Source organism: Pelagimonas varians, assembly GCF_003208435.1.
GTDB classification, from domain to species: Bacteria; Pseudomonadota; Alphaproteobacteria; order Rhodobacterales; family Rhodobacteraceae; genus Pelagimonas; species Pelagimonas varians.
In genome coordinates this window covers 169,115-224,027 of the sequence record NZ_QKMF01000002.1, presented here as the reverse complement: position 1 = coordinate 224,027, position 54,913 = coordinate 169,115, and the positions used below count along the sequence as shown (strand labels likewise).

Below are 54,913 nucleotides of genomic sequence, written 5' to 3'. Positions count from 1 at the left end.
CCGCCCCCGCGGGGAAGGCCGGTTGTTACAAGTCGCCCGCGCGATGGAGCAAGCCTTGGCGCTCTCCTCCTCGCCGATCGACCCGATCGTACGGCACCTGTAGCAGGCGGGCCTGCCTATCAGGCAGCCCATTCCCAAGGCCGGACAAAGGCCCCGAGCACCTTGCTGACTGCGGCCTCATCCGCGCAATTCGCCTCTAATTGCGCCACAAGCCCGCGCTTTTTGTCATCTTGAACCGACACAACGCGGGCAGGGCAATCCGCCGCCTCAAGCGCCGCATTGTAGATTCGGGTAATCGCATGTTTGCGCAAGTCCGGTTTGAAAATCTTGCCAACTGCAGTTTTGGGCAATTCATCAAGAATCGTCAGATGCTTGGGGCGTGCGGCCCTTTCGTGCACATGCTTTTTGGCATGTTCCATCAGTTCGGCTTCGCTCGCCTCGCCGCCGTCAACCAGTTCGACAAAGACGCAGGGCAATTCACCCGCATGGGCATCAGGTTGACCAATCGCACCGGCAAAAGCCACGGCCGGATGAGACAGCATCGCCTCTTCGATCTCGGCCGGATCGATGTTGTGTCCGCCGCGGATAATCAAGTCCTTGGCGCGGCCTGTGATCCACAGATAATCGTCTTCGTCCAAACGGCCCAGATCGCCTGTGCGCAAGAATGTCCCATAGTGGAAAAGGTCTTTGTTCTTATCGACTTCGGTATAGGTTGATCCGGCATAAACCCCCGGATTGGACACGCAGATTTCTCCGATCTCATCGGCCGCGCATTCCACCGGTTCGCCATTCACCGTCTTGAGGATTTTCACCTTGTTATATGGCAGGGGGATTCCGACCGAGCCGATTTTTTTCAGCCCGTCCGGCGGGTTGACCGATACAAGGCAGGTGGCTTCGGTCAGTCCATAGCCTTCGCAAATTCTAACACCGCATGTGTCTTCGAACCGTTTAAACAGTTCCATCGGCATCGGGGCCGACCCTGAAAAGGCTGTTTTAACCGATGAAATATCGGCATCCACGGGGCGCTGCATCAAAGCAGACACAGCTGTTGGCACAGTGATGATAAAGCTGATCTTCCAACGCTCGCACAACTTCCAAAAATTGTCGAACACGCCTTCGCCGCGATACCCTTGGGGGGTTGGGAACACCACATGCGCGCCCGAATGGATCGCTGCCATCATGATGACATGCACCGCAAAGACATGGAACAGCGGCAGCGGACACATGATGTTGTCTTTTTCATCGAACAGCAGCGTCGCGCCCAACCAGCCGTTGTAGTGCATACCCGAATACAAATGCTGCGCCACTTTTGGCATCCCGGTGGTGCCGCCAGTGTGGAAAAAGGCTGCGATCCGGTCCTCTGTGCTGTCTTCGAAATCCAAAGTGGTGTTTTGCTTGGCGACTTCCTTGGTAAAGTTCAACACGTCGACATGGGTATTGCCGTCGTTTTTGGGGCGGATCAGCGGTACAATCCACGACTTGGGAGGTGTCAGATACCGGTTCAAATCGATCTCGACCACCGTATGCACATGCGGAGCATGGCGCACAGCCTCAGCAACCTTTTGCGCAATATCCGCCTTTGGGAAGGCCTTGAGTGTCACCACAACTTTGGCGTCGACTTCGCGCAGGATCGAAGCGATCTGCTCCGGTTCCAGCAAGGGGTTGATGGGGTTAACGATCCCGGCCACAGCGCCGCCAAGCATCGCATAGAGTGTTTCGGTGCAATTGGGCAGCACAAAGGCCACCACATCCGTTTCGCCTATGCCCAGCTTGCGCAGCATATTGGCGGTTTGAGCAACCCTATCCCGCAGATGCGACCAGCTGACGGTTTCTGCCTTGTCAGACGGGCCGGACAGCAACTGATAACTCGCGGCCGGACGATCGGGAAACTTGTCAGCCGTCCGGCAAAGCTGCCCGAACAGACTGACCGGAATATCCCGATCCGCCCAAGGCATTTGCTGTTCCATAGTATTTCTGTCGTCCACGCCTGCATAAGTCATGATCGCCCACCTCCCCTAAACTCGCTTGTTGCATTGTTAAAATAATATAGGCACCGCGCAAGTGTTCTGGACGTTGGGGCATGATGACTATGACGCTGCGTTTTCATGGCGCAGGTGACAAGACGCAGCTCACATGGCACTATGCCGCCCATGGACCATCCCTTGATTGATCTAATAAATGCGCGGATTGCCAAGGCCGAGGCCGAGGGTGATTTCGACAATCTCACCGGCACGGGCCAACCGTTGCCGCAATGCGATGATCCTGCAAACGCCGTGATGAACCGGATTCTCAAGGACAATGGTGCCGTGCCTGAATTTGTATCGCTCAGTCGTGAATTATCGCGCCTGCGCGGCGAATTGCTGGAAACCGGGGATAGAACCGAACGCAAGCGTTTGATTGCAGACATGTCGATGCTAGAAGCCCGGATCGAGATTTCCCGCAAACGCGGTTAATCCGCCCCCACGGACCAGCGCTGTGCAGCACCGGCCAGACGGGTCCCGAAACTGTTGGCCGTCAGCGCATCCTGCGGCGTGATAAGCTCTGATTTGTCTCGCGATGATGTTGCCATCAGGCCCAGCCAACTGCCATCGGTATTCAGTCCCTCGGCTTTGGGAAAGACCGGCGCGCCGATACTGGTTTGCCCCACCCAGATCATCCCCATCTGAGCCGCGTAAACCGACATCCGCATCAAGGCCGACAGTTTATCTCCGGACGGATGCGTGGCGACAGTAAATCCAGCGGCCATTTTGTCGGCCCATACCATGTCTTGCCAACGCGATGACGCTTCTTCCAGAAAAACGTCGAATTGCGCTGCGGTTGAGCCCATATAGGTCGGTGCGCCAAAAACAATCAGCGTCGCCGCATCCAACGCGGCCCAATCCGCGTCAGTTATCGCAGCGACGTCGATCAACCGCGCGCTCCCCGCGCCAGACCCGATGTGCGCTGCCAAACGTGCGGTGTGGCCAGAGCCTGAGAAATAGGGAATGCAGATCAAAGGGGTATTCGCTTGCGTCATCCCCGCAGACTGGGCGATTGTGGCCCAAGTCACAAGAGCAGAGAAGCCCCATGGTCTCGGTCAAAGAGCAATACGAAGCCTACCCCTATCCCGAACGCGATCCCAAGGATGAGGCCAAGCGGTTGATCACCGGATCGCCGTCCAATCCATTGGAACTGGATCACTTCTTGTTTGGCGGTCAGCGCGACTGGTCTCAGCCCTTGCGGGTGCTGGTTGCAGGCGGCGGCACCGGCGACGGGCTGATCCAACTGGCGCAAATCCTCACATCCGCTGGTGCGCCCTATGAAATAACCTATGTCGATTTATCAACAGCATCCCGCGCAGTGGCGGAAGCACGGGCTCGGGCGCGCGGATTGACCGGAATCCGATTTGAAACCGGAAGCCTGCTGGATGCGCCAGACTACGGCGAATTTGACTATATCGACAGCTGCGGCGTGCTGCACCACCTGCCCGACCCCAGCGCCGGTTTTGCGGCCTTGCGCGCTGCGCTGGCCCCCGGCGGCGGCTTTGGGTTTATGGTCTATGCCCCCTATGGCCGCTCAGGCGTTTATCCGTTGCAAGAAGGTTTTGGCACCTTGCTAGAAGGGCTACCCCCCAAAGAGCGCTTGGCAACGGCGCGAAAAATTGTAGACGCATTGCCCCAAGGTCATCCGTTCAAAAACAACCCCAACCTCACGGATCATCAAACCAGCGACGCCGGTTTTTATGACCTTTTGCTTCATGGACAAGACCGAGCCTATGACGTGCCGGATTTGCTGGACGTGCTAGATCAAACCGATTGGCAACTTCAAAGCTTTTGCACGCCCGCCCTTTATGATCTGAATCGCATCACCCCGCGCCCGGCGGATATGACGGATGCTGCAGCCATGTCCGTGGCAGAAAAGCTGACCGGCACAATCAGGCTTCATGTCGGCTATGCCCTGCCCAAAGGCGCGGACCGCAAAATCGCCAAAGGCAGCAATCGCGCCTTGATCCCGCATTTGCGAGGCGTGCAACCTGCCGCTTTGGCCAAGGCCGTCGCCGCCGGAAAACCCCTGCCAATTGGTGCCGATGGCGTGAAAGTCCAAGCGCGGCTGCCCAAAACCGCCGCCCCGCTAATTGCTGGCATCAACGGCCAGCGTAGCCTTGCCCAGATTGCCAAAGCCAACCGGATGGATGCGCTTAGCTTTGGTATGGCTTGGACACCGGTCGAAACGCTGCTGTGCGGCTGGGGTATGATGCTATATTCTTCACTTTTGGCCCGTCGGTGACGGCATGTGCGGCCGTTTTGCCATAACCCTGCCTCATGAGGCGATGGCGCACTTGTTTAACGCCGCACCGGCCAATGACCTGCCCGATGTGCCGAATTTCAACACCTGTCCGACCACGCAGATCCATGTGGTGCAATCCGGGGAGCGCCGTTTGCTTCGCCCCATGCGCTGGGGGTTTATTCCGCAGTGGTATGACAAACCAAACGGTGGGCCGTTGCTGATCAATGCCCGGGCGGAAACCATCGCGGAAAAACCCGCCTTTCGGGAGGCGTGCCGGTCCAGACGCTGTTTGATTCCCTGCACCGGCTTTTATGAATGGACCAAAGATCCAGACGGCAACCGTCTGCCTTGGTACATCACCCGCACGGACGGGCAGCCTATGGTTTTTGCGGGTGTTTGGCAGAACTGGGGGACAGGATCAGATCAGATGCGAACCTGCGCCATGGTGACCGTTGGTGCCAATGCCTGGATGCAAAAAATCCACCACCGAATGCCAGTTATCTTGGAGCCGGAGACATGGGGGAAATGGCTCGGTGAAGAGGGCTTTGGCGCAGCAACTTTGATGCAGCCATCAAACGATGACATTTTGCACTGTCACCGCGTTTCAACAAAGGTAAATTCCAACCGTGCCAACGGACCCGACCTGATAAAACAAATTCACGCAGGTTGACTGTTGACCTTACCGCAGCGCTGTCTTACATCCGTCTTCGCTGCGGGTATGGTGAAATGGTATCATAAGAGCCTTCCAAGCTTAAGGCGCGGGTTCGATTCCCGCTACCCGCTCCAACTTCCTCTTTCGTTTTATGATACCTGTCCGTCGTGCCCTCTGCGCGCCGGGACGCTTACCAAATTTTGGGAAGCCCCTATTGGCAACGGCGATCATCGGAACGACGCCGCCGCAGAGCCTTTGTTAAAATGCCACAGTAATCGGAATACCGCTCAGCATGTCACTTAAATGGATTCCGCGTGAGCGCGCAGAAAAGTTCGAACTGTTGTTCAAAGCCGTCCCCAAAAGTTCGACGACTTCAGGTGAACCCGCAAACTTGGAGTGCGTGCCGGAAGACGAATCATCGACATCCGTCAGGTCAATGGCAAACACGCCCAATTCGGCCAGCTCTTCCGCATTAGAGGCCCCTACCCGCGGAACACCGCCCGCAACCCGGCGCGAAAAACTGAGCGCTTTATCGTCTTCGGACATCAGGACATACAGACGATCCTTGATCGCATCCAATGCAGCAATCTGCGATCGGAACAAATCCATATCGATATCAGGTGACGCTAAAATGACATTGCGTAACCTGCTTGCATCGTCCAGTTCGCCGCGTTGCGCCAGATCTACCATGCCTTCCATGACCAAAAGACTGCCCATAGAATGCGCGAAGACATCGTATCCTTCGGCAATTGTTTGATCCAGTATTTTACCGATTTCAATGGCTTGGGGACGCGCAATCAGGGCACTGTTCATGTCATAAACGTAGCGCGTCACATTGGCTGCCGACGCCCAGTCAAACAGCACCGGCACCCCTTGAAAGTCACTGTCCTGAACGAATTGCGCAAGACGCAGGACGGCATCACTGGTGGTATTATTATACCCGTGCACAAAGAATAAAATATCTCTCTCGCCTCTTGGCCGCTTGGCCAATTCGGCATTCACGGCCGCGACAAAGGCCCCATTGCTGTCGAAACGAACCGGATCTACAACGGCATATTCGGTTCTTGGATCTGGTGGCAAAACCTTGGGACGGTTCAATTCTCCGACAATATGAGTCGGAGGAATAGACACTTGGACCGATGCCAAGCCTAAACTTGGTGCGCGATCTTCAGAAAAGAAAACGCCTGCGGTCTCCGTTGGTTGCCGCGTCGACGCCAAAAAGATTTTATGTTTGGTCGCCGTCGCAACCGAGGCAACCGGGATCTCCGGGTTGTCGATACCGATCAAGTCCGGATCACGTGCGCAAGCCGCAAGCAAGACGATCGCGCAAATCGACAGGGATTTGACAAAACCCGTCACGACAACGTTTCGTGAAATAATTGCGGTCACGTGATCGACCTCCCCTACGGTTAAAAACTGATGCGATCTGGGGAATCTTTCCCGTACACGTTCCCCGCATTGGGAGGAACAGCCCCCATGTTGTCAAGGCTTGGCCCCTTGTTTTTGCCCCCATCGGCTTGGTTGCCAGTTGCGCAGGCAAGACGAAAGAGAAGGCCTATGACCCAAAGCTATGCTAGAGAAAACCGGACCTAAGGCGTGTTCTCGGAACATAATATTGCTGGAATGTCGGTGCCCGCGTCAACTGAACGCTTGACCCGCGCTGCACACATGGCAAAACCGCAAGACGCTAAGATAAAGGAAGCACAATGGCCCGCGGCACCTCTATGACCTCTGCCGAAGCAGATCGCGAGAAATCCAAAAGCCTTGGATCGCTCCGCGCTCTGTGGCCCTATATGCGCCCCTATCGCGGCCAAATGATCGCCGCCCTCTTGGCATTGATGACCACCGCTACGCTATCGCTACTCCTGCCATTGGCCGTCCGCCGGGTGGTCGACAATTTTAGCGTCGAAGATGGCGCATTGCTTGACCAGTATTTTGGCGCAGCTTTGGCCATCGCCGCCGCCTTGGCCGTTGGCACTGCGCTGCGTTATGCGCTGGTGACGCGGTTTGGCGAACGCGTGGTCGCCGATATTCGCAAGGCAGTGTTTGACAAGGTGATCGGCCTGTCGCCGTCGTTCTTCGAAAAAACCATGACCGGCGAAGTGCTCAGCCGCATCACCACCGACACAACGCTTATTCTATCGGTCATCGGATCATCGGTATCTGTCGCATTGCGCAATGTTTTGATGTTCATTGGCGGCATGGGTTTGATGCTCATCACGTCGCCCAAGTTGACCGGCCTCGTTTTGCTGATTGTGCCATTAGTGGTCGTACCCATCATGGTATTGGGGCGCAGGCTGCGCAAACTGAGCCGCGAAAACCAAGACTGGATCGCAGAAAGTTCGGGCAATGCATCCGAAGCCCTCAGCGCGGTGCAAACAGTCCAGGCCTACACACATGAAACCCGTTCACGCGCCCTCTTTTCTGACATGACCGAGAAAAGCTTTGCTTCGGCTCAAAGCCGGATTTGGACACGGTCCGTTATGACTGCGATTGTTATCTTTTTGGTTTTTACCGGCGTTGTCGGCGTGCTTTGGATCGGGGCGTGGGATGTGCGCGCGGGCGGCATGACCGCTGGGACGTTGGTCCAGTTTGTGATCTTGTCAGTCCTCGTCGCGGGTGCCGTCGGCTCTTTGTCCGAAGTGTTCGGCGAATTGCAACGCGCCGCTGGTGCAACAGAGCGATTGGTTGAATTGCTGCAAGCCGAAGACACCGTCCAAGACCCTGCCATACCCAAGACCCTTAGCAGCCCCGTCAGAGGCGAGATCGTTTTTGACAATGTTGAGTTCTCATATCCGTCACGTCCCGATGTCTCGACCTTGTCCAATGTGTCCCTGACCATCGCGCCAGGGGAAACGGTTGCGCTTGTTGGCCCGTCTGGTGCTGGCAAAACAACAATCGTTCAAATGATCCAGCGCTTTTATGACCCCTTGTCGGGCTGCGTGACACTGGATGGCATCCCATTGACCGATATGGCCCGCGCTGATTTCCGCAGTCACATCGCACTTGTCCCGCAAGAGCCGATGATTTTTGCCACCTCCGCGCGCGAGAACATCCGGTTTGGACGCCCAGACGCATCAGACGCCGAAGTCGAAGCCGCCGCTAAGGCTGCCGCCGCCCATGACTTCCTCTCTGATCTGACTGACGGATATGACACATGGCTCGGCGAACGCGGAGTGATGCTCTCAGGCGGTCAAAAGCAACGTGTGGCGATTGCCCGCGCGATCTTGCGCGACGCCCCGGTCCTGCTCTTGGACGAGGCAACATCGGCGCTGGATGCAGCCAGTGAACGCGCGGTTCAATCCGCAGTCGATACCTTGTCGCAAAACCGCACAACCGTGATTGTTGCCCACCGCTTGGCTACGGTGAAAAAGGCTGACCGCATTGTTGTCATGGATCATGGCCGTATCGCGGCGATGGGCACTCACGACGATCTGGTGGCTCAAGGCGGGCTTTACGCACAGCTTGCCAAAATGCAGTTCACGGACGGCTGAACATGTGACCGATGGGACGGTGGGCGGGGCGATGCTCGCAAGAGCGAGCGCCGTTCGACGGGCCTAGGTTTTCACGGGGCCGTTGCCCATAGCCAACCGGATTCAAAAACACAGAAAAAGGGGCAAAAGCCTGCGCTTTCGCCCCTTTGAAAACCAGCCTAAGGCTTACCTTATTTGGCCGTGATACGTCCATCCAGCATTGGTGTGACTGGACCCATCTTCGCCATATACTCAGCAGTCACGTCCGCCAGATCAGGGCCAAAGTCATAGGCGTTCTGTGCATCGCGGAACATTTTGAACCCGTCACCGCCGTTACGCACATAGTTGTTGGACACAACGCCATATGTCTTGGCAGGGTCGATTGGCCCAAAGGCATCACCTTCCATGACCATAACATCGGAAATACGCTCGCCCGCAGGTTTTGAAACATCAAAAGCGTATTTCATTCCCGCCACCTGAACAAAGCGGCCCGCGCCCTCTTCGTGTTGGCTAACTGCGTTTTCAAGCGCTGCCAAAATGGTTTCACCCGACACCTGGAAGGTCGACAAAGTGTTTTGGAACGGCAGCACGGTCAGCACTTCGCCCATGGTCACTTCGCCAGCGTCAATAGAGGCACGAATACCGCCGCCGTTTTGGATCGCAATCGAAACGCCTTGATCTTTCACCCGATCCAGCATCGCGTCCGCAATGATGTTCCCCATAGCGCATTCCGCAGCGCGGCAGGATCCACGCTCGCCATCAATCGCCTCGGCTGTTTCGGCCACAACCTTGTTGCGGATCTCTTCCAACGGCGCGGCTGCTTCTGCGATACGCGCAACCGTACCTGCTTCTTCGGCAACAGCCGCATCCAGCAAGATCGGTTCGCCAGCCGCTTCCGTGATCACGCCGTCATCGTTAAACGTGACGTTCAATTCGCCCAAGAACTTGCCATAGGCATAGGCCTGCACAATCGCGGTGTCCCCAACCATTGTAGGATAGGCACCCTTGGCATTCTCGGCTGTATTCGACAGGTAGGTGTTAGAATGGCCACCAACAATTACGTCAACGCCAGTGGTGTTGGCGGCAACCGCTTGGTCCACGCCGTAACCAGAGTGCGATAGAACGATAATCTTGTTCACGCCCATCTCGGTCAGTTTGTCGACTTCGCCTTGTACCGCTTCAGACGGATCGGTGAAGGTGATGTTTGGGCCGGGGCTCGCCAGCTCGTCCGTGTCATGCGGTGTCAGACCAATCAGACCCAGCTTTTCGCCGCCGCGTTCAATCACAGTGGATTTCAACAGCGTGTCTGCCAGCAACGCCTCACCCGAGAAGTCGGCATTCGACATCAAAACCGGGAATTTGACCGCATCGATAAAGCCGCGCAGCACTTCAGGGCCATCGTCGAATTCGTGGTTGCCCACGGTCATCGCGTCGTAACCCATCTGGTTCATCATTTCGGCAGCAAGCTTGCCTTTGTAATATGTATAGAACAACGTCCCTTGGAACTGGTCACCACCATCCACCAGAATGTGGTTGTTCGAACGCGCCTTGGCGTCTGTGATTGCGGTTTGCATACGCGCAGACCCGCCAAAGCATTTGCCTTCTGCATTGCTATCCGCCGAGCACCCCGAATCATACTTGCTGATCGGCTCAAAACGGGCGTGGAAATCATTGGTGTGCAAAATGGTCAGCGAATAATCGGCGCTGGCGGCCCCTGCGCACAAAGCAAGCGCTGCAGCGGTTGTGAAAAGACGAGCGGACATTGTTTTACCCCTGTGTCGGTTTTTTGTTATCGCAGTATGCTGCACCTCGGCGCACGGCTTGTCAAAGCCTCCCTAAGGGCACAGCAGTCCACCGCTCAATAGCTACGCAATGAATCGGTTTGATGTCGCGGGTTTGTCGGTTTGATGTCGCGGGTTTGCCTGCCCTCTTGACCCTGCCTTCCGGCTGCCCCAAACCGGCATCATGCTGATCTATAAAATCCTCCGGGCCCCGGAATGGGCCGACTTGCAGGCCAAAGGTGAAACCGCTGGCGCGCCGATCGATGTCTCTGATGGCTTTGTGCATTTTTCAACCGCCGCGCAGGCCCGCGAAACCGCGGCCAAGCATTTCACACATGAAACCGGCCTGACACTGGCCGCTCTCAAGGCAGAACCGCTTGGCGATGCTCTGAAGTGGGAGATCTCCCGCGGGGGGGCTGAATTTCCACATCTCTACGCGCCTCTGCGCTTGGCAGACATCGCTTGGGTACAGGATTTGCCGCTTGGCGTAGATGGACATATTTTCCCGAAGGACATGGTATGAAAGCGCTCGAATCCCTCGGCATGGCCTTGCTCCGCTGCCTTGACCCGGAAACCTCTCACGGCGCGGCGCTGAAGGCCCTGAATGCCGGTCTTGCCCCCCTGCCCGGTTTGGTCACATCCGAGCGGTTGCGCTGCAACGTCGCCGGTATGGCCTTGTCCAACCCCGTTGGCATCGCAGCCGGATTTGACAAAAACGCAGAAGCGCTGGAGCCGCTCAGCCGCGCAGGATTCGGCTTTGTCGAAGTCGGCGCTGTCACCCCGCGCGCTCAGCCCGGAAACCCCAAACCACGCTTGTTCCGCTTGACCGAGGACAAGGCCGCTATCAACCGGTTCGGGTTCAACAATCAGGGCATGGAAGCAGCGGCAAACCGTTTGGCGAAACGTCCGACCAATATGGTTCTGGGCCTTAACCTCGGGGCCAACAAAGACAGCACCGATCGCGCGGATGATTTTGCCAAAGTGCTCAGCCATTGCGGCGCGCATCTTGATTTCGCAACCGTCAATGTCAGCTCTCCCAACACCGAAAAACTGCGTGATTTGCAAGGTAAAGACGCTCTCGCAGCCCTATTGGCGGGTGTCATGCAAGCCCGCCTCGGGTTGGATACACCGATCCCTGTGTTTTTGAAAATTGCGCCCGATCTGGATGAACAGGGCCTAAAGGATGTGGCCGAAGTCGCCCTCGCCTCGGGTGTGGCTGGTGTCATCGCAACCAACACAACCTTGTCCCGCGACGGGCTGCAATCGTCTCACAAGGGTGAAGCAGGCGGACTGTCCGGTCAGCCGTTGTTTGAAAAATCCACCCGCATTCTGGCGCGGCTTTCGGAACTGACCGGCGGAAACCTTCCCCTGATCGGAGTGGGTGGCGTTGGTTCGGCCGAGCAGGCCTATCAAAAAATCCGGGCCGGCGCTTCGGCAGTACAACTCTATACCGCGCTGGTTTACGGCGGCCTCAGCCTCGGCGCAGAAATCGCGCGCGGGCTTGATGACTTGCTGGCACGCGATGGCTTTGCCAATGTGACCGAAGCCGTCGGAACAGGGCGGGGGGATTGGACATGATTCTATGGCACAATCCCCGCTGCTCCAAATCACGCGAAACACTCGCTTTGCTCGAATCGAACGGTGTGCATCCTAAAATCCGCAAATACCTTGAAGACGCCCCATCCTTGGCAGAGCTGAAGGAGGCCCAAAACGCATTGGGCTGCGCAGCGATTGACATGATGCGCCCAAAGGAAGCTTCTTTTGCGGAGATGGGTCTTTCCAAAACCAGCGAAGACAGCGCCTTGCTGCAAGCCATGGCCAATCAGCCCAAACTGATCGAACGGCCGATACTGTTTGCCAAGGGCAAAGCCGCAATCGGCCGGCCGCCACAAAACGTTTTGGCTTTGCTTTGAAACCAAAGCCGCGAAAGATCTTCGCGGCTTTTTCTTAAAGTTTGGGAATTTCTTGCGCCCCTTGGGCAGCCGCAACAAAGCTGTGGATCAGTCCAGCATCCTTGTGGCCCGGTGCGCGCTCCACCCCGGATGACACATCCACCTGCGCCGCCCCGGTCAGTTCGACCGCGCGCGCAACGTTCTCAGGTGTCAGCCCGCCCGCCAGCATCCATGGCCGCGCCCAACGCCGGCCGGCAATCAGCTTCCAATCAAAGGCCAAGCCATTTCCACCTGGCAAATCCGCCCCTTTGGGAGCTTTGGCATCCACCAGGATCTGATCGCAAACCTGCTCATATGCGCCCAACTGCGGTAGGTCTTCCGCCGTTGCCACACCAACAGCTTTCATTACGGGCAGCCCGTACCGCGCCCGCACCTCGGCAACCCGCTCAGGGCTTTCGCTTCCGTGAAGCTGTAGGATGTCCACCGCCACCTTATTGGTGATTTCATCTAGAAATTCGTTATCTGCATTCACGACCAAAGCCACCTTGGCCAAGCCAATCGGCGCAAGAACCGCCAGCTCGCGGGCCTGTTCAACGCTCACATTGCGCGGCGATTTGGGAAAGAACACAAATCCGGCATAGGCTGCACCGGCCGCAGCCACCGCTTCGACATCAGCCGCGGTGCTCAACCCGCAAACTTTTACCCGAACATCCATCTTTAGGTCCCACGCTTCTTCTGTCTCAAAATATCCCAGAGGTGAATTGCTTGAAAAGCAAGAGGGGGCAGCGCCCCCTCAACTGGACAAGACAGCCAGCGCTTCAAAATAGAATGCAGCAATGATCAGCTCGCTTGATCCAACAAGGCCAAGACCTCGTCCTTGTCTTTGTCGCGCTCGGCCTGCGTTTTTTTCAGCTCACGTTCCAGCTTGCGCACCTGAGCGCCCTTTTGAGACGCATCCGCGCGATGCTTGTGCTCGCGCAGCCATTCCCAGACAAAACCAAGCAACAATCCAGCCAATATGCCGCCAAGAATGACAAGGAACATCGGCAATTGGATTGAATAGGACAAAACCCCCATACCCGGTATTGCTGCAACGGCCTCAGGCAAGGTGTTCAATGTAACAGTGCCGCGATTGGCAAGGGAAACGGTCACCAGCACAAGGGCCAGCGCACCAAAAAAGGCATAGCGAATGTAACGCATCGGTTATTTTCCGTTCAGGCGGTCCCGCAGCAGCTTGCCGGTCTTGAAGAAGGGCACGTGCTTTTCCTCAACCTCAACCGATTCCCCGGTACGAGGGTTACGGCCGGTGCGCGCGTCCCGCTTCTTGACCGAAAACGCTCCAAAGCCCCGCAGTTCGACCCGGTCACCCCGGGCCATCGCATTGGTAATCTCTTCGAAGATCGTATTAACGATCCGTTCCACATCCCGCTGATACAGGTGCGGGTTCTCATCCGCAATCTTCTGGATCAATTCAGACCTAATCATGGCCTCTTATCCCCCCTGAGGTGCTACTCCGAGCACTGTTATATCCATGACTATAGGACGGGAATTCCATTCCGAAAACTATCCATTAGAGAAAAAACCCATGTTTTGCAGTTATTTGCCAAGAAAATGCCTGCGCGGGTCGAAAATCAGGCAAGGATGTGCCGACCAATGGCACTTTGCAGACGCAGAAAGCGGTGCGGCGATTCGCCAACAGTTCGCCTCCTCAAGCAGGCTTTCTTTCCCAAATTTCCGGGCAAACCTGATCCAGCCAACAAGGATAGACTGTCACCTTAGCCCAAACGCCCGACCCAATGGTCGCGGCACTACGGCCACTCAGCCGTGCAGAGGCTCTGTCTTGGCATCCCCCAACCAAGAGACCCTACTTGCAGGCTGCTTCGAAGACTTTCAAACCTTTTGAGTTTGCTCCAAGCACTTTGAAATGTTCCAATGGCCTTCCAACTTCGGCGCAGTTTTTGGCGGCTTCGGTCTGTATTTCCCCGACAGCCCAATTGCTGCCAAAAATGCCGCGCATCTGATACCGGCCATCTTTGACCTCGAGTTTCATCTTCAAAGTATCCGCACCTTGGGCAGCAGCAGGCAGGCTATAGAGAGCGGCTAAAAATGCCGCCAAAACCAGTTTCGTCATAATAGTCCCCAAAGCATAAGTTCAATAGGGCTTAGCTTAGCACAGCCTTGGCAAAGCAAAAGGCCCCGGACAATGCCGGGGCCTTTCTTATTTCAACGAAGGGGGTAACGATTACTCGTCGCCCTTCAGAGCCGCGCCCAGAATGTCGCCCAAGGACGCACCGGAGTCGGAGGAACCATACTGTTCCACGGCTTCTTTTTCTTCTGCGATCTCGCGTGCTTTGATCGACAGACCCAAACGGCGGGTTTTGCTGTCGATGTTTGTAACGCGCACGTCGATTTTGTCGCCAACATTGAAACGCTCGGGGCGCTGATCTGCCCGGTCACGTGCAAGGTCGGAGCGGCGGATGAAGGATTTCATGCCTTCATATTCCACTTCGACGCCGCCTTCTTCAATGGCAGTGACTTCGACAGTGATGATTGTGCCGCGCTTCACGCCGCCAACCGCATCTGCGAATTTGTCGCCGCCCAAGGCTTTGATCGAAAGCGAGATACGCTCTTTTTCGATGTCCACTTCGGAGACAACGGCCTGAACCACGTCGTTCTTGTGGTAGCTCTGGATCGCTTCTTCGCCGCGCTCGTCCCAAGACAAGTCGGAGAGGTGAACCATGCCGTCGATGTCGCCTTCGAGGCCAATGAACAAACCGAATTCGGTGATGTTCTTGACTTCGCCCTCAACCTGAGTGCCCTCAGGGTTGGATTCAGCGAACTGTTCCCATGGGTTGCGCATGGTCTGCTTGAGACCAAGGGAAACGCGGCGCTTGGAGCCGTCGATTTCCAGAACCATGACGTCGACTTCTTGCGAAGTGGAAACGATCTTGCCTGGGTGAACGTTCTTTTTGGTCCAAGACATTTCGGACACGTGAACCAGACCTTCAACGCCGGGCTCAAGTTCAACAAATGCACCGTAATCGGTGATGTTGGTGACGCGGCCTTTGTGGACCGATGCCAGTGGGTACTTGGCACCAACCAGATCCCATGGATCTTCCTGCAGCTGTTTCATGCCGAGGGAGATACGGTGGGTCTCTTTGTTGATCTTGATGACCTGAACCTTGACGGTTTCGCCAATTGTCAGGATCTCGGATGGGTGGTTCACACGGCGCCATGCCATGTCAGTGACGTGCAGCAAGCCGTCAACGCCGCCAAGGTCAACAAACGCACCGTATTCGGTGATGTTTTTGACAACGCCGTCAACCGAATCGCCTTCTTGCAGCTTACCGATAACTTCGGCACGCTGTTCGGCACGCGACTCTTCGAGGATCGCGCGACGCGATACAACGATGTTGCCACGACGACGGTCCATTTTCAGGATCTGGAATGGCTGCTTAAGACCCATCAATGGGCCAGCGTCACGTACGGGGCGTACGTCAACTTGGGAGCCGGGCAGGAATGCAACTGCGCCGCCGAGGTCGACAGTAAAGCCACCTTTGACACGGCCAAAGATAGCGCCTTCGACACGTGCGTCGTCTGCGTATGCTTTTTCGAGGCGATCCCATGCTTCTTCACGGCGCGCCATCTCACGAGAGATAACAGCTTCGCCGCGTGCGTTTTCAGCGGAGCGGAGGAAAACCTCTACTTCGTCGCCAACCGCTACGCTTGGGGCTTCGCCGGGTTCTGCGAATTCTTTAAGTTCAACGCGGCCTTCCATCTTGTAGCCTACGTCGATAATGGCTTGGCCCGCTTCAATTGCGATGACTTTGCCTTTGACAACCGAACCTTCGTCCGGTGTGTCCATCTCGAGGCTCTCGTTCAAGAGGGCTTCGAATTCTTCCATAGTTGTATCAGCCATGTGGCGTCTAATCCTTTACAGTCGTTTATTCGGGCCGCGCGGTTGTCTCCACGGGTCTTAGTTTCGTTGTTTCTGGGACCGTCGTTGGCAAAGTGCAGGCACGGTGAAAAACACAAACAATAAGGGCCGGAGGCAATCCCCAGGCCCTGCTCACCACACCTACGACTCTTGATGGCCGTCAGATAGCGGCGCGTATAGGCTGTTTTGACCATGTTTGCAAGGCTTCTGCGGGCATGGAGATCAGGTTCTTGACTGTCTGGGTGGCGGAACTTCCCCAGCCACCCGGCTCCCTTGCATCGCCTGACTGACTATCCCGTCACCCCGGCCAAAAAAACCTTGTGTGGGCGGCAATTGGCGGCAAAACTATCCACTCAAACCTATTTGATGGAGATATTAATGAAGTCTTTCAGCATTATGATTGCGGCAGCTGCCCTGTCGCTCAGCGCTTGCCAAAATTCCACTGACGCGTCCATGGTCAAGGCCCCCAGCTCGGTGATCGCGCCTTTGATTGGGAAAACACTGGTCGCAGAATCCGGCGCGTCATTCATTTACAATGCCGATGGGACTGTTGGAGGCAGCATGGGTGATGAAACAGTCGCGGGCACTTACATCGTTCACGCCACGGACGCATGTACCGTCTTTGCATCGCCAGCCCAGCTAAAGGGCAAAGAATTCTGCAGCACCCCCAAAATTAGCGGAGACACTGTTACATTCCATCGCCGTGATGGCAGCACCTCGCCGACCTACAAAATCACGGGATAACATTCTCGGAAATATCAATGGTCAGACCAGACGGATCTGGTCTGACCACAGTGGCACCATAGCCCTTGTATTATGCGACTTCAGTGACAAATCCGCTGCGCGGCTTGCGTACTTTCTTCATGTTGACCAACCAGTCGCCCTCTTCTTGACGATATCCAAGCGGTAGCAAGATCACAGACCGAAGGCCCATTGCGCGCAACCCCAAGATCTCGTCCACTTTTGCAGGATCAAAACCTTCCATGGGCGTGCTGTCGACTTCGACTTCGGCCGCTGCGGCCAAAGCAAATCCAAGGGCAATGTACGCCTGACGGGCTGCGTGATTATGGTTCACCTCAGCATCGCGCGGCAAATAGGTGGCTTTGAGATTGTCATAGTAGCCGGTCAGCATCTCGCTGGCGCCGCGCTCTTCTTCCAATTGCTTCACAACAGCATCGATCCGCGCTTCGGTATAATTGTCCCAAGCCGCAAAGACCAAGAAATGTGAGGCTTCGGTCACCTGCGCCTGATCCCAAGCCACTTTGCGTATTTCGGCACGGGTGTCAGGGTTGGACACTACCAACACTTCAAACGGCTGGGTGCCCGAAGATGTCGGGGCCATACGGATCGCCTCAAGGATCAGGTCGATCTTTTCCTGAGGAACCGTTTTGGACGGATCCATTTTTTTGGTTGCATAGCGCCAGTTCAGTTTTTCCAGCAAGGTTTTGGTCATTCGTTCTGTCCATTCTTCAGGGTGGTATCAATTTGTAACTGGCTATATAAGGGGAACCGGAAATGCCGCAAGAAGGCACATTTCTGAGACCCGGTTACAAAAAGGGAACCACCATGGCCGATGCCAAATGCCCGGAATGCCAACGCATCAACGAAGTCCTGTCGCGGGTCGGCGACCGTTGGAGTGTTTTGATCGTTATTTCTTTGGCTCAATATGGCGTGCTGCGCTTCAATGCGTTGAAACGCCACTTAGGCATTTCGCAACGCATGCTCAGCCTGACCTTAAGGGAATTGGAACGCGACGGGTTGGTCAGCAGGACATATTACCCGACAATCCCGCCAAAAGTGGAATACGCGCTTACACCTTTGGGGGAGTCGTTCCAAGAACCGGTCAAAGCGATGGGGCTTTGGGCTATGGATAACCTGCCCAATATCGACAGCGCCCGAATCAAATATGATACAGAGGCCGAACAAGAACCCAAAAGCGCCTAAGCCCTTCGGGCATCGATCGCGGCTATGGCAGCGGCGATGGCCGACTCAATGCTCAGATCCGATGTGTCGATCAGAACGGCATCTGCGGCCGGTTTCAAGGGCGCATCCGCGCGGCCCATATCGCGGGCATCCCGCTCTTTTACATCTGCCAATACCGTTTCGTAATTGTCAGCCAGATCATTGGCGGCCAATTCATCATAACGCCGTCTCGCGCGCACTTCGGCGGAGGCGGTCACAAACAGTTTGGTATCAGCCTGCGGGCAGATCACCGTGCCGATATCACGTCCGTCCAGCACCGCCCCGCCAGACCGAAGAGCGAAGGCCCGTTGAAAATCAACCAACGCCGCGCGCACGTCCGGGATCGCGGCCACCTTGGAAGCTGCCTGAGCAACCTCGGGAGTTCGCAAATCACCGCTTTGCAAGTCTTCGGCTTCAAGAGTTTGCGCGGCTGTTACCGCCTTCGCCCCTTCCAAAACCTTGCGTCCCACGGCCCGATACAGCAATCCGGTATCAAGATGGGCAAATCCAAAATGCGCGGCCACAGCCTTGCTGATAGTGCCTTTGCCTGCGGCAGCGGGCCCGTCAATTGCGATGGTAAACGGCATAATTGGTCTCATTCTTGTGCAGTGCGGCTTCTAAGGGTCCATAAAACGGCCAAAAGTGCCCATGAGACCAAAAGCAAGAGCCATTTCGTAACCGAGAATTGGGACGCGAGAGACACCATTTCAACGGTAACACCGTCGGCCCCTGCCCTAAGCAGTTTGGCCACCAATGCGTTTTCACACAAATCCATCACAGCATAGCCTGCGGCAGGCAAAACAAGCATCAACCGCGACCACGGGTGAACCCAGCTTGCCAGTTGCATCGCCAACCAGCCCATCAAGCACGCGAATACGATAGGAAATGCCGTATCCAAAAGCCGCATTTCCACCAGATAGATCGCCCGACCGGTATCGTCGAGATGGTTCAGATAGTCTTGTGCTTCGGCCAGTGTGTAGCCCAGAACCCGCGTGTCAAAAGGCGCAAGCCCACCTGTTTGCGGTTTGAGAACCGTCCAACTAAGCCAGCTCATCATCCCGAACAAGGACGCCGATAGCGCTGCAAACAGAGGGCCGGCGCGCATCATTCCTGTGCAGCTTCACGAGTGATGGATGCTCCGAGGTTGCCCATCAGGGTCTCGAAAATCGGAAAGGATGTGGCAATCGGGCCACCGTCATCCACCGACATCGGTTTTTGCGTTGCCATGCCAAGAACCATGAAGGACATTGCGATCCGGTGATCCAGATGGCTTGCCGCTGTCGCCCCGCCCGCCACATTGCCATGGCCGAGCCCGTGCACAGTCCACCAATCTTCGCCTTCATCAACCGCAATACCGGCAGCCCGCAAACCCACCGCCATAGCATCGATCCGGTCGCTTTCTTTGACGCGCAGCTCCTTGACACCCGGCATATGGGTTTTCCCTTCGGCAAATGCCGCCACCACAGACAAGACAGGATATTCGTCAATCATCGAGGCGGCGCGATGCGGCGGAACTTCGATCCCCTTCAGGTTCGGAGAGAAGCGTGCCCGCAAATCCGCGACAGGTTCGCCGCCCTCTTCGCGTTCGTTTTCATAAGTCAGATCAGCGCCCATTTCGCGCAGCGTGGTGAACAAACCAGCGCGGGTCGGGTTCAAACCGATGTTCGGCACCAGCACATCAGAGCCCTCGCAAATCAGTGCTGCACAAACCGGAAATGCCGCAGAACTGGGGTCGCGCGGGACAATGATGGTTTGCGGTTTGAATTCAGGGCGTCCTTGCAGGGTAATCACGCGGCCTTCGTTCGTTTCCACCGTTTCAATTGTTGCGCCAAAGCCCGCCAACATGCGTTCTGAATGGTCCCGTGTTGCTTCGCGCTCGACAACAACAGTTTCGCCCGGCGCGTTCAGGCCGGCCAAAAGCACAGCCGATTTCACCTGCGCCGACGGCACTGGAACGTCATACCGCACCGACAGAGGATTTGCCGCGCCAACCAAAGTCATCGGCAGGCGCCCCCCCTTGCGGCCATAGGATTTAGTTCCAAACAAAGCCAAAGGGTCTGTTACCCGCGCCATCGGGCGGCCATTCAGACTGGCATCACCGGTAAACGTCGCAGTAATCGGCGATGTCGCCATAGCACCCATGATCAAGCGAACACCGGTGCCTGAATTGCCACAATCAATCACGTTTTCAGGTTCGGCAAAGCCGCCGACCCCCACGCCATGAATGTGCCATGTGCCATCGCGTTTTTCGATGTCCGCGCCAAAGGCCTGCATCGCCTTGGCAGTGTCCAAAACGTCCTGCCCTTCAAGCAAACCGGTCACCTTGGTCTCGCCCACAGTCATCGCGCCAAGGATCAAAGACCGGTGGGAGATCGATTTGTCGCCCGGCACATGTGCCTCGCCCTTCAAAGGGCCAGAGGCGCGGGATGTCATCGGGATCGGGGCACCGTGGCTGGACATAGGTGATTATCTTTCATGTTAGCGGTCGCGCATGTGATAAAACATGGCTCTCACACTGTCCATGCGTCGCAATCGAACAAAGTACGGCCAGTTTACGGTTTGCGGAATGTCATATAATGCGGAACCCGATCTTCGCGCAGGGCTTTTTGCTCATATCTGGTCGACATCCAATCCCCCCAAGGTTCACGCCAGTCGGCAGGACCTTCGGCAAGCCATTCGAAACCGGCTTTGGGAACTTCGATCATGGTTTGGCGCACGTAATCGGGAATATCAGTTGCCACGCGGAATTCGGCCCCCGGTTTCAAGACCCGCATCAACGGCTCAAGGTATTCCGGCGTCACCGCACGGCGCCGATGATGACGCTTTTTCGGCCATGGGTCGGGATAAAGCAAAAACGCTTTGTCTAAAGATTCAGGCGGCAATACATCAAACAGGTTCCGCACATCCCCCGGATGCACTTTGACATTGTCGGTCCCGGCTTCACGGATTTTTGCCAAAAGCATGCCGACACCATTCATATATGGCTCGCAGCCGATGATGCCGACATCAGGGTTTTGCGCCGCTTGGTGCACCATATGTTCACCGCCGCCAAATCCGATTTCCAACCAGACTGGACGACCACCAAACATGGCTTTTGTGTCCAGCGGAAGGCGTTCGGGATTGACGTCCCAATCAACAGCGCCGGGTGACAATGCCGCCAGATCTTCGTCAAGGAACACTTCGTGGGACTGCTTCATGGTCTTACCCTTGATGCGTCCATAAAAATTGCGCCATGGTGCGCCGGGATATTTGTTTGATGTGGTCATGGCCGCGCGGTTTAACCATCAAACCGCCATGAGACAATGCCCCCTGCCCCGCTTAGGCGACAAAGAGCGCCCGCTTGCTCCGAATAAACGGCACAAGGATGTCGCGAAACGCCGCCAGTTTGGCTGATGGCCATATATCCGGGTGCCCGACAACCCAAATGTCGGCATAGGGTTGCGGCTCAAGCAGTGGCACCTGCACCAGCCCGGGCGTACTGCGCCCCAAAAACATCGGCATGCGCACAACACCCAACCCTGCCACCGCCGCACCTTGCATGGCCACCATATCGTCAAATCGCAGAGCAATCCGCGAGGCCGGAAAATTGATACGGACCGAATTGGGCAGTGTGTCATACCCCGCGTAGCTGAGCCAATCGATCGGGGCTTGCGGGTCAAGGGCAATACGCTCGGCCCATTCCGGCGCGGCAAAACTGGCAGAATGCTGTTCGGTCAAACGCAGGCCCATCAGACTGTCACCGGGCGCGCGGCTGATCCTGATCGCCAAATCTGCCTCACGGCGCGATAGATCAAGCAGGTCATTGGTCGCCCGGATGTGCAGCGACACCTCTGGATAGGCCCGACTGAAATCACGGATCACCGGCGACAAAATACAAGAAATCAGCAATTGCGGGGCCGTCAGGGTAAAATCACCTTGAAGCCCGTCATCCAACCCGCCCAGACCGCGCAATAATCCATGGGCAGTTTTTTCCATTTCGGTTGCGTTTTTGGCCACGAAATGTGCTGCTGCTGTCGGTTCATACCCATCCTTTAGGCGTTCGAACAAAACGCGTCCCAACGTCTGTTCGGCACGTCTGATGCGGCGCGAAACGGTGGTGTAGTTCACCCCAAGCTCTTGCGCGGCACCGGCCAGCGATCCGCAGCGCACAAGGCTCAGCACCGTTCTCATGTCGTCCCAGCTTAAATCCATGCATGCGATTTCGCACGAACGACATGCATTTGCACGCGTTTTCGCATGACATCGGATCACATAGGTAGACGTTATGAAACCACGGAGACCAAAATGATCTACGCAATTGCCCAACTGAACGTCACCAACCCAGAGACCATGGCCGAATATCGTGCCGTTGCTGGCGAAGCATTGGCCCGCCATGGCGGCAAAGTCGAAAGCGCGTCATCGGATGTGATCGCGCTGGACGGAACCCCTACATTGCCCCCTGTGGCCGCATTGCTATCCTTTCCGGACAAGCAGTCTGCATTGGAGTGGATGAACGACCCGGACCTGAAAGACGTGCACGCGCTGCGCCGCAATGCCGGAACATCCGACATCTTGTTAATGGCATAAAAAAAATGGCGCGGGGGATGTCCCCTGCGCCATTAACAGTTTCGTTCCTCAAAGCGGGATTGGCTGGCATTCAACCATCAAACAGCCTTACGAAGCGCATCAACCAGATCAGTGCGTTCCCAGCTAAAGCCGCCATCGGCTTCGGGATCACGGCCAAAATGGCCATAGGCCGCTGTGCGCTGATAGATCGGCTTGTTCAGCTCAAGGTGTGTGCGAATACCGCGCGGCGTCAGATCGATGACCTGAGGAATCGCGGTTTCAATTGCGCTGTCTTTGACATCGCCGGTTCCATGCGTGTCCACATAGATCGACAACGGCTTTGCGACACCAATCGCATAAGACAGCTGCACGGTGCAACGATCCGCCATACCGGACGCAACCACGTTTTTCGCCAAATAGCGCGCCACATAGGCGGCTGACCGGTCCACTTTGGTCGGGTCTTTGCCGGAAAACGCACCGCCACCATGGGGGGCAGCGCCGCCATATGTGTCAACGATGATCTTGCGGCCCGTCAGTCCCGCATCTCCGTCAGGGCCACCAATCACGAATTTTCCTGTGGGATTCACATGCCATTGCGTGGCGTCGGTCAACCAGCCCTCAGGCAATGTTTCAGCAATATAAGGCTCTACCATTGCCCGAATATCAGCTGAGGTCAGCGATTCATCCAAATGCTGCGTCGACAAAACCAAGGAGCTGACACCAACCGGCTTGCCATTCTCATAGCGTACCGAGAGCTGCGATTTCGCATCTGGACCCAGTGCAGGTTCCGTGCCGTTTTTGCGCACTTCGGCAAGGCGGCGCAGGATCGCGTGACTGTATTGAATGGGCGCAGGCATCAGCGCGCTGGTTTCATTGGTGGCGTAACCAAACATGATCCCTTGGTCGCCCGCCCCTTCATCTCCTTGCTCGCCAGTCACACCCTGCGCAATGTGCGCAGATTGTTCGTGCAGCAAGTTGGTGATTTCGACCGTTTCGTGGTGAAACTTGTCCTGCTCATATCCGATGTCTTTGATACAGGCCCGCGTAATTGCGTCGATGCGGCCCATGTATTCGTGAAGTTTATCTTGATCCGTTAGGCCAACTTCGCCGCCAATCACCACACGGTTGGTGGTGGCAAAGGTTTCGCAAGCAACACGCGCCAGCGGATCTTCGGCCAACAAAGCATCAAGGACGGCGTCAGAAATGCGGTCACATACTTTGTCGGGATGACCTTCGGATACGGATTCCGAGGTGAATGTGTAGTTCTGTCGGGACATAAGCGCTCCAGTGCGAATGACGCCGTCACGCCAGGAAGCCGTTGTGACGGGTGTTATAAGGACACTCGCCTATGGCGAGAAACGATGGCGGTCAATCGGAATTGCGCAACTTAGGTCGATAGACCCCGAAACACAGCAAGATTAACAATATGAGTGCAGGTAAATCGCCAACGCGTGAATAAAGTGTTACTCGTAAGGGCGGTGGCAACGGCGCATCAACTTTGCCCGCCTTCCCCAATCCCAACTGCGCAATGATATGTCCACCACCGTCGATGACCGCGGAAACCCCGGTGTTGGCAGCACGCAGCAACGGCAAGCCTTGTTCGATTGCCCGAATGCGGGCCTGGGCCAGATGCTGATAGGGGCCCGACCATTGGCCAAACCATGCGTCATTGGTGATTTGCAGCAAAAAATCCGGTCGCGCTGGCGTGCGGTACACATCTTGCGGGAAAACCGCTTCGTAGCAGATCAATGGCAAGGCCAATCCAAGCTTGCCCATTTCCAGCAACTCAGGCCCCGGCCCCGGTGTGTAACCGCCATCCGCCCGCGCCGCGAGACCCGCGATATTCCAGCGTTTGAACACCGCAGCCGCAGGCATGTATTCGCCAAACGGCACAAGATGATGCTTGTCGTAGACCTGTTTCAAAAAACCTGAACCGTCTAGCAAAGCCAAGGAATTAAAGTAGGTGCCATCAGCCCCGCGCTGCACACCAACAGCGACCTGCGCCCCGTCAGCCGCATCTGCAACGATGCGCAACACATCGTTGGCACGTTCCAGCATGACCGGAAGCGCCGTTTCCGGCCAAACAATCAGCTCTGGCTTCGGCAGTCCGGGCTCTGGCGCGCTTTCGGTCAAAGTGACTTGCCGGTTAAAAAACACCGGAATTTTGTCCGGGTCCCATTTCTCATGTTGCGCTGCATTGGGTTGAATCAAGCGGACATAGGGGCGCTGGCTCAGGTCTTGTAGTGCCGGTGTCAACCAAAGCCCGCCGCCAAACATCAGAACCAAGGCCCCGCCCATGGCCAACCCACGATATACGCGCCCCGTTGCGCAACTAAACGTCAAAACCACCATGGCCGCGCTGATCATGGTCAAAAGCGTCAACCCATGAGGCCCGACAACGGACACCCATTGGATCACCCATGTCGGGGCCCAAATGTAGCTGACCAATGCCCATGGGAAGCCGGTAAACACATAGGCTCTTGCCAGTTCAGCCGCGCTCCACGCGATGGCCAAAGCCAAAAGCCGGTTGTGGTGAACATGCCCTGCCCCCCAAAAGGCCAAGCCCCAAAACAAGGCCAACCCACCTGCCATGCCAAACAGTGCAAAGGGGGCCATCCATCCAGTTGCCGCAGCATCGACCATAAAGGGCTCAACAATCCAACCAAGCGACAGGCCGAAATATCCGAGCCCGACACCCCAGCCCGTCCCAATGGAATAAAGCCCCCCCGGAGCAGCACGAAACAGCCAGAAAGCCAGCACCAACCCCGCAAAAGCGACATACCAAAGATCATAGGGGGCCATTCCAAAGCCCATACAAACGCCCGCAAGAATAGCGAGCGGCAGCCGCACCCAAATAATAAGGGACGGGCTGTCCGCTGAAATGCGCTTTGACATATTTATCCGGTTTGGGCCGGTGCCGCACGCGATGTTGCAGCCGACGGTGGATTGACCCCGTGCATGCGCACCCGAAGACGTTTGATCCGGCGCGGGTCCGCATCAACAACTTCGAAATCCAGACCAGCGGGATGGGTCACCACTTCGCCGCGGGCAGGCACCTGCCCCGCCAGCATGAAGACCAACCCACCAAGGGTGTCGATTTCCTCACCGTCAATTTCATCGTGATCCGTCAGCTGAACACCCAGTTCGGTCTCAAACTCATCAAGCGGGGTTTTGGACAGAGCCAAATAACAACCGTCCTGCTCTTTGGTCCAGTTTTGCCCTTCGTCGGTGTCGTGTTCGTCTTCGATTTCACCGATCACCTGTTCTATCAGATCTTCGATGGTCACAAGACCGTCGACACCGCCATACTCGTCGATCACCAATGCCAAATGCCGGCGTTCGGTTTGCATTTTGGTCAAAAGCACGCCAATCGGCATTGAGGGGGGAACAAACAGCAAAGGCCGCAGCATCTGGTTCAAATCGAACGTGTCCCCAGACCCGTTAAAACCTTGGCTTAGGGCAAAATCCTTAAGGTGTGCCATTCCGATCGGCGTGTCCAACGTGCCATCATAGACCGGCAAACGCGACAAACCCGATTCCCTGAAGACTTCGACGAGCTCGTCCTTGGAGATCGTGCTTTGAACCGCGACAATATCCGATTTCGGGATCGCAACATCTTCGACACGCATTCTAGCAAGGTTGCCAAGGCCGGGTGCTTTGCTCAAAACCGCGTGGGTCATCGCATTATCCGATGTGGCCTCCTCCTTAACCTGAGGTCCACCGACCCAGCCAAAAATTCGCCTAACAAGGCCTGCGCTACGTTCTTCTTCGTTTGTGTCTATCTGCCCCAGCGCGCTATGCGCTGCGTTAGATGATCCGTCTGTTTCGCCCATCAATCCAATACCGTTCACAGGCCATTTGGCCCTTCATACCCTCTATATGGGTCGGGTAACCCTAGCTTGCCAAGTATTTCCACCTCTAACTGTTCCATGACCGTGGCATCTGCGTCACGGATATGATCATAGCCCAGCAGATGTAACACACCGTGAACCAAAAGATGTGTCACGTGGTCGGTTAGCGGTTTTCCTTGGTCGCGCGCCTCTTTTTCGCAAGTTTCAAAGGAAATTGCGATATCCCCCAGCTCTTCTGCCTCCGGCAAAAGCGGAGTTCCGCCTGATTCTTCGCTTGAGAGATCCTCATACGGCCAAGACAACACATTTGTCGCAGTGGGTTTGTCACGGAAATCTTGGTTCAGGGCCGCAATTCGGGAGTCGTTGCAGCCCATCACCACAATCTCATGCGCATCCACTGCCACATTCAGATGCAACAGTGTTGCAACTGCGGCGCGCTCGGACAGCTGTTCAAGCCCGATGGGCTGCCAACGGTCGTCCTCTAGAATTGCATCGGTCAACATGGAAAACCCACGGGTTCCCCCGCCTCCGAATTATTGAGCAAAGGCCCGGCTCAGCCCTTTTCAGCATCCTTCTCATAAGCTTCGATGATCGCAGCCACAAGTGGGTGGCGTACAACATCCTTGCTGGTGAAATAGTTAAACGAAATTTCCGGTATCCGGTCCAAGAGACGCTCCGCATCCGCAAGCCCCGACGGCATGCCACGTGGCAAATCGATTTGCGTCCGGTCACCGGTGATCACCATCCGTGATCCTTCTCCAAGACGTGTCAAAAACATCTTCATCTGCATAGAGGTCGCATTTTGCGCCTCATCCAGCACAACAAACGCGTTCGACAGTGTCCGCCCCCGCATGAAAGCAAGGGGTGCGATTTCGATGACTTTGTCTTCCATCATTTTGGCAAGCTGCTTGCCGGGGACAAAATCATTCAATGCGTCGTAGAGCGGCTGCATATAGGGATCAACTTTGTCTTTCATGTCGCCGGGCAGATAGCCTAATTTTTCACCAGCTTCGACAGCGGGACGTGACAAAATGATCTTATCGACCGCGCCGGTGATCAACATGTTCACACCAACCGCGACAGCCAGATAGGTTTTACCTGTCCCCGCCGGACCGATGCCAAAGGCCAGTTCATTGTCGAACAGCGATTTAACATAGACCTTTTGCGCATCGGTGCGCGGCTCAATCAGCTTTTTGCGGGTCTTGATTTCAACCTTTTCGCCGACTGGCATTTCCATTTGGCCGGCAGGCCCTTGGTCTTCGCCCATACGAAATTCGCGGTCGATGTCGCTTTGACCAACTTCGCGGCCTTGCTCCAGCCGGTCATAGAGCGATCGCAAAACCTCGGTCGCGTCCGCCTGCGCCTCGGGGTCTCCATGCACCGTCAACTGATTGCCCCGGCGCAAAATCTGCACACCGGTGCGGGCTTCGATGTCTGTCAGGTTTCGATCATATTCCCCACACAGTTCGATCAACAAACGGTTGTCGGGAAATTCGAGTACGGCTTCGGTCAGATTGCCTGTGGTCACGCATGTCTCCTGCGCTAGAATTCATAGATATGGTGCCAAGCTGCGCGGCAATGCGCAAGTGTCGTAGTGAAATTCTCTGGGGATAGAATCGAAACTGGCCGCGCATGGAAATGCACGGCCAGCCCAAAATTGATGTCATTCAAGTTTTAGCGCGGATCACCGATAATCGAGGTCGAACCTTGCTTGAAGTTACCGGTTGCGACAGTCGGGGGTGCCGTTCCCGAGCAAACAGGCTTGCCGTATTTGTCGAGACGTGCGGATAGGTAGCCTTCGACACCGTCGTCAATGATCCAGTGATCACAGCCATTTGGGTCAACCCAGATTCCTGCGTGCATATTGCTCAGATCATCTTGGTCGAAAAGACCCCGATCAAGGCTTTTGTCCGGACCAATTGGTGTACAGCCGGCCAGAATAGCCGCTGCGACACCCGTCAAAAGGGCCATTTTTGTCAATTTCATATCCGTGACCCCTTTATCGAATGCAGATGATTTCGACGCGGCGATTCTTTGCCATGCCGGTGGAAGAGCCGTTGGACGCAACGGGCATCCGTTCGCCGTATCCGCGAATGTCTACGATATTCGCACCGGTTGAACGTCCGACCTGCGCTACAGATAAGGCACGGTTGTAGCTCAACTTCATATTGTAGCCGTCAGACGCGCGGCTGTCGGTGTGACCCGAAATGATATAGGCCGTCGCGGACGCCTTGTTGAAGAAGTCGGCCAATCTTTGCTTCCCAGCCGAAGAAATCCGGTGGCTGTTTGTTGCAAAGAACTGGTCTGAGTTCATAACGCCGCAAACATTGCCGCGGTTACATACCGGGATACCTTTGCGGTCGGTGTGCGGCGTCATGTAGCCTTCGACACCATCATCCATTACCCAGTGCTCACATCCGTCCGGATCGATCCAGATTCCAGGAATGTATTGCTCACCCTGAACGGTCCGAGTGTTTTGTGTCGAAATAAAAGGTGATTTTTGCCCCGCCACATCGGCAAATGCCGGCGCGGTGGCCGAAATGCCAGCGAGAGCAGCCAGCGCAAATGCGCCAACGGCTTTGGTCATACGATTAGCCACAGCCTCTGTCCCTTGGTTTGTGTTTCCCCCATTGCATGCGCCAGTCTTGGCAGCGGCACATGCAAACTTACTATAATCAACACATTAGCATTCAATTCACTTGTGTGAAGCGAAAAGGCCGCCCGATTGGGGCGATTTCGGAAACAATTCCCAATTATCTATTGCTTTCTTGTGGATAAGTCCGTTCAGCATTGCGAAACAATGGCTTGTTGCGCGCCTTAGCCTTGCAAAAGCTCTCCGTTCAATGAATTGCGGCCAGACCAAACGATTCGCACGCGCGCCATATCCCCCGGAGCGATTCCCTCGGCCTGAACATGAACAGCGTGCAGATATTCGGATTTACCGACCATCTGCCCCGGATCGCGGCCTGCTTTTTCAAACAAAACGGTGACGTCACGGCCAACCATTGCGTCTTGCAGCGCTTTTTGCTGCGTTGTCAGCAACGTTTGCAAGCGGAGTAGTCGGTCCGCCTTCTCGTCTTCGGGAACCTGTGGGCGTTCAGCCGCTGGTGTGCCGGGGCGTTCGGAATACTTGAACGAAAAAGCCGACCCGTACTCAACTGCCTTCACCAAATCGAGCGTCGCCTGAAAATCTTCTTCCGTTTCCTCGGGAAAACCGACGATAAAGTCACCGGACATGTGAAGATCAGGGCGCACGGACCGCAAACGTTCAACCAGCTTTAGATATTCCTCTGCCGTGTGTTGCCGGTTCATCCGCTTCAAAATCTTATCGCTTCCGGCCTGCACAGGCAGATGTAAATACGGCATCAGCTTTTCGCAATCGGCATGTGCAGCAATCAAATCGTCGTCCATGTCATTGGGATGTGAGGTGGTGAAGCGGATTCGCTCCAAGCCATCGACAGTTGCCAGTTGGCGAATCAAACCGCCAAGACCCTTTTCGTGACCGTGATAGGCATTCACGTTTTGGCCAAGCAAAGTCAGCTCGCGAACACCGCGTTCGACCAAATCCCGTGCTTCGTCCATAATCCGCGCCGCTGGACGGCTGACCTCCGCGCCGCGCGTATAGGGTACAACGCAAAAGGCGCAAAACTTGTCGCACCCTTCCTGCACGGTCAAAAAGGCCGTCGGACCGCGTTTGGCCTTGGGACGTGTTTTGAGCGCAGCGAATTTGTCATCCTCGGGAAAATCCGTATCCACCGCTTTTTCACCAGCGCGGGCTTTCGCCTCAAGCTCTGGCAGACGGTGATAGCTTTGTGGCCCCACAACCAGATCAACCATTGGCTGGCGGCGCATGATCTCTTTGCCCTCGGCTTGGGCAACACAGCCTGCAACCCCGATCTTCAGCTCAGGATTGTTTGCCTTAAGACCTTTGTAGCGGCCCAACTCGGAATACACCTTCTCAGCTGCCTTCTCGCGAATATGGCAGGTATTGAGCAAGATCATATCCGCATCGTCAGGCGTCTCGGTTTGCACATAGCCGGTTCCACCCATGGCTTCGGCCATACGTTCACTGTCATAAACGTTCATCTGGCACCCGTAGGTCTTGATGAAAAGCTTCTTGGGCTCGGTCATGTTATATCCTGTCGCGCTGGCGGTGCGGAGGGGGCAAATTTTCGGCGAAAATTTTATCCGCGATCAGAGGCTGGCAATAGCGCAAAAACACCCTGTCTTGCAATGCACGAGATTTTCACCGATTCTGCGATAGAATTCCGGGGTTCCCCCGGTTTAGAGGCGCAGAATGTATTACGACGGGCTTGAGGATTTTATCACACGTGGCAAAGCGGCCTATGCCAAAGGCCCCATAGCGATGGTCTTTGCCGAAGACGATGCCGAGCTAAGTACAACATTGCGCCATCACCGGCATTCCGGATTTGCCTCGATCATTGTTTTCATGTCTTCGCAGTTTTCACTGCCTGCGGATCTGGACAACAAAGTCCACCGCGTAGAATATGACATGTCCGTGGACAATGCGCTGCAATCCGCTGTTAACGCAGTGATTTCAGCGGCCCCTAATATCTGGATGTACTACTGCTACAATGCCGAATACCTGTTTTTTCCGTTTTGCGAAACACGGACAGTCGGCGAAATGCTTAGCTATCATACCGAAGAGCGACGCGAAGCGATGCTGACGTATGTTGTTGATTTATATGCGGACGATTTGGACAGATACCCGAACGCGGTGTCGCTGGATCACGCGCATCTTGACCGCTCCGGCTACTACGCTTTGGCGCGGCCGGACGCCGCCAATCACAATCATCCAAAAGAACGGCAGCTCGATTTTTTTGGAGGCTTGCGGTGGCGATACGAGGAGCATGTTCCCGCCGAGCGCCGCAAAATCGACAGGATTTCGCTGTTCAAGTCGAAACCCGGCCTTCACTTGCGCAATGACCACACGTTTGATGACGAAGAATACAACACCTATGCCTGCCCATGGCACAACAATCTGACCGCCGCCATTGTCTCGTTTCGCACGGCCAAAGCGTTAAAGCACAATCCTGGGTCTACTTATGAGATCAGCAGTTTTCACTGGCATAATTCTATGCCGTTTGAATGGCATTCCAGACAATTGCTGGATCTGGGGTTGATCGAACCCGGCCAGTGGTTCTAGCACGGCGGGCCTAGGCTCGTGCCCGACGTTTGCGAAACAGCGCCCACCCCAAAAGGGTTGTCATTGCTCCTCCGGCCAAAATACCTGCCAAGTCGCTCGCCACTTCGGCGATTTCGTTGATATGTGCGGCAAACCCATAGCCAAGCCCAATATAAAGAAGGACCCAAACCGCTTCGCCAGACAGGCTGCCGGTTGAAAATACGCGAAGTTTTAGTCCCGCCGCGCCGCTGATGAAATTCACATAGGGGCCTAAGGGGCTAAACAGCCACCTTGTTAGAAACACCGCCGCAACGCCGCGGCGCGCCAACATCTCAGAGGCTTTGGTCACGGTATCACCGACCTGACCGCGCTTTTTTAGCCGCTCAACAAACCCAGTCCCACCCCGGCGGCCCAGCAGATACCCTGTGTGATCCCCCGCCACGGCCCCGACATAGGCAGACAGCGCTGATGTCCACAAAACCAAATCGCCACTTGCTGCAAATGCCCCGCCACCAAGCATGATCAAAGATGCTGGCATTGGCAGCGCAAGACAGGACAAAAACGTTGCAATAAAGATGACCCAGCCGCCATAGACAGGCACCAAGGCAAAGATTGCGTCGCTCATTGTTTCGCCCGATGAATGGCGATGGCCGCATCGATCTGCGCAATCAATTGCGCAACCGGAATACCGCGCAGCTTAGCGAGATCCTCAATTGTTTTGCGTTTTGACGGGGGCCCATCAGGAGACGGCGCAATGGCCAGAGCGTCTATCATGACCTCGTGTGGCACATGCCAGGAATGCGCAACATACCCCGGTGTCATCCAGCCTTCGACGGTTTGATCACGGTGCGCGGGATCGGCCCAAAAAATTGAAAACGCCACCAACCGCACCGCAAAAAACAAGGTAACGGCAACGGCCCCCACAAAAGCCGCCTTGAGCCAAAAGGATCGTGTTCGCAGATTGGGCATCGGTCACACGTCCTTTCCTCAGATCATCAAAGGGGGGTCGCTTCGTAAGAGCAGATCCCCACATGCGCATCCGTCGCGCGCACCAATGCGTCGTTCACAAACACCGCATGCACATATTTTGGGGCCTCGGGCGTTCCATAACTATAGCTCACACAAGATTCATCCCAGTTGTCCGGATTGCGTTCGAAACCGGCATCAGCGCCCAGCGCAACAGTAGCTTCGGCGGGTGACACGCCAACAGCCAGCTTGCGCGCGATACCGTCGCTGCGCGCCGGTTGCGACGCGTCCCCGGCGGGCGCGCCTTGCAGACATCCTGCCACGCTCAATACCGCGCTGCTCAGTAAAACAAGGCGCAACATAGCGGCCCCCTCTTTATAGGTTGTCTTGCTGCGGCATGCCCAGCACATGGAACCCGCCATCGACGCGCACAATTTCACCCGTGGTGCAGGCACCCGCGTCCGAAATCAGCCAAACAGCGGTGCCGCCGACGGCGTCTAGTGTCGCGTTCGACCGCAAAGGAGCGTTTTGGTCGGTGTGCTTGTATGTCTTGCGCGCCCCACCAATTGCAGCGCCCGCCAGCGTCTTCATCGGTCCCGGAGACAAGGCGTTGACACGAATGCCCTCTGGTCCAAGATCATTGGCCAAGTAGCGGGTTGTGGATTCCAGCGCCGCTTTGGCCACGCCCATTACGTTGTAGTTTGGCGTCACGCGGGTTGAACCCATATAGGTCAATGTCAGCAACGTGCCGCCATTTTCCTTCATCAAAGGGTGCGCACGGCGCGCCACTTCTATGAAGGAATAAGCCGAAATATCGAGCGAGTTTTTGAAGTTCTCGCGCGAGGTGTTCAAGATACGTCCGGTCAGCTCATTCTTGTCCGAATAGGCAATGGCGTGGACAACAAAATCGATGCTGTCCCAGCGCGCGGCCAACTGGTCAAACGCCGTATCAAGCGATGCATCATCGGTGACATCGACATCGACCATAAAGTCGCTGCCAACACTGGCTGCCAATGGCTGAAGCCGCTTACCAAAGGCTTCTCCTTGGTAGGTAAACGCCAGTTCTGCACCCGCTTCGGCGCAAGCCTTGGCGATGCCCCACGCGATTGAGCGTTCATTGGCGACGCCCATAATGAGGCCGCGCTTGCCCTTCAGATCAATGGTCATAACTTGGGTCCCGCCTTAGTCTTTGAACTTGGACATAACCATCGAGCCATTGGTACCACCAAAGCCAAATGAGTTTGTCATGACCGAATCCAGTCCGGCGTTTTCTACAATCTCGGTCACAATCTCTTCCGGCTTCAGGGCCGGATCGAGGTTTTCCACGTTTATCGATGGGATCAGGAAATCATGTTCGAGCGCCAACAAGCAATAGATCGCTTCTTGGGCACCGGTTGCACCTTGGCTGTGGCCGGTCATCGATTTGGTCGACGAAACGGGCGGTGTCGAACCTTCGCCAAATACGCGGCGCACGGCTTCGATTTCACCAACGTCGCCAACGGGCGTCGATGTACCATGGGCGTTGATGTAGCTGACCTTGCGGCCTTCTGGCACGGTGGACAGGGCCACACGCATGGCGCGTTCGCCGCCTTCACCCGAAGGGGCAACCATGTCAGCGCCGTCAGACGTCGCGCCATAGCCGGTGATTTCAGCATAAATCTTGGCACCGCGCGCTTTGGCGTGTTCCAGATCTTCCAGCACCAGCATTCCGCCGCCGCCGCCGATCACAAAACCGTCGCGGTCCGCGTCAAACGCCCGGCTCGCGCGTTCTGGCGTGTCGTTGTATTTCGAAGACATCGCGCCCATCGCATCGAACAGGCAGGACAGCGTCCAATCCAGTTCTTCGCCGCCGCCAGCAAACATCACGTCTTGCTTGCCCATCATGATTTGTTCAGCCGCATTGCCGATGCAATGTAGCGAGGTCGAGCAGGCTGAAGTGATGGAATAGTTGATGCCCTTGATCTTGAACGCCGTCGACAGGTTGGCAGACACTGTCGAACACATGGTCTTGGGAACGGCAAAAGGCCCGATCCGCTTGGTTGCGCCGGTTTTCAGCACTGTTTGATGCGCAGCCAACATGGCCGAGGTCGACGGACCACCAGAGCCAGCCACAAGGCCGGTCCGCGGGTTCACAACATCGCTTTCCTCAAGACCGGAATCTTCGATCGCCTGCTTCATGGCGATATAGGCGTAGGCCGCACCGGGCCCCATGAAACGCAAGGTGCGCTTGTCTATATGCTCAGCCGGATTGATTTTGATATCACCAGCAATCTGGCTGCGGAACCCGTGTTCCTTCATCGCCTCATTGGCGGTGATCCCGGATTTTCCGGTTTTGAGAGATGCCAGAACTTCTTCGGCATTGTTCCCGATGCTGGATACGATCCCCAGCCCTGTAACGACGACGCGGCGCATACGGCCTCCCTAGATTTGCTAATGTCTTAGTAAGGCAGGCAAGAACGGGGGGCAAGGTGGTGCGGCGTATCGCCGGATAATCATACCAGCGCAGGATACGGCCCGCTATAGATACAGACGAAACGGATACAATGAACGATCACTGTATCCGCCGGCTCCAACTTTTATCAGCGTGACCGCTTACCGTCCGGCCGTGTAAACGGCAGACCAGTCTTTGGCCATATCGATGATCAACCAGCCCATATCCGGCCCTTTTTCCAGCCCGTCACACAGGCGGCCAATATGGCTGTCACAATCATAAGCGACTTCGCGTTCTGCGTCGGTGTGATGAAGGATCATGCCAAGGCGCGCGCCTTCACCGGCAGTTGTCCACTCAATCATCGGAAAATCACCATCCGAGTTACCCCCAGCTATGATTGGCCGCTTGCCAATGACGCGGTCGATGTTGATCGGTTTGCCTTCTTTGTCGTCCACAAAGGCGATGCCCGGCTCTTTGGTGATAACGGGGGTGCCGTCCACCACAGAATAGCTTGTTTCGGTATAAGTGCCGATGACCTGCTCGGTGGGAATGCCATACGCCCGCTGCGCGAATACCCGCATGAAATGGATACCACCACCCGAAACGATGTAGGTTTTAAAGTCTTCGTCGCGCAGGTAGCTGAGCAGTTCCACCATCGGCTGGTACGTCATTTCGTCATACCCAAGACCGGTCGTCGGGTGCTTGGCCGTATCGAGCCACTCGGAAACGCTCGCTTGGTAATCTTCAACAGCCAGACCCGAATGGGTTGCGTTAATCACCTCAAGAAGGGCATCCATCCCCCCCTCTGCCAGTGCTTCGATATCCCCCTCAGCAGCAGCCTTTAGCGCGTCAGTCGTCAGGAACGCTGGATCTTCGGCTGCCTTCGCTTTGACTGCGTCGATTGCATAGATGAGCTGAAAGTAAACAGGCTGTTCCCCCCAAAGGGTGCCATCATTGTCAAACACAGCAATCCGGTCTGCGGGCGTGACATAGTCATCAGACGCAGTGTCCGTGACACTGTCTACGAACGAGATAATGCGTTCACGTGCGGCGGTATCACTCCACGACGGAAGTGGATCAGCAAAAGCAAAGCTCGCACTTGCAAAAAGCGCTGTAGTGATAGCAGTTGTTAGAAGTTTCACAGCAGATATCCTATAAAATCAAACATTTAAAAGAGGGTGCGGTAAAACCATATGCCAAGGTCAGGGGCTTGGCAAGTTGCGCACAGATTCCGCTTAAGAAGAATGCAAAGCAACCAAAACGCCTAATACGCGCGCACCTCCTACCCGCAAATGATGTGCAGACCGCTGCTTCAAACTTTACGCCAGCACACAAAAAAGAGGCCCTAAGGCCCCTTTTACGTCTAATCAGATCAATCAAGATCAGCTTTCGCTAAGCGCGACCTTCATATCTTTGACTTCATACGCCAGCTCGCCGTCGATTTCGACGGTGCCATCCGCAACACCCATGGTCAGGCGGCGCGTTTGGATCGCTTTGGTAAAGTCGATTTTATAGGTCAGCAGCTTGGCGTCAGGACGCACCATCGCCTTTAGCTTGATCTCACCCACACCCAGCGCATAGCCGCGCCCCTGCCAGCCGCGCCAGCCAAGATTAAAACCGGTCAGCTGCCACAAGCCATCAAGACCAAGGCAACCGGGCATAATCGGGTTCCCTGGAAAGTGGCATTCAAAGAACCACAGGTCTGGCGTGATGTCGAATTCCGCCAGAACATGGCCTTTGCCATGTGCACCGCCATCTGCGGAAATATCCGTGATACGGTCCATCATCAGCATGGGCGGGGCCGGTAGCTGGGCATTGCCCGGTCCAAACAGGTCGCCTGCGGCACATTTCAGAAGATCTTCTTTGCTGAAGCTCGTGGGATAGTCGGCCATTCAGACACGCCCCTTTATTTGTTCTATGTAGTCTTGGTTCAGCTTATCTAACACCCGCCCCGCATCCCAGCAAGTGGCAGGCTAAGGGGGGGGGATTGTTGTTAAATTTTCATGCGACTGAGGCGCAACTGCAAATTCGTTTGAAAAGATACCCCAATCAGACTTATATATAGCGTGCAGCAAATAGGAACTGACAGCTAATGAACTCGATGGCACTGACGCGCGGCAAAGATTGGCTTGGAAAATCGGATCTGCGTCCGACACGGCAACGTCTTGCCTTGGCGGCGCTTTTGGTGGGCGACGGGCAAAACCGTCATGTCACCGCAGAAGGCCTGTTCGAAAGCGCCAAGACAATGGGCGAACCCGTGTCACTGGCGACAGTCTACAACACGCTCAAGGCGTTTTGTTCCGCTGGATTGATGCAAGAGGTCACGGTTGACGGGTCACGCAGTTATTTTGACACCAACACCCATGACCACCCGCATTTCTTTTGGGAAGACAGCGGAAAGCTGACCGATGCCCCCATGGAGCAATTGCGCATTGTAGAATTGCCCGATGCCCCCGAGGGAATGGAAATCGCATCCGTTGATGTGGTCATTCGTCTGCGTAAAACCTAGATCGGGCAGATTCTAAGTCGGGGCTGCTATGGCCCTTGCCACCGTAGCTCGGTCAAGATCGCAAAGCCCTGTTTGGGCCATGGCTATTGATAGCTCATCCTCCAGCACGGTCCACAACCGGTTAAGTCCCGGCTCACCACCAGCGGCAATGGCGTATTGCAGGACCCGCCCGAAGAACGTGAAATCAGCACCGCTTGCCAGTGCCTTTAGCGCATCTTCGCCAGATCTAAGCCCGCTATCAAAGAAAATGGGAAATTCCGGCCCCAAGGCTTGGCGCATTTTCGGCAGTACTTCGATCGGAGACGGAGCGCTTTCCAACTGCCGCGCGCCGTGGCTGGACACCTGAACTGCATCCACCCCCGCCTCCTTAAGTGTAATCGCGTCTTCGACGTCCAACACACCTTTAACCACCAGATTTCCCGGCCAGACGTCGCGCAGTTTGGACAAGGTTTCCCAAGTGGCCCTTGCACGACTTTCGGTGCGATCAAATTCGTATCCCGGCATGTCGAAATTCGCCATTTGCGGTTTGCCCGCCGCCAAAGAGGTCAGCGACCACTGCGGATGCAGCGCAAAATCAATGAACTGGCGTGGCCCAATCTTGAAAGGCATCTTGAACCCATGCCGCAATTCACGCGGCCTGCGACCGACCTCCGGGACATCGACGGTCAAGACAAGTGTCTTGTATCCAGCTGCCTTGGCGCGCTGAACCAGTTTGAATGTGCCAACCCCGTCGCCGCTATAATACAGCTGAAACCACGCATGCCCTTCGGCCACTTCGATGATCTTTTCCATTGGGGTCGAGGCTACCGTCGAAACCCCGTGCGGAATTTTGTGCCGGGCTGCCAACCGCGCAAGCATCAAGTCCGCACCGGGCCCTGACAGGTTGCACATTCCCATCGGCGCAATGCCGAACGGTTGCCCCATCCTCTCGCCAAACAGGTTGACCGACATGTTTCTATCGCTGACATCGCGCAAAATGCGCGGCCTCAGCTTTAACTGATCAAACGCCAAACGGTTATGATCAGCACCAGTTTCCCCACCGGCAGCGCCGTCGATATAGTCAAAAATCATCCACGGCAGTCGCTTTTTGGCGAGGCGCCGCGCATCTTTGGAGGAATGAATTTGCGCAGCACGCCCCATGAGTTATGCCTTTATTGCGGTCATGAAGCGATCCCGGATCACGACAGGGTCCATTGTAATAACCGGAAGTTTGATATTTCCGCTGTCGCACTTGACGACGATGACCGTCATCTTTTTGCTGTCGATGGCCGCTTGCAGGACTTTGCCTGCATCCACATCCTGGCATTCAACCACGTTTTCGCAACCACAGGCGCGGGCCACTGCCGTCAGGCTGGTCTTTTTGCCCGCATATGTCGGCTGATCACCGGTCGACCCGTAAGACCCGTTGTCGATGATCATCAAGATGTAGTTGTCGGCAACATTGTTAGCGATGGTGGGAAGCGTTCCAAGATTGGTCAAAACCGATCCATCGCCATCGATGGAAATGACCGTTTTATCCTGAGCCAAAGCCAGCCCAAGACCAATCGACGACGACAGCCCCATGGTTCCGAGCATATAAAAATTGGTGGGTTGATCGTCGATCATGTGCAGCTCTTGGCTGGGCAGCCCGATGTTGCAAACAACCAGTTGATCGCGAAGGATTGGCGCGATGTCACGCAGAATTTCAGAACGGATCATTGGTCGCCGTAGCCTCCCCAAAAACTCGCATCGGTTAAGATGGCCACAGGTTTGTTGCACATGAAGGTGTACTTCAAGATTGCATCAAGTTCGTCGACGTCAGATTCTTTGTGAAAATGATACGTCGGAACGTTCATCTGGTTAAGCAGCGCTTTGGTGTGAACTGCCATTTCAACCTGACAGGCCACAGGTTCGCGCAGCTCACCGCGGTATGAAATCAACATTGGCAAAGGCATGCGGTAGTACTGGATCAAAGTCGCCAGCGTATTGATTGTCACGCCAATGGCAGTGTTTTGCATAATGATAGCCGGGCGTTTCCCGCCCATAAAGGCCCCCGCGCACAGCCCCATACCTTCATCTTCTTTGTTCGAAGGAATGTGGAAAATCTCTGGTCTTGCTTCGACTTCCTCGATGACACCGGCAAGCTGTTTGCACGGCACTGTTGTCACAAAGGAAATGTCGTTCGCAACAAGATCATCTACGATCTTCTTGTCGATACTCATGTTTATTTTGCCTTTTGGTTCAGGCCCTAAAAGGGCGCATGTGTTGACTTAGGAACTGCGATGCACATGAACGGCGCAAGCGGCATGACGCACGACACGCGCCGCAGTGGACCCAAGCAGAAAATCACTCAGCCCCGGCTTATGAGACCCGATCACGATACAATCGATGCCGTTTTCAGCCGCATAATCGATGATTGTTCGATATGTATGGCCTTTGACAATGACTGCTTGCACACCGTCCAAGCCGTCTGTTTTAGCAGCAAGCTGGCCCTTGGCGGTTTGAAAACCTTCTTTGACAGCCTCTTCGCCAAGATACGCCATCACCGAGCCTTGCGGTGCCTCATAGACATGCAAGGCGATGATTTCGCCGGTGCCTGCCGACAATGACTTTGCGATCTCCAAAGTGTGCTCAGATACGCCATGATCCAGCGCCATAGGAACGAGAATTTTTTTATACATCAGTCTTTTCCGGTCGTGTGGTGGGCTTTAGGCCCAAGGGTCTAGAATAATTTTCGGGGCCGAAACCGCTCCGGCGCGCAAATCCTGAAAAGCTTGAAAGCCATCGCCAAGCGCGCGTTTCTCAGGCCAATCCAGCGGCCCGAGACGGCCGTCGAAAATCGCTTGCGCGGTGTCCCGGAAATCTTGGGCGGTATAGGTGTAGGTGCCGATAAAAGTGATTTCCTGCAACGTCAGCCGGCGCACATCCAGTCCGCCTAGGTCTTCGCCCAACCCGACATGGGCAATCACACCGCCCGGTTGCGCAAGGGCCGAGGCTATGCGGCGCGTAGCAGCATAGCCAACCGCATCAATCACAATGCCATAGCTGCCCTCAGCGGTCTCGACGACGGATTGGCCGCATACCTGCGCCAAAAACGTCCGGCGGGCTGCGTTCGGTTCCGCGATCGTGACGTCAGTCACCCCATTGGCCGTCAAGGCCAAGGCCGCCGCCAAACCAATCGCGCCGCCGCCGATCACCAGCGCAGATTTGGGCATCGACATGTGCAACGATTCCAAAGCCAGTCGAACGGCATGCCAGCTGACGGCCAAGGGCTCGGCCAGCGATGCTTTGTCGGTTGTGGTGCCATCAGGGATCTCAACAAGATTGCGATCCGGCATGGCCAGATATTGCGCAAACGCCCCTTCGCGCGGCGGCATGGAAATGATCTGGCGTTGTGCGCACAGGTTTTCACGGCCCGCCTGACAGGCGTCGCAGATCATGCAGGTCACCAATGGGTTCACAGTCACGCGCACCCCGTCTTTGGACCCGCCGACAATCGTGCCTGCGGCCTCGTGCCCCAAAATCAACGGGGCCGGTCTGCGGTCGTCATGCCCCAAATAGGCATGCATATCAGATCCGCAAATGCCGACGGCTTCGACACGGATCAGCTGTTCCTCTTTGCGTGGCTCAGGGTCCGCAACATCGCGAAACCCCAATTGTTCAACGCCGTCATAAACCAGTGCCTTCATTTCGCAGTAAACCCCCCGTCGACCATCAACACTTGGCCTGTGACAAAACTGGACGCGTCCGAACACAAGAACAGTACCGGTCCATCGATATCCTCCAGCGTACCATTGCGCCCTGCGCAGGTTTGCGCAGCATTGCGCGCCGCCCGATCGGGATCATCGAACACCGCTTGGGTCAATTCCGTCGGAAAAAAACCGGGCCCGATGGCATTGGCGGTGATCCCGTGCGGAGACCATGCCTCGGCCATTGCGCGGGTCAATTGACCTATGCCAGCCTTGGTTGCCCCATAAGCAATTCCGCCAGGAAAAGCCCGAGTGGTTTGCAGGCTTGCAAAGTTCACGATCCGCCCCCACCCCTTGGCCTTCATTGCCGGAACCAAGGCCTGACTTAGGAAAAACGGAGCTGACAAATTCAACGCCAGCGTTTGGTTCCACGCCTCGGGTGTCACATCGTCGGCAGCCTGCCGAGTGTTCACACCTGCCGCGTGGATCACAATGTCAGGTGCACCAAACGGGGCCGAAACAGCCTTTGCCAATTTCGCAACGCCGCTTTGATCCGCGACATCCGCAACCACCCTTGCCGACTGCTCACCGATTTCAGCGCAAAGACTGTCCAACGCTTCGGCCCGACGGGCCACCCCGACGACCTGCGCACCAGCACCGGCAAGGGCAATGGCCGCCCGGCGACCAAGCCCTGAACTGGCACCGGTAATACATGCGACCTTGCCGCTTAGATCAAAGAGAGCGACCGCGTTACTCATCAGCAGTCAGATCGAAAGTTTCATCAGGGAAATATTTGGCAAGCCGGACATCTGCCGCGCGCGCATGGCCTTCCATACCCTCTAGCCTTGAAATCCGTGCGGTCGCTTCTGCAACACCTTTTGATGCCTCACGGGTTGAGCGCTGCCACGTGACAATTTTCATATATTTGTGGACACTAAGCCCGCCAGTGTAACTGGCAGCGCCAGATGTTGGCAAAACGTGGTTGGTGCCAGTGGCCTTGTCACCATAGGAAACGGTGGTTTCTTCGCCCAAAAACAACGATCCGTAGCAAGTCAGACGATCCAGCCACCAATCCAGATCAGCGGCCTGCACGGTCAAATGTTCGGGCGCGTATTCATCGGAACAAGCCGCCATATCTTCGCGATCTTCGCAAACGATCACCTCTGCGTAGTCGCGCCACGCGGCAAACGCATTGTCGCGGTTCAATTCTGGCAGGTCTTCAATCAGAGCCGGTACTGCCGCCATGACCCTTTCGGCCAAATCACGATCATCTGTCACCAACCAAACGGGCGAATTGTACCCGTGTTCGGCTTGGCTGACCAAATCTGTTGCCACGATATGTGCGTCGGCATTCTTATCCGCCAAGATCAGACTGTCTGTTGGCCCGGCGATCATGTCGATGCCAACCCGGCCAAACAATATCCGTTTGGCTTCGGCCACAAACTGGTTGCCGGGGCCGACCAGAATGTTGGCCTTGGGCAATCCGAACAAGCCAAAAGTCATCGAGGCCACGCCCTGAACGCCGCCCATCGCCATGATCTTGTCGGCACCGCAGATATGGGCCGCATAAACGATCGCGGGTGGCACCCCCTGCCCCGGACGTGGCGGCGAACAAGCCGTAATATGCCCGCATCCCGCAACCTTGGCCGTGGTCACCGTCATAATCGCACTGGCGATATGGCTGTAGCGCCCGCCCGGCACATAACACCCGGCGGCGTCAACCGGGATCAGTTTTTGCCCTGCGACAAAACCCGGAGCGATTTCCATCTCAACATCCGTTGTGGTGCCCTTTTGTAGCTCAGCAAAGCGGCGCACGTTGTCATGTGCAAACCGGATGTCTGCTTTCAACTTTTCAGGAACCAACGCGAAGGCGGCCTCGATCTCTTCTGGCGTCAGAAGGACATTTCCCTCGTAGCGGTCAAATTTCGCCGCATATTCCTTGGCCTTGGCATCACCATCAGCTTCGATGTCAGCCAAAATGGATTTGACGGTTTCATGTACTTCTGACGCGTCGGACTTGGCGGTCAGGGATGCTTTTTTCAGGTATTCACGTGGCATTGAACAACAGTCCTATTTGTAGATATCAGGCAAAAGCGTTGTCGAAATCGCCGGAATATAGGCGATCATCAGAACAACAACGAACATGCACAAAACGAAGGGCACGGCGCGGGCGGCGATCTTGAGAATGGATTCTCCTGTTATTCCCGACACCACGAATAAGTTGAGCCCAAGGGGCGGAGTGATAAAGCCAACACCCAAAGCAGTAATCATCATGATGCAGAACTGAATTTCATTCATACCGATGTTGTCCGCGAGCGGCTTTAGGATGGGGGCAAGGATCACAATGTTTGGCGTGGTTTCCATGACGCAACCCGCTGCGATCAAGATGCCGATCATCAACAAGATCAAAATCCAAGGCTCATTTGTTAGCCCTGTGATGGACGTGACAAACCCCTGAGGGACGCCCATAATCGCCAACGCTTCGGCCAAAGGTGCCGAAAAGGCGATGATGGGCAATATCACTCCGTTGACTTTGGCCGAGCTGATCAGCATGGCAGGGAAATCTGCCAAGGTCAGTGTCTTTAAAATAAAACCCATTGCGATAGTGACAACTACAGCCGTTGCACCAGCTTCTGTCGGGGTTAAGCGCCCTGAAAAGATGCCGTAAAAGATGATGCCGGGCACGATAAAGGCGTACCAACCTGACTTGAGCGACTTGCCCAGATTTCTGAGCCATTCCGCCAAAGTCATCTGGCCGCCACCTTCGTAGGCATAGATCCTGTTTACAATCAGGTTGGTCACAAGGATCGCGATCAAAATGGCCAAACCCGGGATCAGGGCCGCAAGAAACAGCGTCGAAGCCGAAATACCCAAGACCAGACCGATAATGATGTAGGCGATTGATGGCGGGATCAAAATTCCGGTGCAGGCACCTGCTGCAACGAGGGCGCAGGCATAGGGGCGCGGGTAACCGCTTTCGACAAGACGGGCTATTGTCATGCGTCCGACGGCAGCAGCGCCGGCTGCGTCAGACCCCGATATGGCCGCAAACATCCCGCAAACGAGCACCGTCGCAGAGCCAAATCCGCCCTTGGTGAAACAGGTCAAGGCCTCGGCCACATCCAGAAACTTGCGCGACAGGCCGGTTCGCACCAAAACATCACCGGTCAGAATAAAGAGCGGCACGGCAGTCAGCGCAAACGCGTCAATTCCAGAGAACAGGCTTTCTCCGACGAGGCTGAGTGGCAAATCCCCTGACATATATAACATCAAAATTGCCGTTGCCCCGATGGCAGCCCACACAGGAACAGCCATGGCGATCAGCGCAACAAAGATGATCACTGGCAGGTAAAAATCCCAACCCAGTTCAACAGTTTGATTAAGTGTACTCCAGAGCATTTCTCACCTCTCCTCAATCAAACAATGTATCGCCTTCGTAAACCGGCTTGCCGGTCCGAAGGGAATGGAAGTCACGACGAAACGATTGCAGCAAACGCCAGATTATCAGGGTAAACCCCGCAGGGACGGCCATCAGGAACCACACTTTCGAGATGCGCAAACCGTCGGTCACTGACCCGAATTTGGCCGAGACATGAACCGCCTCGAACGAAGATTGCAGGGCGACTATGGCCACCAGAAACATGACAATGTCGCCAAAAATATACAAAAGAGCTTTGGTGCGCGGCCCGAGGTAGTGCATGATCACGTCGATGCGGATGTGAGCGCGCTCTTTGACCGCTGCGGCAGCACCAATCCACGCCAAATAGATGAATGAATATCGGACGATTTCTTCTCCCCAGATCGACGAGTAGGAGAAAACTTCGCGTCTGAGGACCTCGACAGCCATGGTCGCGACCAACATCACATAGAACGTCAAAAGCAGCCATCGCTCTGCGTTCTTATCTAACAGGTGCAAAAACTTCATAAGGAAACCCATCGGTTGGCCATGACTATACACTCCGCAGAAACGCGACGGTGAGGGTCACAGAATGTGGTGGGAGCCGGGCACCCGTAAGTGCCCGGCGATCATTAGGCGTCGTGTACGAAGTACTTGCCTTGGGTGCCTGCAGCTTCTTCCATTTTGGCGAAAACATCCATGGAGCCGGCCAGTTCTACCTTGAACTCATCCCATTCCGGCAGCTGATATCCGCCAGCGGCTTTCCATTCACCCAATTGGTCATCGGTTAGGCTGTGGAATTCAACGCCTGCTTTGGCCAACTCGGCCATGGCATACGAACGTGCCGAAGGTACTTTGGACAGGTTCTGGTGCGCGGTCATCTCGGAGCCCCACATGATGCCTTCTTGAACATCGGCGGGCATTGAGTTGAACCATTCGAGGTTACAAGAATAGACCTGACTGTCTGGCACAGCCTGCGTAAAGGTCACATGGCTCAGGATATCCTTGAACCCGAAGACATACAGCGCGCCGACGGATGGGTCGAGCGCATCCGCAACACCCTGCTTGATCGCGGATGGTGTTTCCCCCCACGCAACAGGCGTCGGGTTGGCTCCAACCATACGGTAGTACTGCTGCAGCATTTTGGAACCCGGCACACGGAATTTGACGCCATTCAGGTCGCCGGGGCTCAGCACTGCGCCAGCTCCGCCTTTGCGGACTGCAACGACGCGTGGGTCAATGTTGACGTAGAAAAGCGCTTTGAAGCCATTGGCTTCGACCTTCGGATGCACTTCGCTGTTCCAGAAATCGGAATTCACAAGGTTGGTGAACCGCTGGTTGGACCCACACAGATAAGGCATGTTGATCAGGTCAACTGTGGATGCAAAAGGCGCAAAGTTTGCCAACGAATGCTGCGCCGCCTGAATCGTGCCGCCTTGAACTTTTTGGACAAGCGCTCCGCCCGCCCCGAGCTGACCGCCCGGTGCCAGTTTCACGTAGACCTTGCCGTTTGTGGCGTTCTGGATGTTTTCCTTAAGGTCCAACTGCATGATCGGATAGCTGCGCGATGCGCCCATGACATAGGCTGTTGCGATGGTCATAATGTGATCGGCGGCCTTCTCGCGGTCCCGCTCTTCGTTTGCAGTCTGCGCGACTGCCTCTGAAGACCAAAGAAAACCGCCAGCCCCCGCAACCATCGCGGCGGTAAAACCACCAGTGGCTGTCAGTTTCAAGAAATTCCGGCGTCCTGCCGAAGCAATCTCTTTGCGTTCCTTATCCATGTGTATTCCTCCCATTAGAATATATCTGCGAATTACCCTGCCCGGTTATTTTTTCCGGGCCGTTTCTTTTTGTAGAATCGCAACGACGAACAAGATCGCCGAGGTGAACAGGATCAACATTTCACCAATATCGCCAACGAATGCCGCATTCGAAAATGCGCCCAGCGCGACGTTTACAAAATAGATCGTGAACACGACCAACGAGGCAGCAAGAAACATGATGAAGCCCTCCGAGAGTTGATTCCTACCGAAATGTAAGCGCTTACATACGCACAATGCAAGCGCTTACATTTCGACGTGCATTCTTAAATTTTCCGAACTAAGATATTCGCTAACCGAAATTCTACAGGCTTCACCGATGCCTTCCACTCATATTATCCCGACTTTGGACGATGTTGCAAAAGCGGCAGGCGTTTCTACGGCGACAGTATCGCGCTGTCTCAACACCTCTGAAAAGGTGTCCGAAAGATCGCGTTTAAAAGTGATGAAAGCCGTTGAAATGCTGGGGTACACGCCGAACTTCGGGGCGCGGGCCATGGCGGCAAAGCGCACGTTTACCATCGGGGCTATCATTCCGACCATGGAAAACGCCATTTTTGCGCGGGGGCTTCAGGCGTTTCAAGAAACGCTTTACGCCAACGGTTATACGCTTTTGGTGTCCAGCACGGCCTACCGCCCGGATGTTGAGGCCGAGCAGATCAAAGCGCTGATCGCACGCGGGGCCGACGGGCTATTGCTGATCGGCTACGAGCGCGATCACTCTATCTATAAATACCTTGAACGGCGCGGTGTGCCTACGCTGATTGCGTGGGCCTTTGCCCAAGACAGTGCTTTGCCGACAATCGGCTTCGACAATCGCGCGTCGATGCGGGCCTTATGTGACAAAGTCTTGGACATGGGGCACAAGAAAATTGGTTTCATTTCCGGGATTATAGCGGGCAATGATCGCGCTTCAGAGCGCCTGCAGGGCGTCAAGGAAGGGATGCGCGCGCGTGGCTTGGACCCGAACGACATGCCTGTCTGCGAAAGCACCTACGAGATTGAGAATGGTGCCAATGCCTTTGAAACGATAATGCAGGGGGCATATACCCCCACGGTGGTCATGTGCGGCAATGACGTTCTGGCTGTCGGGGCGATGCAACGCGCCCATGAAATGGGCTTAAAAGTCCCGCAGGATGTTTCGATCACCGGGTTTGACGACATCGAACTCGCACGCATAGTGTCTCCGCAGCTGACGACAGTTCATGTCCCACATCGCGAGATGGGAAGCCGCGCTGCAGAAGAATTGACCCGTATGGTCGAGCATGTAAGCACCGGGGTTTCCTGTCAGCTTGACAGCTCTTTGCGGCTGCGTGGTTCACTGCGGGTTTTAGACTGACTTCTGCTCTCCGACACCAAAATTCCGGCCGCTGCCTTGCCTGGTGCACTTACAAGATCATCTCTTTCCAGACACCCGATTTTGCGTGACTATGTATCCCAATCCGATGTTCCACATAGGGAAGACCCAGATGATCCGCAGCCTAGTCGCAACAACTCTGATCTTTGCGGGCAGCTTCGCTTACGCTCAAGATCTGCCAATTTTCGACGCCCATATGCATTATAGCCATGACGCTGTTTTGCAAATTCCACCGGATCAAATCGTCAAAATCTTGCGGGACGCTGGTATCAAGAAGGCGCTTGTTTCCAGCTCTGATGACGACGGGACACAGAAACTCAAAGCCGCAGCGCCAGATATAATTGTACCGGCGTTGCGTCCGTACCGCCAGCGCGGTGAAACAGGAACATGGATGCACGATCCGGCGATCATCGACTATCTCGAAGAACGTTTGGCAAAATTCAACTACGAAGCGATCGGGGAATTCCACGCGTTTGGAGATGACATCAAGACCGATGTGGTTCAGCGCATGATCGCATTGGCCCGAGAGCGAAACCTGCTGCTCCATCATCACGGCGACCGTCAGGCGCTTGATCTTATCTTTGCCAGCTGGCCTGAGGCAAGGGTGCTTTGGGCACATTCAGGCTTTGACCGACCGGACGAAGTAGCAGAGGCTTTGGAAACCTATCCGCGGCTTTGGGCGGATCTTGCCTATCGATCCGACATGTCCAACGCCCAAGGTTTGGCCCCTGACTGGCGCAAGACTTTCGCCGCTTATCCAGATCGATTCATGGTTGGAACAGACACCTTTGCGCCAGAACGATGGTACTATGTTGGCCCTCATGCGGACTATACCCGCAGATGGTTGTCTGACTTACCAGCCGGTATTGCCCGCAAGATCGCATACGAAAATGCCGAGACCATGCTGATGACACAATGAAAACCCTCGCTACATTGTTGTCGATGCTTTGCGCGAATCTCTGGGCGACCACAGCTCTGGCTTGCCAATCTGAGGCCGAGGCCAAGCCGCTGATCAGCACCTCGCCCGGAGAGGTGAGCGGGGTTGCCATTCTGGAACCCATTCCCTTGTCTCAGCCATTTGGCTTGCAACTGCTCTTTTGCGGAAAGGACGCAACGACGATCAAGGAGATCAAAGTCGGAGCTGTCATGCCTGCCCATCAACACGGCATGAATTACACCCCCGTTGTTGATGCTCTGGGGGATGGACGTTTTGCAGTGTCAGGAATGGTGTTTCACATGCCCGGTCTCTGGGCGGTACAAATTGCCGCTACTGGCAGAGCGATGCCCATGTATTTCACGCTAGAGGTTCATGCCCGGTGATCAAATCTGTCTTTGGTCTTTTGGCCCTTTTCCTTGGGGCCCTTTGGATGTCTGCGGCCACGGCAGAGGTTATTCTGAGCGACAATGAGATTGCCCTCACACTTTCGCACGGACCTTGGCCGCCAGCCTTTGTCGCTGATCCCAGCAATCGTGTGTCAGGTCTACCCGCCGCCATTAAGCTGGGTAAAGGCTTGTTCTTCAATCCGGTTTTATCTCGCGACGGGTCAATGTCATGCTCTGATTGCCACGACCCGTCACATGGGTTTGCAGACCCAAAAGCCCGATCAGTCGGCAAGGTCATCCTCGATCGAAACGCCCTTTCGTTGACCAATGTACGTGGCCACCGCTGGTTTGGCTGGGCAGGTGGAAATGACAACCTTTGGGCGCAAAGCCTCGTGCCCATTTTGAATCCCGATGAAATGAACCATGATGATGAAAGCCTGAAAACCGCGATAGCAAAGAGCACTTGGATCCAAGATTACGAGGCGCTTTTCGGCCCCCTTTCGGAACAAGCCGCCACAGATGTATCGGTCAACATCGCAAAGTCTTTGGCAGCATATCAAGAGACCTTGGAAACCGGCCCGACATCCTTTGACAGATTCCGAAATGCCATGGAACGCGGTGACATTGCGGCAGCGGCGCACTATCCACTGGCAGCACAGCGCGGGTTGCAAATATTCTTGGGGCGTGGGAATTGTGCATTTTGCCATTCCGGCCCAGCCTTCACAAATCGAGAGTTTCACGATGCTGGCGTGCCCTATTTCATAAACCAGACGCGGGTCGACACCGGTCGCTATGGCGGGCTCGAGGCGCTGTTCGCCTCCCCGTTCACACTGGCGGGGTCCTATTCGGATGATCGTGAAAAAAGCGGCGCATGGGCTGTGCGGCAAGTGCAGCCGCTTCATTCGGATTTCGGAACGTTTCGCGTGCCAAGTTTACGTGGCACCGCCAGAACTGCACCATATATGCACAACGGTAGCCTCGCGGACCTTCAGGCCGTCGTGGACCATTACAACACCATTGATCTGGAGCGTTTGCACACAGATGGAGAGGCCATATTAACCCCCCTCGCCCTGTCAAAACGTGAATCCAGTGATCTGCTGAAATTCCTGCGAACCCTCAGCGACGACGAAGGTTGATTGGCAAATAGATTTCCAAATGCATGGGAAAGTTCAGCTGGTACCCGCGGCCGGTATCTTTTAGCCTTTAAAAACAGTAAGAAATTTACAAACTGGGTAATTTATGGGGAGCCAAAATCCAGATCCCTCAGGATCGATTTCGCGCAGCGCTCACACACCGGAGTGCAAATCCGTCCAAACCGGTTTGTTTCCGGTTCCCACCTCCTTTTGATAACAATCACTTAAGATTTCGTACTACGCTTTTAGGTGAGTAGTTTATGCGCCGCCCGCTATTTTGGGGAAGCAACATCGCGGCATTTGGTGGATCCATGAAGGCGGCCCTGGGCCTTTGGCCAGACTGAATAATAATGGGCGTATTCTGTTGAAAAACTCACTTGCATGAAAAACGCTGTCAAAATTTGGAACAGGTGTTTCGTGGATGCGCGTCTGACAAAGAATATTCGCAGTATGGCGTGTCAGAAGGACGGTTTTCCGCCAAAATGCGCCTTGTTGGTCAGACACCGAGTTTTTCAACATAACGGGCGGATAGTGTGAATTCGCTGCAAGTGCGGCTTGATGATATCTACTGAAAAAAGCGGACATACACAGGCGACTAAATCATGTTTCCGTGCAGCAGCGTAGAGGTCGGATCCGAGTCCAAAAAGAAGCGCTAAGTTTCGGCTAACCTGGATACGTCACTGACCGGACCTCACGGCTTTTTGCCATTCAGCAACCAGACAAATGACTCTCGCCAACGTTGATGCGCAATTCCGATCAGATTCGACAACGCAAGGTCTGGGCTGCATTTTTGTCGTTCAAGCGACGTCGTTTCACTGTGTTCGATATGCAGATCGAAAGGCGCTAGGTGATAATCCCGTCCACACTTTGAAGGCACGCCGAAAGCTTTTTGGTTCGGAATAGCCCAGAGTTTTAGCAAGTTCAGATATCGGCTTACTCGTTTCAGACAACAGAAATCGCGCACGGCTCTCAATAAACTGCGATTGGAGACTGCGAAACGATGTGCTTTCTGCTTTCAAAGCACGTTGTAATGTCCTTGGCCCGATAGCAAGCAACCTGGCGACATCGCCCTCAGAGGCAAGGCCATTTGCCGAGATGATATGAAGGACTTCAATCACCGCGCCTTCCATCGTCTGCGCTGGCTTGACGCACATGAGCGCGCCCAATTCGTCAAGCGAAATCGTTTGCTCCGGCGCTGGTGGGCTAGGATTGAGTGCTGCGAGGACGCCCTTCTCTATCGCAATGGCTGGCATTTGTGCGCCAGTTCGGATCGCACTGCCCACGATCTTGCCAAGTTCTACAACTTCATTCCCATTCCTGTCTGGCACTTCGACCCAGTCGGGCAGCCATGCCGGTCCCAAATAGTGTCGAACGACGTGTCCGATAACGAACAGCGCAGCTTCGTCCAAATGATGGTGCCCAACGACAGAAAGGCCTTTTGAGTCCCGGCCAACGACAAGGTGGGTTTCCGTTTCACGTATGACAATCTCCGAACCTGGCTGTATGAGGCGCAGCGCCCGCCCCCCACGATCAAGCGCGGACGCAAGGTTGGGGGCTCCGAGCACGTAGTGGGAATAGGCGCCATAGGCCGAATACTCGAAGTCCTTTCCAACTCGCGCCCCGAGATGGCGGTCATTGATTGCCCGCGCGACGGATTCGACCAGCACAGCCTCGGCGGCATAGGGAATGAAACCTGACGCACCGGTGAGAATGGTCCTATCGAGACCCGCCGACAAAAGGGCTTTGTCGATGATCGAACGTGAAGCGTACCGACCAAGCAAATCAACCACATGTGCCAATTCAACGAGATTTACCATTTTCTGCCGCATAACCACCTATTGTCGCAAAATGACCGGTCAAACAATGCTAAACGATCCCCAGATGCATAAGAGATCGATCTGACGACACTCGTCACTGCGTTCCATATGTCAGTGGCGAAACGGTGGCGTTGAGACTCAAATGGAGGATCGCACAAATGCCAAGGGAATATCAAACAAGGAAATCACTGAGCTGCGCCCTCGCTATGGCGCTTTTGGGTAGCATGGCACAGGCGCAGGACGCCGCTGATCTGGCGCAGGAGTTGGCAAATCCGCTCGCCGCCATCATCTCCATCCCGTTCCAGCTGAACTACGATGATAATCTAGGTCCCACGAACGAGGGCAGCCGGACGACACTGAACCTTCAGCCGGTTATTCCCTTTGCGCTCGATAATGGTGCCAACATCATCACCCGCACAATTATCCCGTATATATGGCAAGAAGACGTGATCCCCGGCACATCCCAGCACGGCTTTGGCGATATTCTGGCAAGCGCTTGGTATTCCCGCACCACCGAGGCCGACCTGACTTGGGGCATTGGCCCAGTGGTCCGCTTTCCGACATTCTCCGACGTCTCAAGCAAGACATGGGCCGCAGGTGCCACCGGCATCGTGTTGAAGCAAACCGGCCCGTGGACATATGGTGCCTTGGCCAACCACCTTTGGGACTTGGAAAGTAACCCGACGACGCCCACCAACGTGACATTCGTCCAACCCTTTGTTGCCTATTCGACCGAGAACGCCTGGACCTTCTCGCTTCAAAGCGAAAGCACCTATGACTGGGAGGCCGAGAGTTGGGCGGTGCCTTTGAACGCCTCGGTGTCAAAGCTGGCCGTTATCAACGGCAAGCCTGTCAATTTCCAGGGCGGCGTCGGCCGTTGGCTGGAAAGCCCGGATGGCGGTCCAGAGGACTGGCGGTTCCGTTTGCAGGTTCAGTTCGTTGTTCCGAAGGGATGACGGGTGGTTCGCTTCCGCCGCCAACACTCAAAAATGGAGAATACAAATGATGCTTAAAACAACGGTGACAATGGCCTCACTTGCAGTGGCGCTGAGTTTTGCAATGTCCTCGCCCGCTGCGGCGAACCAACAGCTCCAGAATACAGTTGGCGGTGCGGTTGTGGGCGCTGGCGTCGGCTACCTTGTCGGGGGCAAAAATGGAGCGACAGGTGGCGCTGTTGTTGGGGCGATTGCTGGGAGCCGAAAGAGAAGATGACCATCTGATCGTCCCAATCAATCGACTATATAAGACAAGGAATTCAATATGCTGCGGTACTTTTCAAAATATGTCGTCGCGACGGCATGCCTGTTCACTCTTGGCGGTATTGCGCAAGCCGATGAGGCTATGGACAAAATTATTACTACGGCACAGCCATTCATGCATCACAGTTGTGGAAGCGTGATTGCGTCCTATGGCGATGACGAGGCGCAGGTGGCCGAAATCGTGCGCCTGATGGCAATGGTGTCTCTTTACAATCGCCAGATTGATATTCTGGCGGAGCTTCCGGAAGAACAGGACCGTGATGGATTGAAGGATGAGTTCATCGAAGAACTAGAGGACGCCTGTGACGATGATCCCGGCATGTTGTTGGCGGGCGCGGTCGATCTCGCCGTCAAAGAGACAATGGAAGCGTTTGACTAATTATCAACGCCACCATCAAACACGTTCCCTTACGGAGAAAACATTATGAAAAAATTGACCAATCGTCAGATCGTATCATTTGTGCCCGCATTAATTGTGGGTGCAAGCGTTTGCACTGCGGCTTCGGCCCAGTTTTACGGCGAAGATCTCGATGCGCGGCTCGAGGCTCGCGAGATCCCGGTCACTGTCGATAATTTCACCCGCGCCGCAACCGATATTGAACTCGACAAATACGTGACGCTGGCGGGCGGGATAAACCGGTTTTATCACTTCCGCGAACCTACCCCGGTCGAAGATCAACCCACGATCCAGATGAACCGCGATACGCTCTACAGCACTGCGGTCGTGGATATCAGTGAGGGGGCCACTTTGACCCTGCCAGAGGTTGGCGACCGCTATATGTCGGCGATGATTGTCAATCAGGACCACTACATCAACGAGGTGTTTCATGGCGGTGGTACCTACACGCTCGACGTGGACACTTTCGATACGCCCTACGTCATCGTCTATATGCGAACGCTTGTGGATGCGTCCAACGCGGAGGATGTGGCCGCAGTCAACGCGCTTCAGGACCAAATGACAATCGAGGCTAACTCGGCCAAACCCTTTATCGCGCCGGCTTGGGATGAAGAGAGCTATCAAGGCATGATACGCGCCGCGATTGCGTTCGCAGCCTATCTGCCCGACAGCGCCCGTATGTTCGGCACACGCGAAGCGGTCTCTCCGGTGCGTCACCTGATTGGCACCGCCGGTGGCTGGGGTGGTCTGCCCGAAGCCGAGGCATTTTATCTACCCGTCGAGCCAAACCTGCCGGACGGTGAATACAAGATCGACGTGCCTGCCGACGTGCCAGTTGGCGCTTTCTGGTCGGTCAGTATGTACAACGCCGAACGCTACTTTGTGCCGAACGCGATGGATGCTTATGTCGTCAACTCGGTCATGGGCACGCGCAACGAAGATGACACGATGACGGTGCATTTCGGCGGCTGCGACGACGGGCGGGTCAATTGCCTACCGCTTATGGAGGGCTGGAATTATACTGTCCGCATGTATCAGCCCAGCGAGGCGATCCTCGACGGCTCATGGACCTTCCCCGCAATACAGCCAGTGAACTAATATATTGGAGATGAAAATGAGAACACTTTTGGCATTGGCGCTTTGCGCCCCCAGCCTTTCCCTCGCTGAATCGGTCACGGTCGATAACTTTGTCCGCGCGGAGTCCGATTATAATTTCCAGGCCAACATGGAGGCTTTCGCCTTCGGGACGGGGGAGTTACAGCATTTGCGCGATCCGGTCACGCCAGACGCCCAGCCGACAATCCGCATGAACCAGGACACGCTCTATTCCG

The 54,913-nt window shown here is 55.4% G+C and carries 64 protein-coding genes, 1 tRNA gene and 1 riboswitch (2 of these 66 cut by a window edge); of the genes, 23 read left to right on the top strand and 42 right to left on the bottom strand.

All coding sequences use genetic code 11. The annotated features are described in order from the left end of the window. A protein-coding gene (locus C8N36_RS03555) for an amidase (RefSeq protein ID WP_097803246.1) crosses the window boundary here: on the top strand, positions 1–103 show its final stretch. Its footprint begins 1,325 nt before the window's first position; 103 of the gene's 1,428 nt are visible here — the last part of the coding sequence; its start codon lies off the left edge, out of view; its stop codon occupies positions 101–103. A gap of 16 nt (positions 104–119) precedes the next feature. On the opposite strand, the gene C8N36_RS03550 is transcribed toward C8N36_RS03555, so the two are convergent. After that, entirely contained in the window at positions 120–2,000 is a 1,881-nt protein-coding gene (locus C8N36_RS03550) for an acyl-CoA synthetase (RefSeq protein WP_097803245.1), read from the bottom strand. A gap of 150 nt (positions 2,001–2,150) precedes the next feature. On the opposite strand from C8N36_RS03550, the gene C8N36_RS03545 reads away from it, so the two are divergent. Further along, entirely contained in the window at positions 2,151–2,453 is a 303-nt protein-coding gene (locus C8N36_RS03545) for a DnaJ family domain-containing protein (protein WP_097803402.1), read from the top strand. Here the strand turns inward: C8N36_RS03545 and C8N36_RS03540 are convergent. Then, positions 2,450–3,016 carry a flavodoxin family protein gene (locus tag C8N36_RS03540; protein ID WP_245910711.1) on the bottom strand — a complete coding sequence of 189 codons (567 nt, stop codon included), beginning with the start codon at positions 3,014–3,016 and terminating at the stop codon, positions 2,450–2,452. The two genes, C8N36_RS03545 and C8N36_RS03540, sit on opposite strands and share 4 nt — an antisense overlap. A gap of 50 nt (positions 3,017–3,066) precedes the next feature. Between C8N36_RS03540 and C8N36_RS03535 the strand changes: the two genes are divergently transcribed. The 3 genes from C8N36_RS03535 to C8N36_RS03525 all read left to right on the top strand — a co-directional run bounded on the left by C8N36_RS03535 (position 3,067) and on the right by C8N36_RS03525 (position 5,052). Further along, positions 3,067–4,266 carry a class I SAM-dependent methyltransferase gene (locus C8N36_RS03535; protein WP_097803244.1) on the top strand — a complete coding sequence of 400 codons (1,200 nt, stop codon included), beginning with the start codon at positions 3,067–3,069 and terminating at the stop codon, positions 4,264–4,266. A gap of 4 nt (positions 4,267–4,270) precedes the next feature. Further along, positions 4,271–4,936, top strand: a complete 666-nt coding sequence (locus C8N36_RS03530; RefSeq protein ID WP_097803243.1) for an SOS response-associated peptidase — start codon at positions 4,271–4,273, stop codon at positions 4,934–4,936. 42 nt (positions 4,937–4,978) lie between these two features. After that, positions 4,979–5,052 (top strand) — tRNA-Gly (locus C8N36_RS03525). A 124-nt stretch (positions 5,053–5,176) separates the two neighbouring features. On the opposite strand, the gene C8N36_RS03520 is transcribed toward C8N36_RS03525, so the two are convergent. Then, positions 5,177–6,307, bottom strand: a complete 1,131-nt coding sequence (locus tag C8N36_RS03520; RefSeq protein ID WP_097803242.1) for an alpha/beta hydrolase — start codon at positions 6,305–6,307, stop codon at positions 5,177–5,179. A 317-nt stretch (positions 6,308–6,624) separates the two neighbouring features. Between C8N36_RS03520 and C8N36_RS03515 the strand changes: the two genes are divergently transcribed. Continuing rightward, entirely contained in the window at positions 6,625–8,412 is a 1,788-nt protein-coding gene (locus tag C8N36_RS03515) for an ABC transporter transmembrane domain-containing protein (protein ID WP_097803241.1), read from the top strand. Positions 8,413–8,582: 170 nt separating this feature from the next. Here C8N36_RS03515 and C8N36_RS03510 read toward each other — a convergent pair whose 3' ends face one another. Then, positions 8,583–10,154, bottom strand: a complete 1,572-nt coding sequence (locus C8N36_RS03510; RefSeq protein ID WP_097803240.1) for a bifunctional metallophosphatase/5'-nucleotidase — start codon at positions 10,152–10,154, stop codon at positions 8,583–8,585. Positions 10,155–10,356: 202 nt separating this feature from the next. On the opposite strand from C8N36_RS03510, the gene C8N36_RS03505 reads away from it, so the two are divergent. Genes C8N36_RS03505 through arsC form a run of 3 tightly spaced genes read left to right on the top strand, consistent with a single transcriptional unit; the run spans position 10,357 to position 12,085 of the window. Further along, complete coding sequence (locus tag C8N36_RS03505; RefSeq protein ID WP_097803239.1) at positions 10,357–10,695, top strand: DUF952 domain-containing protein; 339 nt, start codon at positions 10,357–10,359, stop codon at positions 10,693–10,695. Then, positions 10,692–11,750 (top strand): quinone-dependent dihydroorotate dehydrogenase, encoded by a 1,059-nt coding sequence (locus C8N36_RS03500; protein ID WP_097803238.1) that lies wholly within the window; start codon positions 10,692–10,694, stop codon positions 11,748–11,750. The genes C8N36_RS03505 and C8N36_RS03500 overlap by 4 nt, the downstream gene beginning before the upstream one ends. Next, on the top strand, positions 11,747–12,085 hold the full coding sequence (gene arsC / locus C8N36_RS03495; protein ID WP_097803237.1) for an arsenate reductase (glutaredoxin): 339 nt from the start codon (positions 11,747–11,749) through the stop codon (positions 12,083–12,085). The genes C8N36_RS03500 and arsC overlap by 4 nt, the downstream gene beginning before the upstream one ends. A gap of 34 nt (positions 12,086–12,119) precedes the next feature. Here the strand turns inward: arsC and C8N36_RS03490 are convergent, their stop codons facing one another. The 5 genes from C8N36_RS03490 to rpsA form a co-directional block, all read right to left on the bottom strand. Further along, positions 12,120–12,779: a phosphoribosylanthranilate isomerase gene (locus tag C8N36_RS03490; RefSeq protein WP_097803236.1), complete on the bottom strand. Its 660-nt coding sequence runs from the start codon at positions 12,777–12,779 to the stop codon at positions 12,120–12,122. Between the two features lie 125 nt (positions 12,780–12,904). After that, a complete protein-coding gene (locus C8N36_RS03485; RefSeq protein ID WP_097803235.1) occupies positions 12,905–13,264 on the bottom strand; it encodes a lipopolysaccharide assembly protein LapA domain-containing protein in 360 nt (119 codons plus the stop codon). Between the two features lie 3 nt (positions 13,265–13,267). Continuing rightward, positions 13,268–13,549, bottom strand: a complete 282-nt coding sequence (ihfB, locus tag C8N36_RS03480; RefSeq protein ID WP_097803234.1) for an integration host factor subunit beta — start codon at positions 13,547–13,549, stop codon at positions 13,268–13,270. Between the two features lie 379 nt (positions 13,550–13,928). Next, the gene (locus C8N36_RS03475; protein WP_097803233.1) at positions 13,929–14,195 is read right to left on the bottom strand and encodes a hypothetical protein; all 267 of its coding nucleotides are present in this window, start codon (positions 14,193–14,195) and stop codon (positions 13,929–13,931) included. Between the two features lie 111 nt (positions 14,196–14,306). Then, positions 14,307–15,983, bottom strand: coding sequence for a 30S ribosomal protein S1 (rpsA, locus tag C8N36_RS03470; protein ID WP_097803232.1), 1,677 nt, complete (start codon positions 15,981–15,983; stop codon positions 14,307–14,309). A 396-nt stretch (positions 15,984–16,379) separates the two neighbouring features. Here rpsA and C8N36_RS03465 point away from each other — a divergent pair, with 396 nt between their 5' ends. After that, entirely contained in the window at positions 16,380–16,745 is a 366-nt protein-coding gene (locus C8N36_RS03465) for a hypothetical protein (protein WP_141467960.1), read from the top strand. Positions 16,746–16,815: 70 nt separating this feature from the next. On the opposite strand, the gene C8N36_RS03460 is transcribed toward C8N36_RS03465, so the two are convergent. After that, positions 16,816–17,454: an NAD(P)H-dependent oxidoreductase gene (locus C8N36_RS03460; RefSeq protein ID WP_097803230.1), complete on the bottom strand. Its 639-nt coding sequence runs from the start codon at positions 17,452–17,454 to the stop codon at positions 16,816–16,818. Between the two features lie 113 nt (positions 17,455–17,567). Here C8N36_RS03460 and C8N36_RS03455 point away from each other — a divergent pair, with 113 nt between their 5' ends. Continuing rightward, a complete protein-coding gene (locus C8N36_RS03455) occupies positions 17,568–17,945 on the top strand; it encodes a winged helix-turn-helix transcriptional regulator (protein ID WP_097803400.1) in 378 nt (125 codons plus the stop codon). Here C8N36_RS03455 and C8N36_RS03450 read toward each other — a convergent pair. From C8N36_RS03450 to C8N36_RS03430, 5 genes are all read right to left on the bottom strand, one after another. Then, positions 17,942–18,550, bottom strand: coding sequence for a (d)CMP kinase (locus C8N36_RS03450; protein WP_097803399.1), 609 nt, complete (start codon positions 18,548–18,550; stop codon positions 17,942–17,944). The genes C8N36_RS03455 and C8N36_RS03450 overlap by 4 nt on opposite strands. A gap of 8 nt (positions 18,551–18,558) precedes the next feature. After that, a complete protein-coding gene (locus C8N36_RS03445) occupies positions 18,559–19,071 on the bottom strand; it encodes a hypothetical protein (protein ID WP_097803229.1) in 513 nt (170 codons plus the stop codon). Then, a complete protein-coding gene (gene aroA, locus C8N36_RS03440) occupies positions 19,068–20,423 on the bottom strand; it encodes a 3-phosphoshikimate 1-carboxyvinyltransferase (RefSeq protein ID WP_097803228.1) in 1,356 nt (451 codons plus the stop codon). The genes C8N36_RS03445 and aroA overlap by 4 nt, the downstream gene beginning before the upstream one ends. Positions 20,424–20,515: 92 nt before the next feature. Then, positions 20,516–21,229, bottom strand: coding sequence for a tRNA (guanine(46)-N(7))-methyltransferase TrmB (gene trmB, locus C8N36_RS03435; RefSeq protein WP_097803227.1), 714 nt, complete (start codon positions 21,227–21,229; stop codon positions 20,516–20,518). A gap of 52 nt (positions 21,230–21,281) precedes the next feature. Next, complete coding sequence (locus C8N36_RS03430; RefSeq protein ID WP_245910710.1) at positions 21,282–22,133, bottom strand: LysR family transcriptional regulator; 852 nt, start codon at positions 22,131–22,133, stop codon at positions 21,282–21,284. A gap of 114 nt (positions 22,134–22,247) precedes the next feature. Between C8N36_RS03430 and C8N36_RS03425 the strand changes: the two genes are divergently transcribed. Continuing rightward, positions 22,248–22,529, top strand: coding sequence for a DUF1330 domain-containing protein (locus C8N36_RS03425; RefSeq protein WP_170125789.1), 282 nt, complete (start codon positions 22,248–22,250; stop codon positions 22,527–22,529). A gap of 77 nt (positions 22,530–22,606) precedes the next feature. Here C8N36_RS03425 and metK read toward each other — a convergent pair whose 3' ends face one another. From metK to miaB, 8 genes are all read right to left on the bottom strand, one after another. Further along, on the bottom strand, positions 22,607–23,785 hold the full coding sequence (gene metK / locus C8N36_RS03420; RefSeq protein ID WP_097803224.1) for a methionine adenosyltransferase: 1,179 nt from the start codon (positions 23,783–23,785) through the stop codon (positions 22,607–22,609). 3 nt (positions 23,786–23,788) lie between these two features. Continuing rightward, positions 23,789–23,838, bottom strand: a riboswitch (SAM-SAH riboswitch). A 38-nt stretch (positions 23,839–23,876) separates the two neighbouring features. Continuing rightward, positions 23,877–25,403, bottom strand: coding sequence for an apolipoprotein N-acyltransferase (gene lnt / locus C8N36_RS03415; protein ID WP_097803223.1), 1,527 nt, complete (start codon positions 25,401–25,403; stop codon positions 23,877–23,879). Between the two features lie 2 nt (positions 25,404–25,405). Next, a complete protein-coding gene (locus C8N36_RS03410; protein ID WP_110767801.1) occupies positions 25,406–26,341 on the bottom strand; it encodes a hemolysin family protein in 936 nt (311 codons plus the stop codon). 14 nt (positions 26,342–26,355) lie between these two features. Continuing rightward, the gene (ybeY, locus tag C8N36_RS03405) at positions 26,356–26,862 is read right to left on the bottom strand and encodes an rRNA maturation RNase YbeY (protein ID WP_097803222.1); all 507 of its coding nucleotides are present in this window, start codon (positions 26,860–26,862) and stop codon (positions 26,356–26,358) included. 50 nt (positions 26,863–26,912) lie between these two features. Next, positions 26,913–27,887: a PhoH family protein gene (locus C8N36_RS03400; protein ID WP_097803221.1), complete on the bottom strand. Its 975-nt coding sequence runs from the start codon at positions 27,885–27,887 to the stop codon at positions 26,913–26,915. Positions 27,888–28,033: 146 nt separating this feature from the next. Then, positions 28,034–28,345, bottom strand: a complete 312-nt coding sequence (locus tag C8N36_RS03395; RefSeq protein WP_097803220.1) for a hypothetical protein — start codon at positions 28,343–28,345, stop codon at positions 28,034–28,036. A gap of 13 nt (positions 28,346–28,358) precedes the next feature. Then, positions 28,359–28,958, bottom strand: coding sequence for an OmpA family protein (locus C8N36_RS03390; RefSeq protein ID WP_245910709.1), 600 nt, complete (start codon positions 28,956–28,958; stop codon positions 28,359–28,361). 218 nt (positions 28,959–29,176) lie between these two features. Beyond that, positions 29,177–30,490, bottom strand: coding sequence for a tRNA (N6-isopentenyl adenosine(37)-C2)-methylthiotransferase MiaB (miaB, locus tag C8N36_RS03385; RefSeq protein WP_097803218.1), 1,314 nt, complete (start codon positions 30,488–30,490; stop codon positions 29,177–29,179). 166 nt (positions 30,491–30,656) lie between these two features. On the opposite strand from miaB, the gene C8N36_RS03380 reads away from it, so the two are divergent. Beyond that, positions 30,657–31,526, top strand: a complete 870-nt coding sequence (locus C8N36_RS03380) for a hypothetical protein (protein WP_097803217.1) — start codon at positions 30,657–30,659, stop codon at positions 31,524–31,526. Between the two features lie 10 nt (positions 31,527–31,536). Here the strand turns inward: C8N36_RS03380 and C8N36_RS03375 are convergent, their stop codons facing one another. From C8N36_RS03375 to fabA, 7 genes are all read right to left on the bottom strand, one after another. Continuing rightward, positions 31,537–32,130 carry a DedA family protein gene (locus tag C8N36_RS03375; protein WP_097803216.1) on the bottom strand — a complete coding sequence of 198 codons (594 nt, stop codon included), beginning with the start codon at positions 32,128–32,130 and terminating at the stop codon, positions 31,537–31,539. Further along, on the bottom strand, positions 32,127–32,474 hold the full coding sequence (locus tag C8N36_RS03370) for a hypothetical protein (RefSeq protein ID WP_097803215.1): 348 nt from the start codon (positions 32,472–32,474) through the stop codon (positions 32,127–32,129). Before C8N36_RS03370 ends, C8N36_RS03375 begins: the two co-directional genes overlap by 4 nt. A 26-nt stretch (positions 32,475–32,500) precedes the next feature. Further along, positions 32,501–32,833 carry a hypothetical protein gene (locus C8N36_RS03365; RefSeq protein WP_097803214.1) on the bottom strand — a complete coding sequence of 111 codons (333 nt, stop codon included), beginning with the start codon at positions 32,831–32,833 and terminating at the stop codon, positions 32,501–32,503. Between the two features lie 13 nt (positions 32,834–32,846). After that, positions 32,847–33,638 carry an enoyl-ACP reductase FabI gene (locus C8N36_RS03360; RefSeq protein ID WP_097803213.1) on the bottom strand — a complete coding sequence of 264 codons (792 nt, stop codon included), beginning with the start codon at positions 33,636–33,638 and terminating at the stop codon, positions 32,847–32,849. Between the two features lie 15 nt (positions 33,639–33,653). Continuing rightward, positions 33,654–34,883: a beta-ketoacyl-ACP synthase I gene (fabB, locus tag C8N36_RS03355; protein WP_097803212.1), complete on the bottom strand. Its 1,230-nt coding sequence runs from the start codon at positions 34,881–34,883 to the stop codon at positions 33,654–33,656. Positions 34,884–35,063: 180 nt separating this feature from the next. Next, the gene (locus C8N36_RS03350; protein WP_097803211.1) at positions 35,064–36,044 is read right to left on the bottom strand and encodes an HAD family hydrolase; all 981 of its coding nucleotides are present in this window, start codon (positions 36,042–36,044) and stop codon (positions 35,064–35,066) included. Positions 36,045–36,284: 240 nt separating this feature from the next. After that, entirely contained in the window at positions 36,285–36,794 is a 510-nt protein-coding gene (gene fabA, locus C8N36_RS03345; RefSeq protein WP_097803210.1) for a bifunctional 3-hydroxydecanoyl-ACP dehydratase/trans-2-decenoyl-ACP isomerase, read from the bottom strand. 200 nt (positions 36,795–36,994) lie between these two features. On the opposite strand from fabA, the gene irrA reads away from it, so the two are divergent. Then, complete coding sequence (irrA, locus tag C8N36_RS03340) at positions 36,995–37,411, top strand: iron response transcriptional regulator IrrA (protein WP_097803209.1); 417 nt, start codon at positions 36,995–36,997, stop codon at positions 37,409–37,411. 12 nt (positions 37,412–37,423) lie between these two features. Here irrA and C8N36_RS03335 read toward each other — a convergent pair whose 3' ends face one another. The 11 genes from C8N36_RS03335 to C8N36_RS24080 all read right to left on the bottom strand — a co-directional run bounded on the left by C8N36_RS03335 (position 37,424) and on the right by C8N36_RS24080 (position 46,476). Continuing rightward, complete coding sequence (locus C8N36_RS03335; RefSeq protein ID WP_097803208.1) at positions 37,424–38,551, bottom strand: alpha-hydroxy acid oxidase; 1,128 nt, start codon at positions 38,549–38,551, stop codon at positions 37,424–37,426. A 3-nt stretch (positions 38,552–38,554) separates the two neighbouring features. Then, complete coding sequence (gene comE, locus C8N36_RS03330) at positions 38,555–39,109, bottom strand: sulfopyruvate decarboxylase subunit beta (protein WP_097803207.1); 555 nt, start codon at positions 39,107–39,109, stop codon at positions 38,555–38,557. Beyond that, on the bottom strand, positions 39,106–39,612 hold the full coding sequence (gene comD / locus C8N36_RS03325; protein WP_097803206.1) for a sulfopyruvate decarboxylase subunit alpha: 507 nt from the start codon (positions 39,610–39,612) through the stop codon (positions 39,106–39,108). Before comD ends, comE begins: the two co-directional genes overlap by 4 nt. A gap of 48 nt (positions 39,613–39,660) precedes the next feature. Then, on the bottom strand, positions 39,661–40,071 hold the full coding sequence (locus C8N36_RS03320) for a universal stress protein (protein ID WP_097803205.1): 411 nt from the start codon (positions 40,069–40,071) through the stop codon (positions 39,661–39,663). A 27-nt stretch (positions 40,072–40,098) separates the two neighbouring features. Further along, entirely contained in the window at positions 40,099–41,079 is a 981-nt protein-coding gene (locus C8N36_RS03315; RefSeq protein WP_097803204.1) for an alcohol dehydrogenase catalytic domain-containing protein, read from the bottom strand. Then, complete coding sequence (locus tag C8N36_RS03310) at positions 41,076–41,837, bottom strand: SDR family NAD(P)-dependent oxidoreductase (RefSeq protein WP_097803203.1); 762 nt, start codon at positions 41,835–41,837, stop codon at positions 41,076–41,078. The genes C8N36_RS03315 and C8N36_RS03310 overlap by 4 nt, the downstream gene beginning before the upstream one ends. Beyond that, the gene (gene hisD, locus C8N36_RS03305) at positions 41,830–43,137 is read right to left on the bottom strand and encodes a histidinol dehydrogenase (RefSeq protein WP_097803202.1); all 1,308 of its coding nucleotides are present in this window, start codon (positions 43,135–43,137) and stop codon (positions 41,830–41,832) included. Before hisD ends, C8N36_RS03310 begins: the two co-directional genes overlap by 8 nt. Before the next feature lie 12 nt (positions 43,138–43,149). Further along, positions 43,150–44,478 carry a TRAP transporter large permease gene (locus tag C8N36_RS03300; protein WP_097803201.1) on the bottom strand — a complete coding sequence of 443 codons (1,329 nt, stop codon included), beginning with the start codon at positions 44,476–44,478 and terminating at the stop codon, positions 43,150–43,152. Between the two features lie 13 nt (positions 44,479–44,491). After that, complete coding sequence (locus C8N36_RS03295; protein ID WP_097803397.1) at positions 44,492–45,004, bottom strand: TRAP transporter small permease; 513 nt, start codon at positions 45,002–45,004, stop codon at positions 44,492–44,494. A 104-nt stretch (positions 45,005–45,108) separates the two neighbouring features. Beyond that, positions 45,109–46,257 carry a TRAP transporter substrate-binding protein gene (locus C8N36_RS03290; RefSeq protein WP_097803200.1) on the bottom strand — a complete coding sequence of 383 codons (1,149 nt, stop codon included), beginning with the start codon at positions 46,255–46,257 and terminating at the stop codon, positions 45,109–45,111. A 45-nt stretch (positions 46,258–46,302) separates the two neighbouring features. Beyond that, positions 46,303–46,476, bottom strand: a complete 174-nt coding sequence (locus C8N36_RS24080; RefSeq protein WP_170125788.1) for a hypothetical protein — start codon at positions 46,474–46,476, stop codon at positions 46,303–46,305. A 139-nt stretch (positions 46,477–46,615) separates the two neighbouring features. Between C8N36_RS24080 and C8N36_RS03285 the strand changes: the two genes are divergently transcribed. From C8N36_RS03285 to C8N36_RS03270, 4 genes are all read left to right on the top strand, one after another. Further along, complete coding sequence (locus C8N36_RS03285; protein ID WP_097803199.1) at positions 46,616–47,635, top strand: LacI family DNA-binding transcriptional regulator; 1,020 nt, start codon at positions 46,616–46,618, stop codon at positions 47,633–47,635. Positions 47,636–47,765: 130 nt separating this feature from the next. Further along, a complete protein-coding gene (locus C8N36_RS03280) occupies positions 47,766–48,572 on the top strand; it encodes an amidohydrolase family protein (RefSeq protein WP_097803396.1) in 807 nt (268 codons plus the stop codon). Continuing rightward, a complete protein-coding gene (locus C8N36_RS03275; RefSeq protein WP_097803198.1) occupies positions 48,569–48,973 on the top strand; it encodes a hypothetical protein in 405 nt (134 codons plus the stop codon). Before C8N36_RS03280 ends, C8N36_RS03275 begins: the two co-directional genes overlap by 4 nt. Before the next feature lie 47 nt (positions 48,974–49,020). Then, the gene (locus tag C8N36_RS03270; RefSeq protein WP_146227638.1) at positions 49,021–50,112 is read left to right on the top strand and encodes a cytochrome-c peroxidase; all 1,092 of its coding nucleotides are present in this window, start codon (positions 49,021–49,023) and stop codon (positions 50,110–50,112) included. 809 nt (positions 50,113–50,921) lie between these two features. Here the strand turns inward: C8N36_RS03270 and C8N36_RS03265 are convergent. After that, the gene (locus C8N36_RS03265) at positions 50,922–51,926 is read right to left on the bottom strand and encodes a helix-turn-helix domain-containing protein (protein WP_170125787.1); all 1,005 of its coding nucleotides are present in this window, start codon (positions 51,924–51,926) and stop codon (positions 50,922–50,924) included. Between the two features lie 158 nt (positions 51,927–52,084). Between C8N36_RS03265 and C8N36_RS03260 the strand changes: the two genes are divergently transcribed. The 5 genes in view from C8N36_RS03260 to C8N36_RS03240 are tightly spaced (at most 48 nt apart) and all read left to right on the top strand, a layout consistent with a single transcriptional unit that may run on beyond the window. After that, positions 52,085–52,882 (top strand): hypothetical protein, encoded by a 798-nt coding sequence (locus C8N36_RS03260; RefSeq protein ID WP_097803195.1) that lies wholly within the window; start codon positions 52,085–52,087, stop codon positions 52,880–52,882. Between the two features lie 46 nt (positions 52,883–52,928). Beyond that, positions 52,929–53,138 carry a glycine zipper 2TM domain-containing protein gene (locus tag C8N36_RS03255; RefSeq protein ID WP_097803194.1) on the top strand — a complete coding sequence of 70 codons (210 nt, stop codon included), beginning with the start codon at positions 52,929–52,931 and terminating at the stop codon, positions 53,136–53,138. Between the two features lie 48 nt (positions 53,139–53,186). Next, on the top strand, positions 53,187–53,564 hold the full coding sequence (locus tag C8N36_RS03250; protein WP_097803193.1) for a YmgD family protein: 378 nt from the start codon (positions 53,187–53,189) through the stop codon (positions 53,562–53,564). 45 nt (positions 53,565–53,609) lie between these two features. Then, complete coding sequence (locus C8N36_RS03245; protein WP_097803192.1) at positions 53,610–54,680, top strand: DUF1214 domain-containing protein; 1,071 nt, start codon at positions 53,610–53,612, stop codon at positions 54,678–54,680. A gap of 16 nt (positions 54,681–54,696) precedes the next feature. After that, positions 54,697–54,913: the start of a DUF1214 domain-containing protein gene (locus C8N36_RS03240; protein ID WP_170125786.1), read on the top strand. The gene runs 779 nt beyond the window's last position; 217 of the gene's 996 nt are visible here — the first part of the coding sequence; the start codon lies at positions 54,697–54,699; its stop codon lies beyond the right edge, outside the window.

Bases quoted from the DNA above. Each gene is read 5' to 3' on its own strand.
- C8N36_RS03550 (WP_097803245.1), bottom strand. From the start codon at position 2,000: ATGACTTATGCAGGCGTGGACGACAGAAATACTATGGAACAGCAAATG.
- C8N36_RS03545 (WP_097803402.1), top strand. From the start codon at position 2,151: ATGGACCATCCCTTGATTGATCTAATAAATGCGCGGATTGCCAAGGCC.
- C8N36_RS03540 (WP_245910711.1), bottom strand. From the start codon at position 3,016: ATGACGCAAGCGAATACCCCTTTGATCTGCATTCCCTATTTCTCAGGC.
- C8N36_RS03535 (WP_097803244.1), top strand. From the start codon at position 3,067: ATGGTCTCGGTCAAAGAGCAATACGAAGCCTACCCCTATCCCGAACGC.
- C8N36_RS03530 (WP_097803243.1), top strand. From the start codon at position 4,271: ATGTGCGGCCGTTTTGCCATAACCCTGCCTCATGAGGCGATGGCGCAC.
- C8N36_RS03515 (WP_097803241.1), top strand. From the start codon at position 6,625: ATGGCCCGCGGCACCTCTATGACCTCTGCCGAAGCAGATCGCGAGAAA.
- C8N36_RS03510 (WP_097803240.1), bottom strand. From the start codon at position 10,154: ATGTCCGCTCGTCTTTTCACAACCGCTGCAGCGCTTGCTTTGTGCGCA.
- C8N36_RS03505 (WP_097803239.1), top strand. From the start codon at position 10,357: ATGCTGATCTATAAAATCCTCCGGGCCCCGGAATGGGCCGACTTGCAG.
- C8N36_RS03500 (WP_097803238.1), top strand. From the start codon at position 10,692: ATGAAAGCGCTCGAATCCCTCGGCATGGCCTTGCTCCGCTGCCTTGAC.
- arsC (WP_097803237.1), top strand. From the start codon at position 11,747: ATGATTCTATGGCACAATCCCCGCTGCTCCAAATCACGCGAAACACTC.
- C8N36_RS03490 (WP_097803236.1), bottom strand. From the start codon at position 12,779: ATGGATGTTCGGGTAAAAGTTTGCGGGTTGAGCACCGCGGCTGATGTC.
- C8N36_RS03485 (WP_097803235.1), bottom strand. From the start codon at position 13,264: ATGCGTTACATTCGCTATGCCTTTTTTGGTGCGCTGGCCCTTGTGCTG.
- ihfB (WP_097803234.1), bottom strand. From the start codon at position 13,549: ATGATTAGGTCTGAATTGATCCAGAAGATTGCGGATGAGAACCCGCAC.
- C8N36_RS03475 (WP_097803233.1), bottom strand. From the start codon at position 14,195: ATGACGAAACTGGTTTTGGCGGCATTTTTAGCCGCTCTCTATAGCCTG.
- rpsA (WP_097803232.1), bottom strand. From the start codon at position 15,983: ATGGCTGATACAACTATGGAAGAATTCGAAGCCCTCTTGAACGAGAGC.
- C8N36_RS03465 (WP_141467960.1), top strand. From the start codon at position 16,380: ATGAAGTCTTTCAGCATTATGATTGCGGCAGCTGCCCTGTCGCTCAGC.
- C8N36_RS03460 (WP_097803230.1), bottom strand. From the start codon at position 17,454: ATGACCAAAACCTTGCTGGAAAAACTGAACTGGCGCTATGCAACCAAA.
- C8N36_RS03455 (WP_097803400.1), top strand. From the start codon at position 17,568: ATGGCCGATGCCAAATGCCCGGAATGCCAACGCATCAACGAAGTCCTG.
- C8N36_RS03450 (WP_097803399.1), bottom strand. From the start codon at position 18,550: ATGCCGTTTACCATCGCAATTGACGGGCCCGCTGCCGCAGGCAAAGGC.
- C8N36_RS03445 (WP_097803229.1), bottom strand. From the start codon at position 19,071: ATGATGCGCGCCGGCCCTCTGTTTGCAGCGCTATCGGCGTCCTTGTTC.
- aroA (WP_097803228.1), bottom strand. From the start codon at position 20,423: ATGTCCAGCCACGGTGCCCCGATCCCGATGACATCCCGCGCCTCTGGC.
- trmB (WP_097803227.1), bottom strand. From the start codon at position 21,229: ATGACCACATCAAACAAATATCCCGGCGCACCATGGCGCAATTTTTAT.
- C8N36_RS03430 (WP_245910710.1), bottom strand. From the start codon at position 22,133: ATGAGAACGGTGCTGAGCCTTGTGCGCTGCGGATCGCTGGCCGGTGCC.
- C8N36_RS03425 (WP_170125789.1), top strand. From the start codon at position 22,248: ATGATCTACGCAATTGCCCAACTGAACGTCACCAACCCAGAGACCATG.
- metK (WP_097803224.1), bottom strand. From the start codon at position 23,785: ATGTCCCGACAGAACTACACATTCACCTCGGAATCCGTATCCGAAGGT.
- lnt (WP_097803223.1), bottom strand. From the start codon at position 25,403: ATGTCAAAGCGCATTTCAGCGGACAGCCCGTCCCTTATTATTTGGGTG.
- C8N36_RS03410 (WP_110767801.1), bottom strand. From the start codon at position 26,341: ATGGGCGAAACAGACGGATCATCTAACGCAGCGCATAGCGCGCTGGGG.
- ybeY (WP_097803222.1), bottom strand. From the start codon at position 26,862: ATGTTGACCGATGCAATTCTAGAGGACGACCGTTGGCAGCCCATCGGG.
- C8N36_RS03395 (WP_097803220.1), bottom strand. From the start codon at position 28,345: ATGAAATTGACAAAAATGGCCCTTTTGACGGGTGTCGCAGCGGCTATT.
- miaB (WP_097803218.1), bottom strand. From the start codon at position 30,490: ATGACCGAGCCCAAGAAGCTTTTCATCAAGACCTACGGGTGCCAGATG.
- C8N36_RS03380 (WP_097803217.1), top strand. From the start codon at position 30,657: ATGTATTACGACGGGCTTGAGGATTTTATCACACGTGGCAAAGCGGCC.
- C8N36_RS03375 (WP_097803216.1), bottom strand. From the start codon at position 32,130: ATGAGCGACGCAATCTTTGCCTTGGTGCCTGTCTATGGCGGCTGGGTC.
- C8N36_RS03370 (WP_097803215.1), bottom strand. From the start codon at position 32,474: ATGCCCAATCTGCGAACACGATCCTTTTGGCTCAAGGCGGCTTTTGTG.
- C8N36_RS03365 (WP_097803214.1), bottom strand. From the start codon at position 32,833: ATGTTGCGCCTTGTTTTACTGAGCAGCGCGGTATTGAGCGTGGCAGGA.
- C8N36_RS03360 (WP_097803213.1), bottom strand. From the start codon at position 33,638: ATGACCATTGATCTGAAGGGCAAGCGCGGCCTCATTATGGGCGTCGCC.
- fabB (WP_097803212.1), bottom strand. From the start codon at position 34,883: ATGCGCCGCGTCGTCGTTACAGGGCTGGGGATCGTATCCAGCATCGGG.
- fabA (WP_097803210.1), bottom strand. From the start codon at position 36,794: ATGGCCGACTATCCCACGAGCTTCAGCAAAGAAGATCTTCTGAAATGT.
- irrA (WP_097803209.1), top strand. From the start codon at position 36,995: ATGAACTCGATGGCACTGACGCGCGGCAAAGATTGGCTTGGAAAATCG.
- C8N36_RS03335 (WP_097803208.1), bottom strand. From the start codon at position 38,551: ATGGGGCGTGCTGCGCAAATTCATTCCTCCAAAGATGCGCGGCGCCTC.
- comE (WP_097803207.1), bottom strand. From the start codon at position 39,109: ATGATCCGTTCTGAAATTCTGCGTGACATCGCGCCAATCCTTCGCGAT.
- comD (WP_097803206.1), bottom strand. From the start codon at position 39,612: ATGAGTATCGACAAGAAGATCGTAGATGATCTTGTTGCGAACGACATT.
- C8N36_RS03320 (WP_097803205.1), bottom strand. From the start codon at position 40,071: ATGTATAAAAAAATTCTCGTTCCTATGGCGCTGGATCATGGCGTATCT.
- C8N36_RS03315 (WP_097803204.1), bottom strand. From the start codon at position 41,079: ATGAAGGCACTGGTTTATGACGGCGTTGAACAATTGGGGTTTCGCGAT.
- C8N36_RS03310 (WP_097803203.1), bottom strand. From the start codon at position 41,837: ATGAGTAACGCGGTCGCTCTCTTTGATCTAAGCGGCAAGGTCGCATGT.
- hisD (WP_097803202.1), bottom strand. From the start codon at position 43,137: ATGCCACGTGAATACCTGAAAAAAGCATCCCTGACCGCCAAGTCCGAC.
- C8N36_RS03300 (WP_097803201.1), bottom strand. From the start codon at position 44,478: ATGCTCTGGAGTACACTTAATCAAACTGTTGAACTGGGTTGGGATTTT.
- C8N36_RS03295 (WP_097803397.1), bottom strand. From the start codon at position 45,004: ATGAAGTTTTTGCACCTGTTAGATAAGAACGCAGAGCGATGGCTGCTT.
- C8N36_RS03290 (WP_097803200.1), bottom strand. From the start codon at position 46,257: ATGGATAAGGAACGCAAAGAGATTGCTTCGGCAGGACGCCGGAATTTC.
- C8N36_RS24080 (WP_170125788.1), bottom strand. From the start codon at position 46,476: ATGTTTCTTGCTGCCTCGTTGGTCGTGTTCACGATCTATTTTGTAAAC.
- C8N36_RS03285 (WP_097803199.1), top strand. From the start codon at position 46,616: ATGCCTTCCACTCATATTATCCCGACTTTGGACGATGTTGCAAAAGCG.
- C8N36_RS03280 (WP_097803396.1), top strand. From the start codon at position 47,766: ATGATCCGCAGCCTAGTCGCAACAACTCTGATCTTTGCGGGCAGCTTC.
- C8N36_RS03275 (WP_097803198.1), top strand. From the start codon at position 48,569: ATGAAAACCCTCGCTACATTGTTGTCGATGCTTTGCGCGAATCTCTGG.
- C8N36_RS03270 (WP_146227638.1), top strand. From the start codon at position 49,021: ATGTCTGCGGCCACGGCAGAGGTTATTCTGAGCGACAATGAGATTGCC.
- C8N36_RS03265 (WP_170125787.1), bottom strand. From the start codon at position 51,926: ATGGTAAATCTCGTTGAATTGGCACATGTGGTTGATTTGCTTGGTCGG.
- C8N36_RS03260 (WP_097803195.1), top strand. From the start codon at position 52,085: ATGCCAAGGGAATATCAAACAAGGAAATCACTGAGCTGCGCCCTCGCT.
- C8N36_RS03255 (WP_097803194.1), top strand. From the start codon at position 52,929: ATGATGCTTAAAACAACGGTGACAATGGCCTCACTTGCAGTGGCGCTG.
- C8N36_RS03250 (WP_097803193.1), top strand. From the start codon at position 53,187: ATGCTGCGGTACTTTTCAAAATATGTCGTCGCGACGGCATGCCTGTTC.
- C8N36_RS03245 (WP_097803192.1), top strand. From the start codon at position 53,610: ATGAAAAAATTGACCAATCGTCAGATCGTATCATTTGTGCCCGCATTA.